The sequence below is a fragment of the Actinokineospora bangkokensis genome (genome assembly GCF_001940455.1).
Classification (GTDB): domain Bacteria; phylum Actinomycetota; class Actinomycetes; order Mycobacteriales; family Pseudonocardiaceae; genus Actinokineospora; species Actinokineospora bangkokensis.
Map to the genome: position 1 here is coordinate 57672 of NZ_MKQR01000013.1, position 55095 is coordinate 112766.

The 55095-nt window shown below is 75.5% G+C and carries 57 protein-coding genes (2 of these 57 running past the window's edge); 27 read left to right on the top strand and 30 right to left on the bottom strand.

The features are described 5' to 3' along the window. On the top strand, positions 1–258 hold the 3' portion of the coding sequence (locus BJP25_RS13105; RefSeq protein WP_143219052.1) for a hypothetical protein. It extends 162 nt beyond the left edge of the window; only the last 258 of its 420 coding nucleotides appear in the window; its start codon lies beyond the left edge, outside the window; it ends in the stop codon at positions 256–258. 1490 nt (positions 259–1748) lie between these two features. Here BJP25_RS13105 and BJP25_RS13110 read toward each other — a convergent pair. The 3 genes from BJP25_RS13110 to BJP25_RS13120 form a co-directional block, all read right to left on the bottom strand. Continuing rightward, on the bottom strand, positions 1749–2588 hold the full coding sequence (locus BJP25_RS13110; RefSeq protein WP_075975181.1) for a WXG100 family type VII secretion target: 840 nt from the start codon (positions 2586–2588) through the stop codon (positions 1749–1751). A gap of 25 nt (positions 2589–2613) precedes the next feature. After that, entirely contained in the window at positions 2614–3042 is a 429-nt protein-coding gene (locus tag BJP25_RS13115; RefSeq protein WP_075975182.1) for a YbaB/EbfC family nucleoid-associated protein, read from the bottom strand. Positions 3043–3197: 155 nt separating this feature from the next. Beyond that, the gene (locus BJP25_RS13120) at positions 3198–3494 is read right to left on the bottom strand and encodes a YkvA family protein (protein ID WP_075975183.1); all 297 of its coding nucleotides are present in this window, start codon (positions 3492–3494) and stop codon (positions 3198–3200) included. A gap of 138 nt (positions 3495–3632) precedes the next feature. Between BJP25_RS13120 and BJP25_RS13125 the strand changes: the two genes are divergently transcribed. After that, positions 3633–4841, top strand: coding sequence for a hypothetical protein (locus tag BJP25_RS13125; protein ID WP_143219053.1), 1209 nt, complete (start codon positions 3633–3635; stop codon positions 4839–4841). 118 nt (positions 4842–4959) lie between these two features. On the opposite strand, the gene BJP25_RS13130 is transcribed toward BJP25_RS13125, so the two are convergent. Beyond that, on the bottom strand, positions 4960–6231 hold the full coding sequence (locus BJP25_RS13130) for a hemolysin family protein (protein WP_075975185.1): 1272 nt from the start codon (positions 6229–6231) through the stop codon (positions 4960–4962). A 181-nt stretch (positions 6232–6412) separates the two neighbouring features. Here BJP25_RS13130 and BJP25_RS13135 point away from each other — a divergent pair, with 181 nt between their 5' ends. From BJP25_RS13135 to BJP25_RS13145, 3 genes are read left to right on the top strand one after another with little or no spacing between them, the layout of a single operon-like run. Further along, a complete protein-coding gene (locus BJP25_RS13135) occupies positions 6413–7351 on the top strand; it encodes a MetQ/NlpA family ABC transporter substrate-binding protein (protein WP_075975186.1) in 939 nt (312 codons plus the stop codon). Beyond that, positions 7348–8358, top strand: coding sequence for a methionine ABC transporter ATP-binding protein (locus BJP25_RS13140; protein ID WP_075975187.1), 1011 nt, complete (start codon positions 7348–7350; stop codon positions 8356–8358). Before BJP25_RS13135 ends, BJP25_RS13140 begins: the two co-directional genes overlap by 4 nt. Next, positions 8355–9020: a methionine ABC transporter permease gene (locus BJP25_RS13145; RefSeq protein ID WP_075975188.1), complete on the top strand. Its 666-nt coding sequence runs from the start codon at positions 8355–8357 to the stop codon at positions 9018–9020. The genes BJP25_RS13140 and BJP25_RS13145 overlap by 4 nt, the downstream gene beginning before the upstream one ends. Before the next feature lie 11 nt (positions 9021–9031). On the opposite strand, the gene BJP25_RS13150 is transcribed toward BJP25_RS13145, so the two are convergent. Both BJP25_RS13150 and BJP25_RS13155 read right to left on the bottom strand, forming a co-directional pair. Continuing rightward, positions 9032–10171 carry a M20/M25/M40 family metallo-hydrolase gene (locus tag BJP25_RS13150; RefSeq protein ID WP_198943475.1) on the bottom strand — a complete coding sequence of 380 codons (1140 nt, stop codon included), beginning with the start codon at positions 10169–10171 and terminating at the stop codon, positions 9032–9034. Positions 10172–10176: 5 nt separating this feature from the next. Then, positions 10177–11238, bottom strand: coding sequence for a pyridoxal-phosphate dependent enzyme (locus BJP25_RS13155; RefSeq protein WP_233158059.1), 1062 nt, complete (start codon positions 11236–11238; stop codon positions 10177–10179). A 115-nt stretch (positions 11239–11353) separates the two neighbouring features. On the opposite strand from BJP25_RS13155, the gene BJP25_RS13160 reads away from it, so the two are divergent. Beyond that, positions 11354–12256: a LysR substrate-binding domain-containing protein gene (locus BJP25_RS13160; RefSeq protein ID WP_075975190.1), complete on the top strand. Its 903-nt coding sequence runs from the start codon at positions 11354–11356 to the stop codon at positions 12254–12256. A 102-nt stretch (positions 12257–12358) separates the two neighbouring features. On the opposite strand, the gene BJP25_RS13165 is transcribed toward BJP25_RS13160, so the two are convergent. The 4 genes from BJP25_RS13165 to BJP25_RS13180 form a co-directional block, all read right to left on the bottom strand. Next, complete coding sequence (locus tag BJP25_RS13165) at positions 12359–13156, bottom strand: SGNH/GDSL hydrolase family protein (protein WP_269844543.1); 798 nt, start codon at positions 13154–13156, stop codon at positions 12359–12361. 184 nt (positions 13157–13340) lie between these two features. After that, the gene (gene ligA, locus BJP25_RS13170; protein WP_075975192.1) at positions 13341–15332 is read right to left on the bottom strand and encodes an NAD-dependent DNA ligase LigA; all 1992 of its coding nucleotides are present in this window, start codon (positions 15330–15332) and stop codon (positions 13341–13343) included. A 106-nt stretch (positions 15333–15438) separates the two neighbouring features. Continuing rightward, on the bottom strand, positions 15439–17244 hold the full coding sequence (locus tag BJP25_RS13175) for a thiamine pyrophosphate-requiring protein (protein WP_408607148.1): 1806 nt from the start codon (positions 17242–17244) through the stop codon (positions 15439–15441). Between the two features lie 65 nt (positions 17245–17309). Then, positions 17310–17798: a Dps family protein gene (locus BJP25_RS13180; protein WP_075975194.1), complete on the bottom strand. Its 489-nt coding sequence runs from the start codon at positions 17796–17798 to the stop codon at positions 17310–17312. A 236-nt stretch (positions 17799–18034) separates the two neighbouring features. Here BJP25_RS13180 and BJP25_RS13185 point away from each other — a divergent pair, with 236 nt between their 5' ends. Then, positions 18035–18844: an MBL fold metallo-hydrolase gene (locus BJP25_RS13185; protein WP_075975195.1), complete on the top strand. Its 810-nt coding sequence runs from the start codon at positions 18035–18037 to the stop codon at positions 18842–18844. A 145-nt stretch (positions 18845–18989) separates the two neighbouring features. Here BJP25_RS13185 and BJP25_RS13190 read toward each other — a convergent pair whose 3' ends face one another. From BJP25_RS13190 to BJP25_RS13195, 3 genes are all read right to left on the bottom strand, one after another. Further along, a complete protein-coding gene (locus BJP25_RS13190; RefSeq protein WP_075975196.1) occupies positions 18990–19463 on the bottom strand; it encodes a DUF4383 domain-containing protein in 474 nt (157 codons plus the stop codon). A gap of 87 nt (positions 19464–19550) precedes the next feature. Further along, positions 19551–19712, bottom strand: coding sequence for a hypothetical protein (locus tag BJP25_RS34135; protein ID WP_158075645.1), 162 nt, complete (start codon positions 19710–19712; stop codon positions 19551–19553). A 31-nt stretch (positions 19713–19743) separates the two neighbouring features. Continuing rightward, positions 19744–20160, bottom strand: coding sequence for a CBS domain-containing protein (locus BJP25_RS13195; protein ID WP_075975197.1), 417 nt, complete (start codon positions 20158–20160; stop codon positions 19744–19746). 208 nt (positions 20161–20368) lie between these two features. On the opposite strand from BJP25_RS13195, the gene BJP25_RS13200 reads away from it, so the two are divergent. Beyond that, a complete protein-coding gene (locus BJP25_RS13200) occupies positions 20369–20563 on the top strand; it encodes a DUF2795 domain-containing protein (RefSeq protein ID WP_075975198.1) in 195 nt (64 codons plus the stop codon). Between the two features lie 39 nt (positions 20564–20602). On the opposite strand, the gene BJP25_RS13205 is transcribed toward BJP25_RS13200, so the two are convergent. Beyond that, positions 20603–21109 carry an ATP-binding protein gene (locus BJP25_RS13205; protein WP_084793966.1) on the bottom strand — a complete coding sequence of 169 codons (507 nt, stop codon included), beginning with the start codon at positions 21107–21109 and terminating at the stop codon, positions 20603–20605. A 151-nt stretch (positions 21110–21260) separates the two neighbouring features. Between BJP25_RS13205 and BJP25_RS13210 the strand changes: the two genes are divergently transcribed. Together BJP25_RS13210 and BJP25_RS13215 are read left to right on the top strand one after the other, a co-directional pair. Beyond that, complete coding sequence (locus tag BJP25_RS13210; protein ID WP_233158060.1) at positions 21261–22274, top strand: chemotaxis protein CheB; 1014 nt, start codon at positions 21261–21263, stop codon at positions 22272–22274. A gap of 21 nt (positions 22275–22295) precedes the next feature. Then, positions 22296–24143, top strand: coding sequence for a CheR family methyltransferase (locus BJP25_RS13215; RefSeq protein ID WP_075975200.1), 1848 nt, complete (start codon positions 22296–22298; stop codon positions 24141–24143). A 34-nt stretch (positions 24144–24177) separates the two neighbouring features. On the opposite strand, the gene BJP25_RS13220 is transcribed toward BJP25_RS13215, so the two are convergent. Then, entirely contained in the window at positions 24178–24915 is a 738-nt protein-coding gene (locus BJP25_RS13220) for an ATP-binding protein (RefSeq protein WP_075975201.1), read from the bottom strand. A gap of 171 nt (positions 24916–25086) precedes the next feature. Between BJP25_RS13220 and BJP25_RS13225 the strand changes: the two genes are divergently transcribed. Continuing rightward, on the top strand, positions 25087–26301 hold the full coding sequence (locus tag BJP25_RS13225; protein WP_075975202.1) for a glycosyltransferase: 1215 nt from the start codon (positions 25087–25089) through the stop codon (positions 26299–26301). Between the two features lie 10 nt (positions 26302–26311). Here BJP25_RS13225 and BJP25_RS13230 read toward each other — a convergent pair whose 3' ends face one another. The 3 genes from BJP25_RS13230 to BJP25_RS13240 all read right to left on the bottom strand — a co-directional run bounded on the left by BJP25_RS13230 (position 26312) and on the right by BJP25_RS13240 (position 28975). After that, a complete protein-coding gene (locus tag BJP25_RS13230; RefSeq protein WP_075975203.1) occupies positions 26312–26746 on the bottom strand; it encodes a hypothetical protein in 435 nt (144 codons plus the stop codon). Between the two features lie 100 nt (positions 26747–26846). Then, positions 26847–28340 (bottom strand): SpoIIE family protein phosphatase, encoded by a 1494-nt coding sequence (locus BJP25_RS13235; RefSeq protein WP_075975204.1) that lies wholly within the window; start codon positions 28338–28340, stop codon positions 26847–26849. Positions 28341–28411: 71 nt separating this feature from the next. Next, positions 28412–28975, bottom strand: coding sequence for a hemerythrin domain-containing protein (locus tag BJP25_RS13240; RefSeq protein WP_075975205.1), 564 nt, complete (start codon positions 28973–28975; stop codon positions 28412–28414). 170 nt (positions 28976–29145) lie between these two features. On the opposite strand from BJP25_RS13240, the gene BJP25_RS13245 reads away from it, so the two are divergent. After that, positions 29146–29379: an acyl carrier protein gene (locus BJP25_RS13245; protein ID WP_075975206.1), complete on the top strand. Its 234-nt coding sequence runs from the start codon at positions 29146–29148 to the stop codon at positions 29377–29379. A gap of 37 nt (positions 29380–29416) precedes the next feature. Here BJP25_RS13245 and BJP25_RS13250 read toward each other — a convergent pair whose 3' ends face one another. Continuing rightward, positions 29417–30511 (bottom strand): glycosyltransferase family 9 protein, encoded by a 1095-nt coding sequence (locus tag BJP25_RS13250; protein ID WP_075975207.1) that lies wholly within the window; start codon positions 30509–30511, stop codon positions 29417–29419. A gap of 117 nt (positions 30512–30628) precedes the next feature. Between BJP25_RS13250 and BJP25_RS13255 the strand changes: the two genes are divergently transcribed. Genes BJP25_RS13255 through BJP25_RS13290 form a run of 8 tightly spaced genes read left to right on the top strand, consistent with a single transcriptional unit; the run spans position 30629 to position 39374 of the window. Continuing rightward, entirely contained in the window at positions 30629–31651 is a 1023-nt protein-coding gene (locus tag BJP25_RS13255; protein WP_075975208.1) for a glycosyltransferase family 9 protein, read from the top strand. Beyond that, a complete protein-coding gene (locus BJP25_RS13260; protein WP_075975209.1) occupies positions 31648–32628 on the top strand; it encodes a glycosyltransferase in 981 nt (326 codons plus the stop codon). Before BJP25_RS13255 ends, BJP25_RS13260 begins: the two co-directional genes overlap by 4 nt. Beyond that, positions 32628–33875: a glycosyltransferase gene (locus tag BJP25_RS13265; protein ID WP_233158075.1), complete on the top strand. Its 1248-nt coding sequence runs from the start codon at positions 32628–32630 to the stop codon at positions 33873–33875. The genes BJP25_RS13260 and BJP25_RS13265 overlap by 1 nt, the downstream gene beginning before the upstream one ends. An 11-nt stretch (positions 33876–33886) precedes the next feature. Continuing rightward, entirely contained in the window at positions 33887–34507 is a 621-nt protein-coding gene (locus BJP25_RS13270; protein ID WP_198943476.1) for a D-sedoheptulose-7-phosphate isomerase, read from the top strand. Continuing rightward, positions 34504–35823 carry a PfkB family carbohydrate kinase gene (locus BJP25_RS13275; protein ID WP_075975210.1) on the top strand — a complete coding sequence of 440 codons (1320 nt, stop codon included), beginning with the start codon at positions 34504–34506 and terminating at the stop codon, positions 35821–35823. Before BJP25_RS13270 ends, BJP25_RS13275 begins: the two co-directional genes overlap by 4 nt. Position 35824: 1 nt before the next feature. Next, positions 35825–36529, top strand: a complete 705-nt coding sequence (locus BJP25_RS13280; RefSeq protein WP_075975211.1) for an SDR family oxidoreductase — start codon at positions 35825–35827, stop codon at positions 36527–36529. Then, on the top strand, positions 36520–37932 hold the full coding sequence (locus BJP25_RS13285) for an aldehyde dehydrogenase family protein (protein WP_075975212.1): 1413 nt from the start codon (positions 36520–36522) through the stop codon (positions 37930–37932). Before BJP25_RS13280 ends, BJP25_RS13285 begins: the two co-directional genes overlap by 10 nt. Continuing rightward, the gene (locus tag BJP25_RS13290; protein ID WP_075975213.1) at positions 37929–39374 is read left to right on the top strand and encodes a PfkB family carbohydrate kinase; all 1446 of its coding nucleotides are present in this window, start codon (positions 37929–37931) and stop codon (positions 39372–39374) included. Before BJP25_RS13285 ends, BJP25_RS13290 begins: the two co-directional genes overlap by 4 nt. Positions 39375–39438: 64 nt before the next feature. On the opposite strand, the gene BJP25_RS34995 is transcribed toward BJP25_RS13290, so the two are convergent. Beyond that, positions 39439–39915 (bottom strand): cytochrome P450, encoded by a 477-nt coding sequence (locus tag BJP25_RS34995; protein ID WP_198943477.1) that lies wholly within the window; start codon positions 39913–39915, stop codon positions 39439–39441. An 18-nt stretch (positions 39916–39933) separates the two neighbouring features. After that, positions 39934–40689, bottom strand: a complete 756-nt coding sequence (locus tag BJP25_RS35000; protein WP_198943478.1) for a cytochrome P450 family protein — start codon at positions 40687–40689, stop codon at positions 39934–39936. A 104-nt stretch (positions 40690–40793) separates the two neighbouring features. Between BJP25_RS35000 and BJP25_RS13300 the strand changes: the two genes are divergently transcribed. Beyond that, positions 40794–41684 carry an SDR family oxidoreductase gene (locus tag BJP25_RS13300; protein ID WP_075975214.1) on the top strand — a complete coding sequence of 297 codons (891 nt, stop codon included), beginning with the start codon at positions 40794–40796 and terminating at the stop codon, positions 41682–41684. A 52-nt stretch (positions 41685–41736) separates the two neighbouring features. Here BJP25_RS13300 and BJP25_RS13305 read toward each other — a convergent pair whose 3' ends face one another. Next, a complete protein-coding gene (locus BJP25_RS13305; RefSeq protein ID WP_075975215.1) occupies positions 41737–42168 on the bottom strand; it encodes a Fur family transcriptional regulator in 432 nt (143 codons plus the stop codon). After that, entirely contained in the window at positions 42165–42953 is a 789-nt protein-coding gene (locus tag BJP25_RS13310) for an SDR family NAD(P)-dependent oxidoreductase (protein ID WP_233158061.1), read from the bottom strand. The genes BJP25_RS13305 and BJP25_RS13310 overlap by 4 nt, the downstream gene beginning before the upstream one ends. Between BJP25_RS13310 and BJP25_RS36430 the strand changes: the two genes are divergently transcribed. Next, complete coding sequence (locus tag BJP25_RS36430; protein ID WP_332888633.1) at positions 42901–43404, top strand: STAS domain-containing protein; 504 nt, start codon at positions 42901–42903, stop codon at positions 43402–43404. The two genes, BJP25_RS13310 and BJP25_RS36430, sit on opposite strands and share 53 nt — an antisense overlap. 19 nt (positions 43405–43423) lie before the next feature. Here BJP25_RS36430 and BJP25_RS13320 read toward each other — a convergent pair whose 3' ends face one another. Beyond that, positions 43424–43936, bottom strand: coding sequence for a D-glycero-alpha-D-manno-heptose-1,7-bisphosphate 7-phosphatase (locus BJP25_RS13320; protein WP_075975217.1), 513 nt, complete (start codon positions 43934–43936; stop codon positions 43424–43426). Between the two features lie 85 nt (positions 43937–44021). Continuing rightward, on the bottom strand, positions 44022–44921 hold the full coding sequence (locus tag BJP25_RS13325; protein ID WP_233158062.1) for a glycosyltransferase family 9 protein: 900 nt from the start codon (positions 44919–44921) through the stop codon (positions 44022–44024). Positions 44922–45027: 106 nt separating this feature from the next. On the opposite strand from BJP25_RS13325, the gene BJP25_RS13330 reads away from it, so the two are divergent. After that, a complete protein-coding gene (locus BJP25_RS13330; RefSeq protein ID WP_075975219.1) occupies positions 45028–46233 on the top strand; it encodes a glycosyltransferase in 1206 nt (401 codons plus the stop codon). A gap of 78 nt (positions 46234–46311) precedes the next feature. Here BJP25_RS13330 and BJP25_RS13335 read toward each other — a convergent pair whose 3' ends face one another. Then, a complete protein-coding gene (locus BJP25_RS13335) occupies positions 46312–48084 on the bottom strand; it encodes a SpoIIE family protein phosphatase (protein WP_075975220.1) in 1773 nt (590 codons plus the stop codon). A 137-nt stretch (positions 48085–48221) separates the two neighbouring features. Between BJP25_RS13335 and BJP25_RS13340 the strand changes: the two genes are divergently transcribed. After that, positions 48222–48560 (top strand): STAS domain-containing protein, encoded by a 339-nt coding sequence (locus BJP25_RS13340; protein ID WP_075975221.1) that lies wholly within the window; start codon positions 48222–48224, stop codon positions 48558–48560. Positions 48561–48568: 8 nt separating this feature from the next. Here the strand turns inward: BJP25_RS13340 and BJP25_RS13345 are convergent, their stop codons facing one another. From BJP25_RS13345 to BJP25_RS13355, 3 genes are all read right to left on the bottom strand, one after another. Beyond that, a complete protein-coding gene (locus BJP25_RS13345; RefSeq protein ID WP_075975222.1) occupies positions 48569–48865 on the bottom strand; it encodes an STAS domain-containing protein in 297 nt (98 codons plus the stop codon). Positions 48866–48952: 87 nt separating this feature from the next. Beyond that, positions 48953–49969 (bottom strand): NAD-dependent epimerase/dehydratase family protein, encoded by a 1017-nt coding sequence (locus tag BJP25_RS13350; protein WP_075975223.1) that lies wholly within the window; start codon positions 49967–49969, stop codon positions 48953–48955. Between the two features lie 48 nt (positions 49970–50017). Next, positions 50018–51064 (bottom strand): hypothetical protein, encoded by a 1047-nt coding sequence (locus tag BJP25_RS13355; protein ID WP_075975224.1) that lies wholly within the window; start codon positions 51062–51064, stop codon positions 50018–50020. A 76-nt stretch (positions 51065–51140) separates the two neighbouring features. Here BJP25_RS13355 and BJP25_RS13360 point away from each other — a divergent pair, with 76 nt between their 5' ends. From BJP25_RS13360 to BJP25_RS13370, 3 genes are read left to right on the top strand one after another with little or no spacing between them, the layout of a single operon-like run. Beyond that, a complete protein-coding gene (locus BJP25_RS13360; protein WP_075975225.1) occupies positions 51141–53378 on the top strand; it encodes a phosphoketolase family protein in 2238 nt (745 codons plus the stop codon). Further along, positions 53360–54448, top strand: coding sequence for an acetate/propionate family kinase (locus BJP25_RS13365; RefSeq protein WP_084793971.1), 1089 nt, complete (start codon positions 53360–53362; stop codon positions 54446–54448). The genes BJP25_RS13360 and BJP25_RS13365 overlap by 19 nt, the downstream gene beginning before the upstream one ends. 54 nt (positions 54449–54502) lie before the next feature. Then, positions 54503–54952: a DUF4383 domain-containing protein gene (locus tag BJP25_RS13370; RefSeq protein WP_075975226.1), complete on the top strand. Its 450-nt coding sequence runs from the start codon at positions 54503–54505 to the stop codon at positions 54950–54952. 61 nt (positions 54953–55013) lie between these two features. On the opposite strand, the gene BJP25_RS13375 is transcribed toward BJP25_RS13370, so the two are convergent. Next, positions 55014–55095, bottom strand: partial view of a carbohydrate ABC transporter permease gene (locus tag BJP25_RS13375; protein WP_075975227.1) — the 3' end only. The gene runs 746 nt beyond the window's last position; only the last 82 of its 828 coding nucleotides appear in the window; the start codon falls outside the window, past its right edge — the gene reads right to left on this strand; it ends in the stop codon at positions 55014–55016.

A 55095-nucleotide genomic window follows, 5' to 3' on the forward strand; every position in this document is an offset into this window, starting at 1 on the left:
CTGCCCGGGAACCGGGAAGTGCCCGGAACCGGAGGGCCGCCCGAGACCAGGGTGCTGCCCGGGTCCTGGATGCTGTCCCGGGCCGAACTGCTGCTCACGGCCGGACCGGTGCCCCGCACCCGGGTGTGGGGCAGGCCCGGAACGCCGGTCAGGATCGAAGTGCTGCCCAGGAACCGGTGGGCGCACCGCACCCGAGTCCTGCCGACCACCGTGCTGCCCGGCGCCCGGCTGCTGCCTGGAACCCGTGTGCTGCGCTGAACCCGCGGGCTGCGCCGCACCAGATCGCTGTCCAGGTCCGAACTGCTGCCCAGCAGCAGGATGCTGGCCTGCACCGAACTGTGGTGCCACACCTGACTGTCGCCCAGGGCCGAGGTGCGGACCAGAACCCGGTTGCCGTCCAGGGTCGACCTGCGCCCCACGGCCAGGCTGCTGCCCAGGACCGGGCTGTGGGCCGCCCATCCGCTGCCCGAGGCCGTGGCCCGCCCCGGCCTGCCCAGGCGCGCCACCCGCTCCCTGCGCACCGGGGCCGAACCCGGTGGGTCGAGCCGCCTGCGGCCCTGGGGAATGGCCCATGCCGGGTCCACCAGGAACAGGTGCACCGCCCTGAGCCCCGGGACTGCCGAACGGTGTCCCGCCACCCCGCGGGCCCGATCCACCGGGCACCGGCCCACTGAGGCCAGCCCCTCCAGCAGCGGGGCGCGCGACGCCACCCGCCGAGTGCGAACCACCCGCAGCGCCACCTCCCGCACCGGGGGCACCACTCGCGGAGGCTCCACGCGAACCCGAGCCGCCGGCACCGCCGGGGCTTCCAGCGGAACGCGCGGCAGACGCACCCGAACCGGGCGCACCCGCGGTCCCGCCTCCCGGGCGAGGGGCACCAGCGCCAGCACCAACCCCTCCCGCAGGAGGACGTGAACTCGACCCACCAGTACCGCTGCCGGGGCCTCCGGCGGCGGGTCGCGCAGCGCCACCGGGATTACTCGCTGCGATGGGTGCGCCGGTTCCCGGACGACCCGCTGCGGTGGCGCCGCCCGGTGTCCCGGGGGTGGCGCCCTGGGCGTGTGCGGGCTGGGCGGCCGGGGTCGCACCCGGGCGGGTGGAGCTGGTGGTTCCGGTGGGTGGGCTGGTGGATCGAGCCGAGGCGTGGGGGGTGGTTGTTCGTGGGGGTTGGGCGCCGCCCGGAGGCGTTGTGATGGTGCTAGGGGTTCCGGGGCGGGCGCCCGCGTTCGTGGTTGCTGGGGCTTGGGATCCAGCGGGGGCGGGAGCGCGGGAGGGAGCGGCCGCTGTCGGTGCGGGGGACGCAGTGGGCCGGGTGGTGGCCGCGGTGGCCTGGGTGGGTTGCCTGGCGTCCCGGCCCAGCTTGTCCATAGTGGACGCGGAAGTGCTGTCGGTCGCTCGGGCGGCTTGTGCGCTGGACTTGGTCTTGTCGCCCGCGCCCTCGGCAGCGGAGGCGGCGCCTTCGACCGAGGTGCGGGCTCGGGCGATGGCGGCGTCGGCGGGGCCCATGGCGGCTTGGCCGAAGACGCCCGCGCTGTCGGCGCTGGCGCCGATGTTGAGCTTGCCGAGGACGCCACCGCGGAGGCGGGCGGCGCGGTCGGTGATGCGGCCGCCCAGGGACTCGACGCTGTCCGGGTCCATCCCGGTGGTGCCGGGACCCGCGGACCGGCCCGCGCCGCCGGGGGTGGCGGTGCCGCCGGTGTGGTGGGTGCCCGGCCCGGCGGAGCCAGGGTGCCGGGAGCGGCCGGGCATCAGCGCTGGGGCGGCGGGTCGGAGGGCTGCACGGCGTCGTAGGCGCCCTTGGCCATGCCCGCGGCGTCGACGGCGGTGGAGAACTTCTCCATCCCCTTCGACAGCTCGTCCATCTTGGTGGCGAGCTTGGTGATGCGCCCGCCCATCCGGCTCATGGCCTGGGCCAGCTTGCCGAGCCTGCCCGCGATCTTGGTGGCTAGGGAGGCGGCGCGGACGCCCGCGTACCCGGCGTAGGCGGCGATGGAGCCACCCGCGGTCGGGACGGCGGAGGCCGCGGCGATCAGGGCCCCCGCGACCAGCTCACCGACGAGGTCGGAGATCCAGCCGAACACCATCGAGCGCAGCTCGCACACCAGCATCCCGGACAGCGCGTAGACCGACGCCGTGCCGTCCATCGTCTTGCCCAGCGCCTCGAACTGGCCCGCGAGCTCGTCCATCCCGCCGTGGAAGGCCGCGCCGGACTCACCACCCCAGTCCGCGGCCGCCCCGACGTCCTGGCGGTGCTCCTCGGCGACCTGACGCATCTCCAGCGCGGCCTGCTTGAGCTGGTCGACATTCGCGTTGATCTCGTCGGGGTTGCCCAGCAGCGCGTCCAGCGGCTCGCGCAGGAAGTCCACGTGCTCCAGCAGCCAGCCGACCCCGGCCGAGGCCACGGCCGCGAGCGGGTTGGCCAGCGTGGCCACCGAGTCGATGACCACCCCGGCGCCGCCGAGCGCCACGTCGACGACGTCGGGCCCCTCCCCCTCGGCGTCGCTGGTCAGCGAGTCGACGAACCCCGCGACGCTGTCCACCACCCCGGCCCCCGTGGACCACGTGGTGGTGCCCTGCTCCTCGCTCATCGGTCAGCCCCCCAGGCCGTTCTCCTCAGCGGCCCCGCCGCAGGATCGGGTCGTCGCTGAAATCCCCGTCGTCACCGGCCGGGCGCGGCGGCGGCGGCACGTCGTCCTCCCCCGGCGCGGGCAGGTAGTCGGTGATCACCCGCAGCGTCTCGGAACCCCCCTCGCCCACGCCCTCGAAGGCCTCGACGACCTTCGCGGCCGCGGCCCGCTGCGCCGCCCGCGCGGTCGCCATGATCTCGGCGGCCAACCGCTCCGGCGACCGCCGCGCCGCCTCCGGCCCGAGCCGCAGCCCCTCCAGGGCACCGTTCGGCGACACGCGCACCGACACCGCGCCGTCCGCGGAGGACGCGGCCCCGCCTGCCCGCGACAGCTCGTCCCGCAACCGCTCCGAGCGTTCCTTGGCATCGGCCACACGCACCTCGAAGTCGCGCAGCCACTCATCCGGGCTCTTCACCGTGGTCCATCCCCCCGTGCACGGCCCCTCCCCAAGGACCTCGCCGGGAGCCTACAACCCCCCACCGACAGGAAACCCCGACACCCCGAAAACCCCTCGCGACGAGGGCCCGACAGCGCGGGAACTCAGCCTTGGGGGCTGTGTGAGCGGGAGGCTCAGCTCGTGGCCGGGGGGCGGTCGCCGGACTTGCGCTGCTTGCGCAGGGTGGCCGTGACGACGCCCAAGCCCGCGAGCAGGACGCCGATGTCGTCGATGAGGATGGGGTCGGGGAGGGCGTCGACGGGGAACACGGCGTAGGCGGTGGAGGCCCAGAAGGCGAACTTGGCGGGGAAGGGGGTGTCCGGGCTGCGGATCACCTTGTACTTGCGCCACAGGAGGAACAGCAGGACCAGGACCACGACGGCGGCCAGGACGAGCAGGGCGATGAGGACGCCCTCCCAGGTGATCGACACGGTGGGGCTCCGGTGGGGTCGGGAGATCACCACGGTACCGGAGCGGGCGGCCGAGATGGGCAGAATGGCGGAATGCGGATAGCACCGTTATCCCGATAGTGTGACGATCCGATTCGGCGAGGAGCGGAGGACGGTCACATGCGCAGGACACTCGTGGTCGCCGTGGTGGCGGGGGTGGCCCTGGTCGGGGCAGCGGCCCCGGTGGCGGCGGCGCCGGGCGGCGGGCACGGCGGGGTGCGGGAGTTGCCGCTGCCCAACGGGAAGACCTGGGTGAGCGGGTTGCACTCCACCGGTTCCGGGATCGTGTACGGGGATGTCTCGGGGGCGGGCGGGACGTACGGGGTCGTGTGGGAGCGGGGGCGGGCGCGGGTCATCGAGGCGTCGGCGGCGGACAGCCGGATCGAGTCGGTGAGCGAGGACGGGGTGGTGGCCGGGTCCTACTCGACGCACGGGGATGGCGTCCCGCGAGCCGCGGTGTGGGTCGGGGAGCGCCGCGTCGACCTGGGGCTGCGGGGATCGCGGCCGAGCGTGGCGCGGGTAGACCGGGACGGAGACGTGCTGGTGACCTCCTACACCGAGGAGGCGTACGGGGTGGTGTCGGTGTGGCACAAGGGTCGGGAGCACGTCCTTGCCAACGGCACCGCCTACCTCGCGGGCGACCCGGTGTTCGGCCCGGCGGGGCACACCTTGATCGGCACCATGGCGGCCGACGGCGGGGTGACCTACCGGATCTGGGACGCGCGCGGGCGCCTGGTGGCGGAACTGCCGCAGGACGAGCGGTTCGGGTACCTGCGGCCGCACAGCATCAACAGCCGGGGGCAGGCCGTGTTCGACACGTTCTCGCCGGGTTCCGCTCGCGCGGTGGTCGCGCTGTGGGACGGCCGCGCGTGGGTCGAGGTCGTCGGCTTCCCCGGCTCGGGCGGCGACACCCACCTAGGCGGCTACGAGGGCACCCGGGCGATCAACGACGACGGCGAGGTCGGCGCGGTGGCGGGACTCGGGCCCAGCGGGCCGAACCACGTCATCCGGTGGCGCGCGGGCGTGGTGACCGACCTCAGCCCGGACGTGGCCGCGGGCGGGTACGCGGTCATCGCGGGCATCAACGACCGCGGCGACGTCGGCTTCCGGGCGTGCACCGACACCACCTGGCTGAGCTGCCGGTCGCGGGTCGTCGACCGCAAGGGGCGCACGACGGTGCTGCGCGGCCTGACCGAGCCGCACCTGGCGGGCATCGACGACCTCGTGCCGAACCGGTCCGCCGCCGTGGGCCGCACGTTCGCCGACGACGCCCCCGACCGCGTCTTCACCGAGCAGGGCCTGGGGCCGATCGGTTCAGGCCGTTCGTGAGCCTCGACCGGGAAGCCGGAGACCGCGTTCGGAGCGGGGGACCTCGGGGCGGTGCTTGGGGTTTTGGCTTGCGCAAAGCTGAAGAGCGAGGGATTTTGCGTGCCCCAGCGGGGTGGGGTCAGGCCTTGGTTCTGGTGAGGCGGACCGAGGTGATGGCGTGGTGGGCCACCTCGACGACCTCGAAGGTCCAGCCGGAGACGTCGACCTTGTCGCCGGGGGCGGTGGGGATGCGGCCGAGGAGGATGAGGATGAGGCCCGCGATGGTGGTGTAGTCGCCCTGGGGGGCGGTGGCGAGGTCGACGCCGAGGTCGGGGAGGTCGTGGGCGGGGAAGGTGCCGGGGAGGACGTAGGTGCCCGGGGCGGGGCGCTGGACGGTGGTGAGGTCGTCGTCGGCTTCGTCGTAGATCTCGCCGACGATCTCCTCCAGGAGGTCTTCGAGGGTCACGATGCCCGCGACGGCGCCGTGCTCGTCGACGACGACGGCGAGCTGCTCGCGCTCGGCCTTGAAGCGGCGCAGGGCGTCGGAGACGCGGACGGAGTCGGGGAAGACGAGGGCCTCGCGGGCGACCTGGGCGAGGTCGGCGGTGTCGTCGAGCAGGTCGCGCAGGTGGACGACACCGACGAGGTCGTCGAGGTGGCCGCCGCGGGCGATGGGGGCGCGGGAGTGGCCGGAGGAGGCCAGGCGGGCGCGGGCGGTGGGCACCGGCTCGGTGGTGTCGAGGGTCAGCACCGCGCGGCGGGGCACCAGGACCTCGCGCAGCAGCCGCTCGTGGATCTCCAGGGCGCCGGTGATGATCATGCGCTGCTCGGCGTTGAGGCCGCGCTGGGCGGTGACCAGCTCGCGCAGCTCGTCCGGCGACATCTGGTCGCCGTCGACCTCGGGCTTGCCGCCCAGGAGCCGGACCACGGCGTCGGTGGACCTGCTCAGCAACCACACCACCGGCCGGGAGATGGTGGAGAGCACGTCGAGCGGCTTGGCGACCAGCAGGGCCCAGCGCAGCGAGTACTGCATCGCCAGCCGCTTCGGGGCGAGCTCGCCGAACACCAGGGTGAGGAAGGTCAGCACGATCGTGACCAGCGCCACCGCGACCGCGTTCGCCGCGCCGCCCAGGAAGCCCAGCAGCGGGGTCACCGGCTCGGCCAGCGACACCGCTGCGGTGGCCGAGGCGAGGAAGCCCGCGAGGGTGATGCCGATCTGGATGGTGGCCAGGAACCGGTTCGGGTCGCGGGCCAGCCGCACCAGGGTGCGCACCCCGGAGCGGCCCTCCCGCTCGAGCGCGCGCAGCTGGCCCTCCCGCAGCGAGATCAGCGCCATCTCGCTGCCCGCGAACAGGGCGTTGAACAGGACCAGCACCGCCACCAGGATCACATCGGACCAGTACCCGCCCATTACCACCCCTCGCTCGGCCGCTGACCCCAGCCTACGGGACCGGGACCGCGGAGGGGCGCTAGCACAGCCGGGCCCCGAATCCCAACCCGCTCACGGTGCGGGACGATTTGGAGGGCGCGGCCCCCTCGGTCGACTGTGGACGGCAGCGGTAGATCACCGCTGGTCGAGGTGAGAGGGAGTCATGGCCGAGGAGAGCGGGACGGTGCAGGCGCTGCCGGAGAAGCCCAAGCGCGGGCGGGGTCCGGTGATCGGTGCCGTCGTGGTGGTGGTGCTCGTCGTCGTGGGGTTGGTGGTGTGGCTCACCCGCGGCGGCGACGACGCCGGTGCGGGCAGGACCACGGTGAAGATCGGGACGACCGAGGCGGCGGCGCCGTACTGGACGGTGTTCAAGCAGTTGGCGGGCGAGCAGGGCATCGACCTGCAGGTGGTGAACTTCAGCGACTACACGCAGGCGAACCCTGCGCTGGCGCAGGGGCAGATCGACCTCAACCTGTTCCAGCACCTGCTGTTCCTGGCGAACTACGACGTCTCCGCGGGCCAGGACCTGACGCCGATCGCGTCGACCTACGTGGTGCCGCTGTCGCTGTACTCGCAGAAGCACGGCACCGTCGCGGAGATCCCGCGGGGCGGTACCGTGGCGATCCCCAACGACCCGACCAACCAGGCGCGCGCGCTGCTCGTGCTGCAGAAGGCCGGGCTGGTCGCGCTCAAGGGCGGCGGCACCGTGCTGTCCACCCCCGCCGAGATCGACGCCGCCGCCTCCAAGGTCACCGTCACCCCGGTCGACGCCGCGCAGACCGTCAATGCGCTGTCCAGTGTGGATGGTGCGATCGTCAACAACAACTTCGCGCTCAACGGCGGGCTCGACCCGTCCAAGGCGCTGTTCGGCGACGACCCGAAGGACCCCACCGCGGAGCCGTACATCAACGCGATCGTGGCCCGGTCGGCCGACAAGGACAACCCCACCTACGCCAAGGTCGTGCAGATCTACAAGGACCAGCGGGTCGCGGAGAAGGTGCAGGCCGAGTCCAAGGGCACCTCGGTGCTCGTCGACCGCCCCGCCGGTGAGCTGCGCGACATCCTGGCGCGGCTGACCGAGACCATCCGCGCGGCCAGGTGAGCCCGCTGATCGAGTTCCGCGGTGTCACCAAGTCCTTCGGTGGCACCGCGGCGCTCTCGGACGTGGACCTGGCGGTGGAGGCGGGCGAGGTGTTCGCCGTCATCGGGCACTCGGGCGCGGGCAAGAGCACCCTGGTGCGCCTGGTGAACGCCCTGGAGAAGGTGACCTCGGGGTCGCTGCTCGTTGACGGGGTGGACATCACCACCCTGCCCGAGCGGCGGCTGCGGGAGGTGCGGCTGGGCATCGGCATGGTGTTCCAGCAGTTCAACCTGTTCCGCTCCCGCACGGTGTTCGCCAACGTCGCCTACCCGCTCAAGGTCGCGGGCTGGGCGAAGGCGGACCGGGCGGAGCGGGTCACCGAGCTGCTGAACTTCGTCGGCCTGGTCGACAAGGCCTGGCAGTACCCCGACCAGCTCTCCGGCGGGCAGAAGCAGCGGGTCGGCATCGCCAGGGCGCTGGCGACCAACCCGCGCATCCTGCTGGCCGACGAGGCCACCTCCGCGCTGGACCCGGAGACCACCGGGGAGGTGCTGCGGCTGCTCAAGCGGGTCAACACCGAGTTCGGGGTGACGATCGTGGTGATCACCCACGAGATGGAGGTCGTCCGCGAGATCGCCGACCGGGTCGCGGTGCTGGAGGGCGGCCGGGTGGTCGAGGTGGGCCCGCTGCACGAGGTGTTCGCCGACCCCCGGCAGCGCATCACCCAGCGGTTCGTGCAGACCGTGCTGCGCGACCGGCCCGACGCCGAGGCGCTGGCCCGGTTGCGCGAGCGCCACCCCGGTCGGCTGGTGACCGCGCGGCTGCGCGACGACCAGCGGATCGGCGCGGTGCTGTCCGCGGCGGGCAGCCGCGGCGTGCGGTTCGAGGTCGTGCACGGGGCGGTGCGGGAGCTGGGCGCGGCGTCGTTCGGCAGCCTCACCCTGGAGCTGGTCGGGCCGGACGACGGCGTGGCCGAGGTGGTGGCCGGGCTGCGCGCGGTCACCGAGGTCGAGGAGGTGGGCCGGTGAGCACCGACTGGGGCACATTGGGGCCGGTGCTGCTGGACTCGGTCGGGCAGACGCTGTGGATGGTGGCCGCCACGCTCGTCGCGGGCGGGTTCCTCGGCCTGCTGCTGGGCACCGCGCTGTACGTGACCCGGCCGGGCGGCATCCTGCCCAACCGGGTGGTGCACGTGGTGCTGAACGTGGTCGTCAACGTGGTGCGGCCGATCCCGTTCATCATCTTCATCACCGCCATCGGGCCGGTGACGATCGCCGTGGTGGGCACCCAGCTGGGCACCGGGGCCGCGACGTTCGCGCTCATCGCCGCGGCCACGTTCGGCATCTCGCGGATCGTGGAGCAGAACCTGGTCACCATCGACGAGGGCGTCATCGAGGCGGCGCGGGCGATGGGCGCCTCGCCGTGGCGGATCATCAGCACGCTGCTGGTGCCCGAGGCGCTGGGGCCGCTGATCCTGGGCTACACCTTCGTGTTCGTGGCGGTGGTGGACATGTCCGCGGTCGCGGGCGCGGTCGGCGGCGGCGGGCTGGGCGACTTCGCCATCGTCTACGGCTACCAGCGCTTCGACTGGGCGGTGACCGGGGTGGCGGTGGCGATCATCGTGGTGCTGGTGCAGCTGGCGCAGTTCACCGGCAACCGCTTGGCCCGCCGGGTCCTGCGGCGGGGTTAGGACGACACCGGTCAGGCGCAGAAGTCCGCCGCGGTGCGGGCGAGCACGTCGGTGAGCCGGTCCAGCGAGGCCAGGTCGACGTGCTCGTCCGCGGCGTGCGCGCCACCGCCGTCGACGCCGAACAGCGCGCACGGGATGCCCGCGCCGTCGAGCAGGGCGCAGTCGGTCCAGAACGGCTCGCCGCGCACGGCGGGCGGGTGCCCGAGCACCTGCTCGGCGTGGTGGAGCAGGGCGCGCACCACCGGGGAGCCCTCGTCGGCCTGGAAGGGCGCCCGGTGCAGGCCGGGGCGCAGCTCGGCGCGGAAGTCGGGGACGGTGGCGGCCAGCGCGTCCAGCAGGGCGGTCAGCTCGGCGGTGACGACCTCCCGGGTCTCGCCGGGGACCGTGCGCCGCTCCACCACGACCCGGCACCGCGCCGGGTAGCTCGACGCCTCCTCTCCCCCGCTGATCAGCGAGGCGTGGACGGTGCCGGTGCCCAGCAGCGGGTGGGCGGGTCCGGCGGCGAGCGCGCGGCCCAGCCCCTCCAGCGCCACGAGGAAGTGCCCGGCCTTGGCGATGGCGTCGACGCCCAGGTCGGGTCGGGATCCGTGCGCGGCGCGGCCGAGCACGTCGACCTCGAACCAGGCGAACCCCTTGTGCGCGACGGTCACCTCCAGGTGGCTGGGCTCGGTGACGACCGCGGCGTCGGCGGTGAACGAGGCCAGCACCTCCTCGGTGCCCGCGCTGGCGTGCTCCTCGTCGGCCACGCAGGCGACCAGCACGTCCCCGCGCAGGGGCGCGGCGCTCGCGCGGGCGGCGGCGACCATCATGGCGGCGACGCCGCCCTTCATGTCGAAGGTGCCGCGGCCGTGCATGCGCCCGTCCCGGACCACCGGGTCCAGGGCGTCGCCGTCGAAGGAGGCGGTGGCGACGGTGTCGAGGTGGCCGTTGAACATCAGCGAGCGACCGCCGCCGGTGCCGCGGGCGACGGCGACCACGGAGGGGCGGCCGGGGCGCCGTTCGAGGCGGTGCACCTCGAAGCCGCGGGCGGCGAACCACGCGGCGCAGAAGTCGGCGGTGGCCGACTCCCCCGCCCCGCCGGGCACCAGGTCGGGGTTCACCGAGTCGAGGGCGACGAGCTGGGCCAGCAGGGCGGCCGGTTCGGACAGCACGGCGGTCAGCGGGTGGGGTGCGGGTTGGCGTCGCGGCCCTCGGTGCTCAGCAGCACCACGACCGAGCCGGGGCCCAGGCCCAGGCCCCCCGTGGGCAGCACCGCGCGCAGGCCCGCGAGGGTGGCGGCGCCGCACGGCCCGGAGGACAGCCCGGCGGCGGCGAGGTCTTCGGCGGCGCGGGCGCTGTCGGCGTCGGTGACGGCGACCGCGGCGTCGAGGCCGTCGCGCAGGTAGGGCCACGCGGTGCTCGACGGGGTGCCCGCGTTGAGCCCGGCCATGATCGTCGGCGTGGTGGGGACGCTGGTGGGCGCCCCCGCCCGCAGGCTCTCCAGCACGCACGCCGCGGCGGCTGTCTCCACCCCCAGCAGCGCCGGGGCGTGCCCGTCCGGGCGGCTGCGGTAGTGGGTGATCACCGCTTGGGCCAGCGACCCCACGCCCACGGGGACGCCCACGAGGTCGGGCCCGACCACGCCGAGGGCGGCCAACTGCTCGTCGACCTCGTGGCACAGCGTGGAGTAGCCCTCGACGATCCACCCGGGGATCTCCTCGTACCCCGGCCAGGCGGTGTCCTGCACCAGCACGCGACCAGGCGCCTCGGCGGCAGCGGCCGCGGCGCGCACCGCGTCGTCGTAGGAGCCGTCGACGGCGGTCACCTCCGCCTGCTCGTCCGCGATGGCCGCGACCGCTCGGGCGTGCACGCCGCGCGGGACGAACACGTGCGCCCGCTGCCCGCGCAGCCGCGCCATGCGCGCCACGGCCCGGCCGTGGTTGCCGTCGGTGGCGGTGACGAGCGTGAGCGAGGCGCCGCCGGCCGCGGCGATGACGCGGTGCACGGCCCAGGACGCGCCGAGGGCCTTGAAGGCGGGCAGGCCCAGGCGGCTCGACTCGTCCTTGACCAGGACCCGGCCCACCCCCAGCTCGCTGGCGAGGCCGGGCACCTCCACCAGCGGGGTCGGGGCGTAGCCGGGCAGCCCGGCGTGGAAGGCGCGGACGGCGCCGGGCGCGGGGGCGCACCGCCACGAGCGGGCGGCGGCGCGGACGAGCGGGGCGGCGGCGGTCGTGGTCACCCGACCAGCGTGGACGGCGTCGTCGCATCGGTCCAGCGGAACTCTTCGACCTATAGTCATCGGGAAACCCGAACAATGGGCCAGCCACCGGAACCCCGGACATTGGACGCCACCCGTGTACGACCTGCACCGCCTGCGCCTGCTGCGCGAGCTCAAGCACCGGGGCACGCTGTCGGCGGTGGCCGCCGCCCTGTCCTACGCCCCGTCGTCGGTGTCGCAGCAGTTGTCGCAACTGGAGGCGGAGGTGGGCGTGCCGCTGCTGGAGAGGGTGGGGCGGCGGGTGCGGCTGACCCCGCAGGCGGAGATCCTGGTGGCGCACACCGAGGCCGTGCTGGAACGGCTGGAGCGCGCCGGGGCGGAGATCGCCGCCTCGCAGCACGAGGTGGCCGGGACGCTGCGGATCGCCTCGTTCCAGACCGCCGCGCTGGCACTGGTGCCCACCGCGCTCGACCGGCTGCGCACGGCGCACCCGGGGCTGCGGGTGCACGTGCGGCACATGGAGCCGGAGGAGGCGCTGCCCGCCCTGCTCGCCAGGGACTTCGACCTCGCGCTGGCCGAGGAGTACCCGGGCAACCCCGGCCCGCGCCCGGCGGAGCTGGAGCAGGAGGACCTGCTGGAGGACCCGATGCACCTGGCCGTGCCCACCGGGCTGCGCACCCCGGCCGACCCGGGGGCGGCGCTGCGGTCGCTGTCCGGGCGGGCGTGGGTGATGGAGCCCGCGGGCACCCCGGCGCGGCACTGGGCCACGGCGCTGTGCCGCACCGCCGGGTTCGAGCCCGACGTGCGGTTCGAGACCACGGACCTGCTGCTGCACCTTCGGCTGGTCGAGCAGGGGCACGCGGTGGGGTTCCTGCCGGAGCTGACCTGGGGCGGGGTGCGCCCGGCGGCGCGCCTGCACCCGCTGCCGCGCGGGCAGGACCGGCGGCGGCTGTTCACGGTGGTGCGGCGGGGGCGGGGCGCGCACCCGGCGGTCCAGGCCTTCCGGGAGGCGCTGCGGCAGGTCGTGGCGGACGGGTGACCCCGGCAGGCAGGACTGCGAGCGGGCCGGGCCACCCGATGAGTCCGGGCGGGTGAGGCGGGTGGGCCGCGCCGGGGTGCCCCGACGCGGCCCGCCCGGACCTCAGGCCACGCGCTCCAGGGCGGCGTAGTAGCCGCCGGACTGGCCCGCGGCGTTGGGGTGGTAGGACTCGTCAACCGGGAAGGTGACGCTGTTGAGCCAGCGGGCGCCGGAGGCGCAGATCTCGTGGCCCGCGAACGCGGTGCGGCCGTCGACGAAGGTGAAGCCGTGCGCGGCGGCGCGGGCGGCGATGACGTTGGCGAGCACGTCGGAGGAGGTGTTCACCGCGGCCCGCTTGGTCTCGCTCAGGCCGATCGAGCAGGACCCGCCGAGCTGGTAGATGTGCGGGTAGCCGACCACCACCACGCGGGCGCCGGGGGCGCGGGTGCGGATGGCGTTGTAGACGTTGTCCAGCCGCCCGGGCAGGGTGGTGCGGGCGAAGTTCTGCGCCTCGGTGTTGCGGCTGACGCAGGTGGCGTCCGAGCTGGTGTTGCAGGTGATCATGACGTTGGCGAAGCCCGCGTCGTTGCCGCCGATGGACAGGGTGACCAGCGCGGTGTCCGAGGTGACGGCGGAGACCTGGGAGTTGAGCACGTCCGAGGTGACCGCGCCGGAGCAGGCGGCGAAGGAGAACGACGAGGGCTTGTTGGCGTTGGCCCACAGCTGGGCGTAGGCGTTGGCGCTGCGCTTGCAGCCACCGCTGCTGCCGTAGCTGCCCGCGCCGGTGCCCGAGGAGTAGGAGTCACCGAGGGCGACGTACTTGCCGACGGCGGCGGACGCGGGCAGGACGGCACCGGCGAGCGCGGCCGCGGCGGCGGCGGCCACCACGGCGAAGCGCTGGGCTGGGCGGAAGAACCTCACTGTTGCCTCCGGGGGTGCAGGGTTTCCCGACCTGACCATCGTCGAGTGGGAAACACCCCGACGAGAAGAGGGCACCACCCCTGTCCCGTTGCCAGATTTCACCAGTTCACCGCCGGGGCACCGGCGCGCGGCCCCGGCGCCACCGCCGGTTCGCGCCCGGGTCGGGCGGCGGCCCGCGGCCGCCTCAGGCGATGCCCGCGGCGATGAGCATCGCCCACACCTGCGCCTGGTCGACCACCTCCACCTCGTGCTTCTCGGCCTTGGTGAGCTTCGCGGCGCCCACGTCCGCGCCGGTGATGAGCAGGTCCGTGCTGGCCGACACCGACGAGGCGGTGGTCGCGCCCGCCTTCTCGCACATCCGCTGGAAGGCCGGGCGGGGCACCTTCTCCCCGGAGCGCGGGTCGCTCAGCGCGCCGGTGATGACGACGGTCTTGCCCGCCAGCGGGGCGTCCGAGGCGACGACCGGGGGCAGGTCCTCCGCGCGCACGTCCAGCGAGACGCCCAGCTCGCGCAGCCGCCGCAGTTCCGGGCGCAGCCTGCCCAGGTGCTCGGTGAGCGAGGCGGCGACCTTCGGGCCGATGTCCTCGACCTCGACCAGCCGCTGCTCCCCCGCGTCCGCGACCTCCTCCAGCGAGCCGAAGCCCGCCCGGCACAGCCGGGTGGCGGTGCCCTCCGAGGCCATCGGGATGGCCAGCCCGATCAGCGCCCGGCGCAGGCCCACCGCGCGGCTGGCGTCGATGGAGTCGACCATCCGCTTGGCCGAGACCTCCCCGATCCGGTCGAACTCCAGCAGCTGCTCGGCGGTGATCCGGTAGAAGTCCGACGGGTGCTCGAGGATGCCCGCCTCGGCCAGCCGCTCGATCCACACCCCGCCCACGGCCTCGATGTCGGCGGCGGCGCGCGAGGCCCAGTGGATGAGCCTGCGCACGGTCTGGGCCGGGCAGGCGACGTTGACGCAGAACAGCTCCCGGCTGTTGCCCTGCTCGACCACGGCCTGACCGCAGGAGGGGCAGGTCGCGGGCGGGACGATCTCCCGCTCGGCGCCGGTGCGCTTGGACTCGTCCAGCACGCCGGCGACGAACGGGATCACGTCGCCCGCCCGGCGCACCAGGACGGTGTCCCCGATGCGGATGCCGCGGGCGCGGATGACCTCCTGGTTGGCCAGGGTGGCCCTGGTGACGGTGGTGCCGCCGACGAACACCGGCTCCAGGTGCGCGACCGGGGCGATCTTGCCGGTCTTGCCCACGTCCCAGACCACGTCGGAGAGCACGGTCGTCTTCTCCTCGGCGGCGAACTTGAACGCGATCGCCCCGCGCGGGGAGTTCGAGCGGGTGCCCGCCGCGGCGTAGGCGGCCCGGTCGGCCAGCCGCAGCACGGCGCCGTCGAGGTCGTAGTCGAGGTCGTTGCGCCGGGCCTCGATCCCGGCGATGACCTCCTGCGCGGCGGCCGCGTCGGTGCAGTGGCGCATGTCGGCCACGGTGAACCCGAGCGCGCGCAGGCCCGCCTCCAGGTCCGACTCCGCGGTGTCGGCGGAGGTGAACAGGTCGAAGGCGAGGAACTGCAACCGCCGCTCGGCGACGGTGGCCGGGTCCTTGGCGCGCAGCGTGCCCGCGGCGGCGTTGCGCGGGTTGATCAGCGGCTTGTCCGGGTGGGCGGCGTTGTAGGCGGCGAAGGTGGAGCGCAGCATCACCGCCTCGCCGCGCACCTCCACCACCCCGGGCGCGGGCACCCGCGCGGGCACGCCGTCGACCAGGGCCTTGACCAGCACCGTCACGTCGTCGCCGGTGGTGCCGTCGCCGCGGGTGACCGCCCTGGCGAGGCGGCCCTCCTCGTACACCAGGGCCAGCGAGAGCCCGTCGAGCTTGGGCATGACGACCACCGGCTGCCCGGGGAAGCGGTCGAGGAAGGCGGCCACCTGCTCGGCCTTGGTCGCCTTCTCCAGCGACAGCATGGGCCGGGAGTGGCGGATCGGGGCGTGCAGCACCGCCGGGGCGCCGACCTGCTCCAGCGGGTTCGGGTCGGGCGCGAGGTCGGGGTGGGCGGCGATGAGCCCGCGCAGCTCGTCCTCGACCTGGTCGTACTCCGCGTCGGCCACCAGCGGCGAGCCGCGGTAGTAGGCGTCGCGCAGCACGACGACCTGATCGGCGAGTTCCTGGATCCGTTCCCGAGCGTCCACGCGGCAGAACCTACCGCCACCCACCGACAGGACGTCGCCGCTGCTCCACGGGGGTGCGGCCGGGCACCACCCGGTCGGGTGGGGCCACCACCCGACCGGGGTGCGCTCAGCGCTTGCCCGGCAGGAACTCCTGCACCTTCGTCTTGGCGCCCTGGGCGATGAGGTGCACCGCGGCCGGGTCGCCCTTGAGCACCGCCTGGGTGACCGACCACATCTGGTCGGCGGTGGCGTGCGGCGGGATCGGCGGCACCTCCGGGTCGCAGTGCACGTCGAGCACCACCGGGCCGTCGGCGGCCAGCGCGCGCTCCCACGCCGGGCCCAGCTGGTCCGGGTCGTCCACCACCTCGCCACCGAGGCCCAGGGAGCGGGCGAACGCGGCGTAGTCCACATCGGGCAGCGACTGCGACTGCTCGAACTTCGGGGAGCCGCCCATCGCCCGCAGCTCCCAGGTGACCTGGTTCAGGTCGTTGTTGTGGAAGACGCAGACGACCAGGCGCGGGTCGGACCACAGCTCGCGGTAGCGGGCGATGGTGATGAGCTCGGCCATGCCGTTCATCTGCATCGCGCCGTCCCCGACGAGGGCGATGGCGGGCCGGTCGGGGTGGGCGAACTTGGCTCCGATGGCGTACGGGACGGCCGGGCCCATGGTCGCCAGCGTGCCCGACAGGGTGCAGCGCGCGGCGCCGCGGATGCGCAGGTTGCGGGCGTACCAGTTGGTCGAGGAGCCCGAGTCGCCGGTGACGATGGCGTCGTGGGGCAACCGCTCGGACAGCTCGGAGACGATCCGCATGGGGTTGACCGGCTTGGCGTCCACCCCGGCCTGCCGCTCGACGGTGCGCCACCACCGGGCCACGTTGTCGACGACCTTCTCCTGCCACGACCTGTCCTGCTTGCGGGTGAGGCGGGTGAGCAGGGCGTCGAGGGTGCGGGCGGCGTCGCCGACGAGGTTGACCTCGGTCGGGTAGCGCAGGCCGATGTTGCGGCCGTCGAGATCGATCTGCACCGCGCGCGCCGTGCCGAACTCGGGCAGGAACTGCGAGTAGGGGAAGTTCGACCCGATGATCACCAGGGTGTCGCAGTCGCGCATCAGCTCGTAGCTGGGCCGGGTGCCCAGCAGGCCGATGGACCCGGTGACGTAGGGCAGGTCGTCGGGCAGGACGTCCTTGCCCAGCAGCGCCTTCGCCACGCCCGCGCCGGTGATGTCGGCCAGCGCGCGCACCCGGTCCGCGGCGCCGCGCGCGCCCTGTCCGATGAGGACGGCCACGCGCTCGCCCTCGTTGATCAGCTCGGCGGCGCGGGTGATCTCCGCCTCCGGCGCGACCGAGGAGGTCCACGCCGGGCTGGGCGGGCTGGAGGGCACCTGCTTGAACGCGTGCGCGGGCGGGGTGTAGTCCTCCTCCTGCACGTCGGAGGGGATGATCACCGCCGTGGGCGACCTGGTGGCCTGGGCGATGCGGATGGCCCGGTCGATCGCGTTGGGCAGCTGCTGCGGCACGTTGACCTCGACGAGGTACTCCGAGGCCACGTCCTTGAACAGCGCCTGCAGGTCGACCTCCTGCTGGTAGGACCCACCCATGGCGCTGCGCTCGGTCTGCCCCACGACCGCGACCACCGGGACGTGGTCGAGCTTGGCGTCGTAGAGGCCGTTGAGCAGGTGGATGGCGCCGGGGCCCGAGGTCGCCATGCACACCCCGACCTGCCCGCTCAGCTTGGCGTAGCCCACCGCGGCGAAGGCGGCCATCTCCTCGTGGCGGGTCTGGACGAACCGCGGCGAGTCACCCGCCCGCCCGAACGCCGCGACTATCCCGTTGATCCCGTCGCCCGGGTAGGCGAAGACCTGCTCGACGCCCCACTCCCGGAGCCTGCTCAACAGGTGGTCGGCAACCTTGTCTGCCACGGTCCCTCCTCGCATCGGCTCCGCTGCGGGTACCCACCGCTGGGCGGGCAACCCCAGCGGAGCCGGGTGAGGTGGGGCGCTTACCGGTCCTCGTTCTCCGAGCGCAGCATCCAGGCCTTCTCCTCGAGGTCGTGGATGACCTCGTGCAGCAGGTCCGCGGTGGTCGGGTCCTCCTCGTCGACCGCGTCGTGCACCGAGCGGATGTGCTCGACGGTCTCGGTGAGCAGGGTGGCGACCCCGGTCAGCACCGCGGGGACGCGCTGCTCGCCGGGGGCCTGCTCGGTGAGGGTGTTGCCCGCGGCGACGGTGCGCGGCCTGCCGTCCGGGGTGGCGTGCAGGGCGCGCAGCCGCTCGGCGACGGTGTCGGCGTGCTCGCGGGCCACGTCGACGACCTCGTCGAGCAGCAGGTGCACGCTGCGGAAGCCCGAGCCGGTGACGTTCCAGTGCGCGTTCTTGCCCTCCAGCTGGACCGCCAGCAGGTTGACCAGCACCTGCTGCAGGGACTCGACCAGCGTGGTCGAGGCGACGAAGCCGTCCTGGGTCGTGGTCGTGGTGGTGTCGGCGGTCATGTCTGACGTCCTCCTTCGTGCCGTGGCCCCTACCGTTCTACGCCTTTTCTTGAATCAGTCAAGTTGAGCGGTGGGGTTCTGTGAGCCACCCCGCACTGGGCGGGGGCGGGCACGGTGCGCGCGGGCCCGTGGGCCGATGGCGGGCGCGCGGCGCCCGGCACCGGGGGACGTACCCGCCGCGGGCCCGGTTGACACAGCCGGAGGTTTGGCGGGCAGGCCACCGGCTACCAAGGGGCATGGATGACCCAGCGGGCACGCTCACCTTCATCGGCAACGCGACGGTCCTGCTCCGGCTGGGCCCCTTCACCGTGCTCACCGACCCCAACTTCCTGCGGCGCGGCCAGTGGAGCTACTTCGGGCAGGGTCTGGTGTCCCGGCGGCGGCACGACCCCGCCCTGCGGGTCGACGAGCTGCCCGAGCTCGACGCCGTGGTGCTCTCGCACCTGCACGGCGACCACTTCGACCGGGTGGCCGCGCGCGGGCTGGACAAGGACGTCCCGCTGCTCACCACCCCGCACGCGGCCCGCAGGCTCGGCAGGCGCGGCTTCCGCGCCACCGAGGGGATGGCGACGTGGGCGAGCACGACGCTGACCCGCGGCCCGGCGCGGCTGTCGGTGACCTCGCTGCCGGGGCGGCACGCCCTCGGCGCGGTCGCCCGCCTGCTGCCGCCGGTCATGGGCAGCATGGTCGAGTTCTGGCCAGGCGGCACCGCCGAGCCGGTGCGGGTCTACCTCAGCGGCGACACCCTCGTGCACCGCGACCTCGACGAGATCCGCGAGCGCTACGACCGGGTCGACCTCGGCGTGGTGCACCTGGGCGGGACGAAGGTGCTGGGCGTGCTGCTGACCATGGACGGCGAGCAGGGCGTCGACCTGCTGGAGGTGGTGCGGCCCCGGCTCACCGTCCCGGTGCACTTCGACGACTACGGGCTGATGAAGTCGCCCCTGTCGGACTTCACCGGCGCCGCGCGGCGCAGGCGCCCGCCCAGCGAGATCACGTGCGTGGGCCGGGGGCAGACCATCCCCATCCCCGCACCCGGGCACTGATCGCGACGACCGGGAGGTAGCGTGGGTGCGGCGGCCGCCGTGCACGGCGTCGTGGCGCTGCTGACCTGACCCGGGCCGGGGGCACGGTGAAGCGGCAGGCCGGTCCGATGTGGACCGGCCTGCCGCCGGGGGTGCGCGCCGCCGCTCAGCGGTCCTGGGGGTTGATCACGTCGCGCTCCTTGGGCAGCAGCACCAGGCCCAGGCCGATCATGCCGACGCCCAGGACGAGGTGCAGCCAGTTGTCGGCGTTGTTCACCGGCACGAAGTTGGCGCCGCTTCCCTGGTCGATGACCAGGCCGTAGATCCACAGGACCAGGTAGACGACACCGCCGCCGATGAGGAAGGCGCGGGCGCCCACGGCGGTGCGGGCCATGAGGAACCCGACGACGCCGAAGGCCAGGTGGACCAGGTTGTGCAGGACCGAGACCATGAACAGGCCCAGCAGCAGCGCGCCGGAGTGGTGCCCGGCGAAGCTGAGCTGGTCGTAGTCGGTGGTGATGCCCGGGACGAAGCCCAGGACGCCGACCAGCGCGAAGACGGCCGAGACGACGAGCGCGGCCAACTGCACCGGTCGGCGGGCGGTGGGGGTGACGGGGCCGTGCGTGCTGTGAGTGGTCATGTCTTCCTCCTCGGCGGTGTGTTGGGGCCGGGATTTCCCCTTTTCCTCCGGATAACCCTCTCTCTCCCCCGGACACCCCCCGGTGCGCTAGCCGGTGCGCCAGAGCCAGCCGAGGAAGCACATCGCGAGGGTGAGCGCGACGGCGTTGGTGGCGACGTCGTGCTGGAGCGCGGGCAGCAGCGGCACCGTGGCGCGGCCGAGCAGGCCGGTGGCGATGCGCAGGCCCGCCGGTGGGCGGGTGGTGGGCACGGGGGGCTCCCGGGGTCCGGTGGGGAAGGGGTCAGGAGTCCGCGGGCGCGGCGCTGATGTCGGCGAGCGCGGACCCCGGGTCCTGCTCCAGCGCCGCGTCGCCGAGGGAGAACACCCCCACGGGCCTGCCGTCCTCCAGCACGGCGATCCGGCGCACCGCCGCCTCGCGCATCCGGGTGACCGCGGTGTCGACGTCGTCGTCCGGGCCCGCGGTGATGAGCAGGCGGGTGCAGACCTCGTCGACGCGCACCGCGGCGACGTCGTCGTGGTCGGCCACCCCGCGCACCACGATGTCGCGGTCGGTGGCGATGCCGACGACCTCGTCGCCGTCGAGCACCAGCACCGCGCCGATGTCGCGGTCGCGCATCCGCTGGGCGGCCTGCCGCAGCGTCGTACTGCCCGGCAGCGCCACCGGGTCGTGCGCCATGAGTTCGCGCAACGCGGTCATGGGTCTCCTCCTGGTCCGTGGTCTCGGGTGGACGCGGGCCCCGGGTGCCGCGGGGCCCGCACCCCGGCCGACTACCCGCGCGGAACCCGCTGAACCACCCGGGTTCCGCGGGTCGGGCGCGTGTGGACGGCGGCGGCGGGGGTAGCCAGCGCACCGTCCACCGACAGCGGGCCGACGGCCCGCGGGGACCGACGAGCGAGGAGGACCGATGAGCGACAAGCCCAACCCGATCCAGCTGCAGAAGCACCTCGGCGGCATCGACTACCCGGCGGGCCGGGCCGACCTGGTCGAGCACGCCCGCTCGCACGGCGCCGACGACGACGTGCTGTCCACCCTGGAGTCCATCCCGGACCGCACCTACGACGGCCCGAACGCGGTCAGCCAGGCCGTGTCGCAGGTCTGAGCGCCGGTGGGGCGGGGACGCGTCCCCGCCCCACCGGTCTCACCCCCGCAGGGTGAACGCCAAGGAGACGGTGGTGCCCGCACCGGTGCCCACGCTCATCGCGGAGCTGAGCGCGCGCATCATCCCCAGCCCGCGGCCGCGGTGCGCACCGGCGACCGCCCCCGGTTCGTGCCACCGGCCGTCGTCGCGGACCTCGACCCGCACGCTCCCGGGCAGCAGCTCCGCCGACACCCGGACCGCGCCCGGCGGCAGGTCCCGGTAGCCGTGCTCGATCGAGTTCGCCATCCCCTCGTCGACGGCCAGGACGATGTCCTCACCGAGGGCGGGTGCCACGCCCTGCGCCGCGAGCCAGGCCAGCAGCGTCCGGCGCACCACCCCCGGCTGCTCGTCGCGGGCGGGGACCACGAGCAGGAGCGAGCCGCTGCCCGGCACGACCGGACCCCGGCCCCCGTCTCCGTCCCCGTGCCCGTCACCGGGGGGCGCGCTCCCGGGCAGGAGCGCGTCGCGCACGTCACCGCCACGCACATCACCGTCGTGGACCGGCATGCCACCTCCACCGAGGGTGGTCGCAGTTCATGCCTGCGCGACTACCCCGTTCGCGGCGGGTCAACCACCCGCTCCCCAGGTGGTGATCCCGGGGTTTCGCCCGATCGGGTCGAGGTATCCACCGCCCCCGATGGGAAGCGGAGGTGTTCTGGTGCAGGCAACCCACCGGGACTTGGTGGTCGTCGGGGCGTCCGCGGGGGGTGTCGAGGCCTTGCGGGCGCTGGTCGCAGGTCTTCCCGAGGACCTGCCCGCGGCCGTGGCGGTGGTGCTGCACGTGCCCAGGACCGGCACCAGCGCGCTGGCGCGGATCCTCGACCGCGCGGGCCCGCTGCCCGCCACGACCGCCCGCCAGGGCGAGCCGGTGACCCCGGGCCGCATCGTCGTGGCCCCGCCGGACCACCACCTCGTCGTGGTCGACGGGCGGTTCGCGCTCACCCGCGGCCCCACCGAGAACGGGCACCGGCCCGCGGTGGACGCGCTGTTCCGCTCCGCCGCCGTGGTCCGCGGGGCGCGAACGATCGGGGTGGTGCTCTCGGGCACCCTCGACGACGGCGCCGCGGGGTGCGCGGCGATCCGCAGGCGCGGCGGCGCGGTCATCGTGCAGGACCCCGTGGACGCGCTCTACCCCGGGATGCCGGAGGCCGTCCGCGCGGTGGTGCCCGCCGCGGTGCTGCCCGCCGCCGCCATGGGACCCGCGATCGCCGCTCTGACCAGGCGCTCCGCGGAGGGGCGGGGGCGAGCGCTGCCCGACCACGTGCTGCTGGAGGACGCCATCGTGCGCGAAGGTGAGGAGGTCGGCGTGGTCGGCACCCCGAGCGAGTTCTCCTGCCCGGACTGCCGCGGCGTGCTCAACCAGGTGGAGCCCACCCGGTTCCGCTGCCAGGTCGGGCACGCCTGGACGGCCGCGGCGCTGGGCGACGCGCAGGACGAGGCCGTGCAGCGGGCGCTGTGGACGGCCGTGCGCAGCCTGGAGGAGCGCACCGCCCTGGCCGTGCGGATGGCCGACGCGGCCACCGAGCGCGGCGACGAGCGGCGGGTGTCGCACTACCGCGAGCGGCGCGCGGAGGCCAGCGACGCCGCCCGCGTGCTGCGCACCCTGCTCAACCCCGACCCGCCCGGGGATCCGCGGGCACCGGAGCACCCCGGCGCACCCCCGCAGCGGTAGCGTTCGGCCGTGGACGGTGGGATGGGCGAGCGGGAGAGCGAGCAGTTCGAGGCCGTGCTGCAGTACCTGAAGGAAGCCAGGGGGTTCGACTTCACCGGGTACAAGCGCACGAGCCTGGCCCGGCGGGTGCGCAGGCGGATGGGCCAGGTCGGGGTGGCGGACTTCCCCGACTACGTCGACCTGCTCCAGGTCAGCTCCGACGAGTTCGACGCGCTGTTCAACACCATCCTGATCAACGTCACCGGGTTCTTCCGCGATCCCGACGCCTGGGCGTACCTGGCCGAGGAGGTGGTGCCCGCGCTGCTGGCCGAGCGCGGGCCCGAGGACCCGGTGCGGGTGTGGAGCGCGGGGTGCGCCTCCGGGCAGGAGGCCTACAGCCTGGCCATGCTGCTGGCCGACGCGCTGGGCCCGGACCGGTTCCGGCAGCGGGTGAAGATCTACGCCACCGACGTCGACGAGGAGGCGCTGGCCCAGGCCCGGCAGGCCTCCTACGCCGCGGCCGAGGTCGAGGGGGTGGACGAGGACCGGCTGCACCGCTACTTCGAGCAGCAGGGCCAGCGGCACGTCTTCCGCAAGGACCTGCGCCGGTCGGTGATCTTCGGCCGCAACGACCTGGTGCAGGACGCGCCGATCTCGCGGATCGACCTGTTGGTGTGCCGCAACACGCTGATGTACTTCAACGCCGAGACCCAGTCGATGGTGCTCAACCGGTTCCACTTCGCGCTGGCCCCGCGCGGCCTGCTGTTCCTGGGCAAGGCGGAGATGCTGCTCTCGCACAGCCGGATCTTCGACCCGGTGGACCTCAAGCGCCGGGTGTTCCGCCGGACCCCGGGCAACGCCGCGGGCCTGGGCGGCATCGGCGCCCAGCCGGTGCCGGTGGAGCGGGTCGGGGAGGTCGGCGGGCTGGGCGAGTTGCGCGAGCACGCCTTCTCCGCCTCGCCGGTCGCCCAGGTGGTCGTCACCGGTGAGGACATCGTCGCCCTGGTCAACCAGCAGGCCGAGGCGCTGTTCGGGCTGTCCCCGCGCGACATCGGCAAGCCGCTGCGCGACCTGGAGGTCTCCTACCGGCCGGTGGAGCTGCGCGGCTACGTCGAGCAGGCGAAGGTCGACCGGCGCGCCATCCGCATCAAGGACGTGCAGTGGACCCGCGCGCCCGGCGACCCGGTGTGGTTCGAGATCCACGTCAACCCGCTGGTGCACACCGACAACGGCCTGCTGGGCGTGACGATCGTCTTCCACGACGTCACCGCCGCGCGCAAGCTGCTCGACGACCTCGAGCACGCCAACCGCCAGCTGGAATCGGCCTACGAGGAGCTCCAGTCCACCAACGAGGAGCTGGAGACCACGAACGAGGAGCTCCAGTCGACGGTCGAGGAGCTGGAGACCACCAACGAGGAGCTCCAGTCGACCAACGAGGAGCTGGAGACCATGAACGAGGAGCTCCAGTCCACCAACGACGAGCTCCAGGCGATCAACGACACCCTGCGCGAGCGCAGCGCCGAGCTCGACGAGGTCAACGACTTCATGGCGGCGATCCTGTCCTCGGTGCAGGCCGGGATCGTGGTGGTCGACGCCGACCTGCGGGTGCTGGTGTGGAACCGGGGCATCGAGGACCTGTGGGGGCTGCGCCAGGACGAGGCCGTCGGCGCCCACCTGCTCAACCTCGACATCGGCCTGCCGGTGGGTGAGCTGCGCTCGGCCGTGCGCACCGCGCTGTCCGGCGAGGTCGAGGGCGGGACGCTGCGCATCGAGGCCATCAACCGCCGCGGCCGGGGGACCACCGTGCGGGTCGTGGTGAGCCCGCTGCGCGCCCCGGCGGGCGGCACCAACGGCGCCATCATCGTGATGGAGGCGGTCGGCGAGGGGTGACCCCCGCCCGCGGGACACGGCCGGGCAGGCGCGGTCAGGCCACGGCCAGCGTCGCCCACACCACCTTGCCCGGCGCGGTGGGGCCCGACGAGCAGCCCCAGGCCTTCGCCAGCTGGGCGACGACCAGCAGGCCGAGCCCCGGGTCGCCGCCCGCCGCGGCGGCGGGGTCGCGCAGCACGGCCCGGCGCGGGTCGTCGTCGCCCACCGCGACGGTGAACAGGCCCCGGTGCAGCTCCAGGCGCAGCCGGGCCTCGGAGGTGGTGTGCACGAGGGTGTTGGTGACCAGCTCGCAGGCGATCTGCGCGGCCGGTTCGGCCCGCTCCGGGGGCACACCCCACTCCCGGCACACCGCGCGCACCTGGGCCACGGCGGCGGCCACGCTGCCCCCGGCGTTGGGCAGCACCCGCTCCGCGCGCCTGCGCTGCGGGGCCCGCTCGACCGCGGCGAGCGCGCTGCCCGGGTCGGGGTGCACCGGCAGGTAGCGGCGCAGCGCCGTCCCCCTGGGCACCACCCCGGCCGGGTCGACCAGCAGGATGGGCACACCGGGCCAATGGCAGGTGCGCATCCACACCGCGACGAACACGCTCAGCTGCGACTCGGCGGCCACCCGCAGCCCGGCCAGGTCGACCACCAGCGCCGCGGGGTCCTCGGCGACCAGCTTCAGCAGCCGGTCGCGCAGCGGGGCGTAACCGGGCACGTCCAGCGTGCCCGACACGGTGACCACCACGCACCCCCGCTGGTGCGACACCCGGCACTGGATGTCCACGTCCACGGCACCTCCCAGGGTCCGAGGGGAGCAGATACCCCAGCGAGACCCACGCCAATCGCCCGAGGTCGCGATTCCTCCACCCCTCCGGCCAAGTCCGCCCATCCGGACGTGTAGGTCGACCGGGAGCGGGTACTGGCGGGGAACGCGAGGCCGAATCACCTCCAGGAGGACCCAGTGCCGACTGCGCCAGGCGCGCCCGCCATCGCGATGGTCAGCTACAACGCCACGCCCGACCGCGGCAGCGACACCGCCGTGGGGGACGAGCAGGCCCGGCACGTCGCGGAGCTGGCGGCGGGCCTGTCCGCCCTCGGGTTCGCGGTGACCACCTTCACCCGCCGGGCGTCTCGGCGCGAGCCGGAGCGCTCGACGAGCCCGGGGGGCGGCACGGTGGTCCGCCTCACCGCGGGCCCCGTCCGGCCGCTGAACACGGCCGAGCTGCTCACCCACCTGGGGGAGTTCACCGACCGGCTCACGACCCACCTGCGCTCCGGGGGGTTCGCGGCCGCGCACGCCCACCACTGGACCTCCGGGGTGGCCGCTGCCCTGGCCGCGCGGTCGCTGCCCACCCGCGTGCTGGTCACCCACCACGCCTTCGCCGGGGCCGGGCGGGGCGAGCACGCGCCGCTGGAGCGGCGGGTGGCGCTCACCGCCGACCGGGTCCTGGCCACCAGCGCCGCGGAGGTCGACCACCTGGTCGGCCTCGGCGTGCCGCGCACGTCGGTCTCGGTGGTGCCCGGCGGGGTGGACATCGGCGTGTTCACCATCCCGGACGGGCAGCCGCACGCCAAGACCGGGCAGCTGCTGGTGGCGCCCGCGCCGCTGGTGCGCGGGCAGGGCGTGGACACCGCCATCGCCGTGCTGCCCCGGTTGCCCGACGTCCGGCTCGTCGTGGCGGGCCACGGCCCGGACGAGACGCGGCTGCGGGCGGCGGCCGCGCGGCTGGGCGTGCTCGACCGGGTGCGGTTCACCGGGGCGGTCACCCGCGCGGAGCTGGCCGAGCTGTTCCGGGCCGCCGACCTCGTGCTGCGCGGCCCGGCGCAGGACCCGCACGGCGCGCTGGCCCTGCAGGCCTCCGCGTGCGGCGCCCCGGTGCTGGCGAGCCCGGTGGGCGCCCTGGCCGACGTCGTCGTCGACGGCATCACCGGCAGGCACGTGCGCCCCGGCTCGGCCGCCGCCCTGCACGCGGCGCTGCGCGACCTGCTGGCCGACCCGCACCGGCTGGCGGGCATGGGCCTGGCCGGGGCCGACCGGGCCGCGAGCCGCTACAGCTGGGCCAGGGTCGCCGCCGAGGTCAGCCGCGCCTACCGCGGCCCCGCCGAGCACCCCACCGAGGCCGCGCTCGGCACCGGCACCACCGCCGAGCCCGCGGCGGAGGAGAGCTGCCCCTGACCGGCCGGGGTCACCCGGTCAGCGCGGCGATCCGGCGCAGCAGGTGCTCCGGGTCCGCGACGGTGGCGGTCAGCGCCGGGTGCGCGATGAGCCCCAGCGGCTCGATGCCGGTGACCGGCACGTGGAAGCGGACGCACACCGCCTGGTCGGTGGACGAGCCGAAGGTCAGCCCCCGGTCGGCGAGCGAGAGCCGGGCACCCACGGCCTTCCACGCGGCGAACGGGCCGCTGAGCCGGGCTCCCGCGAGGTTCGTGGTGGGCGTGCGCACCACCCAGGGGCCGAACCGCGCGGTGAACCAGTCGTCCCCCAGCTCCACCCACGCCGTCGACGGGGTGACCCCGGCCAGGGCCAGCGGGACGCGGAACCGGGCGTCGAAGGCGAAGGGGACCCGGTCGGCGCTCGCGCCGCCCCGGGGGTCGCGGTCGTGCAGGTCGTCGGTGCGCATGTGCTCTCCTCCCGCCCACGGGCTACCCCGTCGGCGGTCCTCACCCACAGCGGTCCTCACCCACAGCGGTCCTTACTCACGACGGTCGCCGGGAAAGGGGTCAACAGCGGTCGTGCGGGAGCGAGGCGAGGGTGAGCGCGTGGTCCGCGGCGCTGCCCGCGGCGGCCCGCAGCCGCAGTGGCGAGCCGTTGCGGGCGCACCGCCGGGTGAGCCGGTGCAGCGCGGCGACGGCGGGTCCCGCGAGCGCGGTGGCGCCGGTGAGGTCGAGGGTCAGCGGGCGGGTCCCGCCCAGGGTGCGGCGGTGCAGCTCCAGCTCGAACTCGCGGACCGTGTCGATGTCGAGCGGCCCGTCCACGGCGACCAGGTCGTCGCCCTCGTCGAGCACGAGCAGCCAGTCCCGGGCGTCGGGGGGATCGGGCGCGGGGGCGGCACCGAGCACGTGGGTGGGCCGGGTGACCCGGTGGCGGATGACCGCGGTGGTGCCCTCAGGTGTGCGCCGCACCGCCACGTCGTCGACGAACTCTGCGGTGGTGGCCAGGCCGAGACCGGTGCCGGGCTCGGCGGGCGGGCCCGCCCGGTACCGCCAGCGGCCCTCGTCGCGCACCCGCGCCTCCACCACCCCGTCGGGTCCCAGCTCGGCGTGCAGGGTGACGCGGCCCGGTGGGCCGTCGGGGTGGCTGTGCTCCACCGCGTTGGTGACCAGCTCGGTGACCGCGTGCAGCACCGCCAGGGTGTCCGCGGCGCCCACGCCCACGGCGTCGAGCCAGGGCACCAGCCCGGCCCTGGCGGCCTTGGCCGCGGTCGGCCCGGCGGCCACAACCGCGTCCCACGGGTCCACGGGGTCCACCAGCTGCGCGGCGAGCACCGTCAGGTCCTTGGTGCGCCCCGCGTGCCCGGCCAGCAGCTCCAGGGCGGTGGCGGTGGCGCGCTCGACGGCGCACAGGCCGGGGGTGCGCAGCAGCGGGTCCACGACGACGACCTCCGCGGTGGCGGCGAGGTCCGCGGTGGCCTCCACCGGGGTGAGGCCGGTCCGCTCGACCAGGCCGTCGCTGTAGAGCAGCAGCACGTCGGCCGGGCCCAGCTCCTGCGAGCGGGTCGCGCGCCGCCCCGTGCCGGTGCCCAGCGGGCCGTCCCCGGTCAGCGGGAGCTCGCGGGTCGCGCCGTCGCGCACCAGCAGCGGCGGGGAGTGCCCGGCGGTGCAGTAGCGCACGGACCCGGCGGGGTCGACCACGGCCACGCACACCGCGGCACCGGCCGCCTCGGGCACCCGGTGGGCCACCCGGTCGGCGGCGGTGAGGGCGCCGAGCACGTCGCCGGTCTCGTCCAAGCGGTCCTGGAGCACCGCGCGCAGCTGGCCGGTCGCCGCCGACACCGCCACACCCCGGCCCGCGACGTCGCCCACCACCAGCGCGACCGAGCCGTCGGGCAGCGGCACCGCGTCGAACCAGTCCCCGCCCGCGCCCGCGGCGGGCCGGTGGCCCGCCGCGACCCGCACGGCGGGCAGCACCGGCAGCCCGGTCGGCAGCAGCCGCAGGCGCAGCGCCGCGCCCGCGGTGCGGTCGGCACCGGTGGTGAGGTCGTCTCGGCCGTGCACGGACCCTCCCCGGGGGTTCGTCCTCCCGCCGCGTGGCGGCGCACCTCGCCGTTCCCCGGCGGGGGACGGCGTCAGTGCTTGCGGCCGCTGAGCGCGTCGCGCAGCCGGTCGATCATGCCGGTGCCCGCGTCCAGCAGCAGGTTCGCGGGCGGGGTGTCCGGCGCGGCCGGGTGCGGGCGAGTCGGCGCGATCCGCTTGGCCTTGACCACCTTGTCCCCGAGGTCGCGCAGCTCCTCGGGCGAGCACGCCGCGGCCAGGCGGGGCAGCAGGTCGCGCTCCTCGTCCTCGACGTGGTGTCGGATGTCGCGGATCAGCTCGGTCAGCAGCCGCTCGAACTCCGCCTCCCCCGGGGACAGCCGCTCCAGCTCCTTCATCACGCGCTCGGCCTCGGCGTGCTCGGCGATCTCGTGGTCGGCCAGCTCGTCGCCGCCGGGCAGCACCCGGCGCGCGGCCGGGTACATGTGCTGCTCCTCGGCCACGGAGTGGCGCACCAGCTCGGTGATGACGTGGTCCACCAGGTCCCGGCGGTGCGCCTCGCCGCCGATGCCCGCCTCCAGCTCCTGGAACGCCGCCTCCACCGCGCGGTGGTCGGCCACGATGACGTCGACGAGGTTGGTCTCGTGCGTGGTGGTCACTGCTCCTCCAGTCGTCGGGTGCCGGTGGCATACCCCGGCCGGGCCCCGGCATTCGCCGCAGCCGCGGCGGCTTCCCGGCGCATGGCTCGCGGCGATCCGGGTAGACGGGGCGTGATCGACGAACAGGGGCGCCCGCCGCGGTGGGCGCGCCGAACCGAGAGGAGAACCCGATGGCCACCGGGGAAACCGGTTTCGACGACGTCACCTTCGACCTGGTGTCGGTGCAGTACCACTCGCTGAAGGCGGGCCACGACTACGGCCAGTACGTCCGCGACGCCCGCAACGCGGGCCGCGACGACATCGCGTCGTTCTTCGAGCAGGTCATGGCGGAGGACTCCGCGCGCGCCAAGCAGTGCCACGAGTTCATCAAGGACCTCGCGGGCAGCACCCCCGCCACGGCGTGACCCGGGGGCCGGGGGCGGTCGCGCGCCGCCCCCGGCCTCACCCGGTCGCGAACTCCAGGACGTCGGGCAGCACGTCCCGCACCTCGACGTCGGCCACGAACGACACGTCGTGCGGGCAGCGGTCGACGTCCGGTCGCGTGCAGTCCACACCGCACACCGGGCAGCGGGAGGTCCAGGAGATGTGGACGCGGTTGCGCAGCCGACCGGGCGACCCGGCGTTGATGACGTTGCCCATCCAGTAGACGGAGACGGTGGGCGTCCCCACGGCCTCGGCCAGGTGCCGGGGCCCGCTGTCGTTGGCCAGCACCACGTCCGCGCGCGCGAGCACGCCCACGAGCGCGGACATGCTCAACCGGCCCGCCAGCGAGCGGATCCGGTCCGCCTGCCCGCCTGCGGTGGCCAACCGCACCACGTCGTCGGCCAGCGCCGCCTCCGACGCGTCACCGACGACCAGGACGCACGCCCGCGCCGCGCACTCCGCGGCGACGCGGGCGAACCTCCCGGCGGGCCAACGCCTGCGCGGGTCGCTGGCCCCGGGGTGGATGACCACCACGGGCAGCTCCGGTTCACCGATCACGCGCCGCGCCGCCGCCAGGTCGCCGGGGGTGATCGCCAGCTGCGGAACCAGTTGCACGGGCGGAGCGCCCGCGAGGCCCGCCACCTCCAGCCAGCGCATCACCTCGTGCTGGAAGTAGCGGAACGGGAGGTTGCGCTCCAGCGGTTCGGCGTCCGGGGTCCGGCCGCCCGCGGAGTGCCGCGGCCGCAAGGCGTTGATGAACGGGTTGGACCAGCGCCCGCCGCCGTGCAGCTGCACGGCCAGGTCGACCTGCCCCACGCGGCGCAGGTACTGGCGCGCGGCCTCGTGGTCGGTGCCCTCGCCCCGCGGGTCGTGGACGCCGTGCACCCGGGGCAGGGGCAGGACTTCGCGGACCGGTGACGGTCTGTCGAGGAGTTCGCGGTGCATTTCTGTACCCATCAGGGTGATTCGCGCGCCCGGGTAGGCACGCGCCAGGGCGTGCACGGCGGGCATGGCGAACAGCAGGTCGCCGAGTCCGCCGCCGCGCAGCACGGCGATGTGGGCGATGTCGGGGAAGGGCTCGGCCACCGGGCCGAGCGCGCACTCTGCCAGCACCCGCTCCTGCTACCCGGCCACGCGGTGCCCAAACAGGACCGTCGGTCAACGCTGGTGACGGTGAGTAGTAGTTGCTACTCCATGTTTGGTCTCCTCCCCAGCGGCAAGAACTGCGCCATGCGAACCCCGACCGGCCGCGTGCTCGTGGTCCGACTCGACAGCGACGGTGACGTGCTCACCGCCGGGCCTGCCGTGCGCGCCATCGCCGCGCACGCGGAGGTCGTCCTGCTGTGCGGCCCGGGCGGGGCGCAGGCGGCGCGGATGCTGCCCGGCGTGGACGACGTGGTGGTGTGGGAGTGCCCGTGGGTGGTGGCCACCCCTCCCCCGGTCGCCCAGGACGACCTCGACGACCTGGTGGCGCGGATCCGGCGCGCGGGGTGCGGGGAGGCCGTCGTGCTGACGTCGTTCCACCAGTCCCCGCTGCCGACCGCGCTGCTGCTCAGGATGGCGGGCGTCCAGCGGATCACCGGCGCCTCGGTGGACTACCCCGGGTCCTTGTTGGACGTTCGGGTACGGCCGGGCGTCGACTTCGACGAGGGGTGCGCCGAGCCGCTGCGCTCGCTGGCCATCGCCTCCGCGGCCGGGTACGCACCGTCCACAGCGGACGACACCGCGCTGCGCGTGCGGGGGGTCGTCCCCGCGGACATCGCGGGGCCCTACGTCGTGGTGCACCCCGGGTCGCTCGCGCCGTCGCGCACCTGCTCCCCGGGTCACTGGGCGTCGTTCGTGGCGCACCTGGCCCGTGCGGGGCACCGCGTCGTCGTGACCGGGTCCCCGGCCGAACGCGCGCTGACCCGGGAGGTGTCGGCGGGGCACGCGCTCGACCTGGGCGGCCGCACCACCTACGCCGAACTCGCCGGGGTGCTGGCGGGCGCGGAGGTCGTGGTGGTCGGCAACACCGGTCCGGCGCACCTGTCGGCCGCCGTGGGGACGCCGGTGGTGTCGCTGTTCTCCCCCGTCGTCCCGGCGAGCCGGTGGGCGCCGCACGGGGTGGCAACCGTCGTGCTCGGCGACCAGGAGGAGCGGTGCCGGGACACGCGCTCGCGGGAGTGCCCGATCCCCGGCCACCCCTGCCTCGACGGGGTGACCCCGGAGGTCGTGGCCGACGCCGTGCGGCTGCTGGCGGGGGTGGCGGTGTGAGGGTCCTGCTCTGGCACGTCCACGGCGGCTGGACGGACGCCTTCGTCCGCGGCGAGCACGAGTACCTGCTGCCCACCGCCCCCGGCGGCGGCGCCTACGGGCTCGGGCGCGCCGGTCGCGACTGGCCCGGTAGCACCCGGGAGGTCCCGATCACCGGGCTGGCCGACCACCCGTTCGACGTGGTGGTGTGCCAGCGGCCCGAGGAACTGCCGCTGGTGCAGGCGCTCACCGGCCGCACCCCGGGCGTCGACGTGCCCGCCGTGTTCGTCGAGCACAACACCCCCAAGCAGGACGTCCCCTGGTCGCGGCACCCGCTGGCCGACCGGCCGGACCTGCTGGTGGTGCACGTGACGCACTACAACGACGTGCTGTGGGACTGCGGCTCGACGCCGACCACCGTCGTCGAGCACGGCGTGGTCGACCCCGGCCACCTCTACACCGGTGAGCTCGACGCCGCCGCGGTGGTCGTCAACGAGCCGGTGCGCAGGCACCGCGTGGTGGGCACCGACCTGTTCCCCCGCTTCGCGCGGGCGGCGCCCCTCGACGTGTTCGGCATGGGCCAGGAGGGGCTGGCCGAGGCCACCGGGCTCGGCCAGGACCGGCTGCGCCTGTGCGGCGACCTGCCCACAGCCAAGCTGCACGCCGAACTGGCCCGGCGCCGGGTGTACGTGCACACCGCGCGCTGGACCTCGCTCGGGCTCTCGCTGCTGGAAGCCATGCACCTGGGGCTGCCGCCGGTCGTGCTGGGCAGCACCGAGGCGTGGCGGGCGGTGCCGCCCGGCGCGGGCATCACCTCCACCCGGGTGGCGGAGCTGGTGGCGGCCACCGCGGACCTGGTGGCCGACCCGGCCAGGGCGGCCGACCTCGGCGCCGCCGCCCGCGCCCACGCGCTCGCCCGGCACGGGCTGGCGTCCTTCCTCACGACGTGGGACGGGGTGCTGCGGCACGCCACCACGGGAACCGGAGGTGCACCGTGATCACCGACCAGGTCGTGCCCGCCAGCAGGCGCGGGGGCTCCAACCCGCTCACCGTCGCGCTCGTCAGCGAGCACGCGAGCCCCTTGGCCGCGCTCGGCGGTGTCGACGCCGGTGGGCAGAACGTCCACGTGGCCGAGTTGGCGGCGGCGCTGGCCCGCCGCGGGCACGAGGTCACCGTGCACACCCGGCGGGATTCCCCGGACCTGCCCGCGGTCGTCGACACCGGCGCCGGGTACCGGGTGGTGCACGTGCCCGCCGGGCCCGCGGCGCCGCTGCCCAAGGACGACCTGCTGCCGCACATGGGCGAGTTCGCCGCCCGGTTGGCCGAGCACTGGCGCGGTGAACCCCCCGACGTGGCCCACGGGCACTTCTGGATGTCCGGGCTGGCGGTGGTGGTGGCCGCGCGCGGCCTGCCCGTCGCGACGGTGCAGACCTTCCACGCGCTCGGGTCGGTCAAGCGCCGCCACCAGGGCCGCGCCGACACCAGCCCACCGCAGCGCGTCGAGGTGGAGCGGGTCGTGGCCACCGGGGTCGACCGCGTGCTGGCCACCTGCTCCGACGAGGTCGACGAGCTGGCCGCGATGGGCGTGCCGCGCGCCGCGACGGCCGTGGTGCCGTGCGGCATCGACCTGCGCCGGTTCACCCCGGACGGGCCGCGGGCGCCCAAGCCGCTGCGGCACCGGGTGGTGTGCGCGGGCAGGCTGGTGCCGCGCAAGGGGTTCGACACCGCGGTGGAGGCGATGGCCCTGCTCCCAGACGACACCGAGCTGGTGATCGCGGGGGGTGCCGGCGGCGAGCCCGAGGGCGAGCGGCTGCGCGCGGTCGCGGCGGCGCTGGGCGTGGCCGACCGGGTCCGGCTGCTGGGGGCGGTCGACCGCCACGAGGTGCCCGCGCTGCTGCGCTCGGCCGACGTCGTGGTGCACGCGCCCTGGTACGAGCCGTTCGGGCTGGTGCCGCTGGAGGCGATGGCCTGCGGCGTGCCCGTGGTGGGCGCGGCGGTCGGCGGCCTCAACGACACCGTGGTCGACGGCGTGACCGGGGTGCTGGTGGCGCCCAGGGCACCCGCGGCGCTGGCGGCGGCGGTGGGCGGGCTGCTCGCCGACCCGCGGCGGCGCGCCGCGATGGGCCGCGCGGGCGCGGCCAGGGCCGCCCAGTACGGCTGGGACCGGGTGGCGGCCGGGACCGAGGAGCAGTACCGGGCGTGCGCGCGCACGTCCGCGGCGAGCGTGGTGGGAGGTGTCCGGTGACCGGTGCCCCGGTGAACAGGTTGTCCGAAGTGGTGACGGCGCTCAACGGCCTGCGCGGCAGCGCGGGCACGCTGACCCGGTGGGGCGCCCACCTGGCCGCCCGGCTGGACTCCGGCGGGCGGTTGCTGGCGGCAGGCAACGGCGGCTCGGCCGCCGAGGCCCAGCACCTGACCGCCGAGCTGGTGGGGCGCTTCGACCACGACCGCAGGCCGTTCTCGGCCATCGCGCTGCACGGCGACACCTCCAGCCTCACCGCGATCGGCAACGACTACGGCTACGCCGAGGTGTTCGCCAGGCAGGTGCGCGCCCACGCCCGCCCCGGCGACGTGCTGGTGCTGCTGTCGACCAGCGGCCGCAGCGAGAACCTGTTGCGCGCGGCCGACACAGCCCGCCAGGTCGGCGCGGTGACCTGGGCGCTGACCGGCCCCGGCCCGAACCCGCTGGCCGCGGCGGCCGACGAGGCGGTGTGCGTCTCCGGCGGCACCACCACCGTCCAGGAGGCCCACCTGGTGCTCGTGCACCTGCTGTGCGCGTCGTTCGAGCACGCGCTGGCCGAGCGGGACGCGGAGGCCCAGGCCGAGCGGGACGCGCGGCTGCCCGCGCAGCGGGTGCCCGGGGCGGTGGCGCGGTGAGCCTGGTCGTGGTGGGTGACGGTCTGCTCGACGTCGACGTCGACGGGGAGAGCTCGCGGCTGTGCCCGGAGGCCCCGGCGCCGGTGGTGGACGTGCGCGGCGAGACCACCAGGGCGGGCGGGGCCGGGCTGGCCGCCGTGCTGGCCCGGCGCGCGGGCATCCCGGTGCGGCTGGTGTCGGCGGTGTCCGCCGACGCCGACGGCGACCGCCTGCGCGCCGCGTTGTCCGATGTGGACACCGTGCTGGGGCGGGCCGAGCGCACCCCGGTGAAGTCCCGGGTGTTGGTGCAGGGGCAGGTCGTCCTGCGCCTGGACCGGGGCTGCGACGGCGCCGCCCCGCTGGTCGCGGACGACATGCTCGACGCCGTGGCGGGCGCGGGCGCGGTGCTGGTGTCCGACTACGGGCGCGGGCTGGCCGCCGACCCCCGGCTGCGGGCGCTGCTGGCCGACCTGGCCCGGCGCGTGCCCGTGGTATGGGACCCGCACCCGCGCGGCCCCGAGCCGGTGCCCGGGTGCGCCCTGGTGACCCCCAACGCCGACGAGGCGCGGGCGGCCACCGGCGAGCCCGCGCCCCGGGCCGCGGGCCTGCTGCGCGAGCGCTGGGCGGCGGGTGCGGTCGCGGTGACCACCGGGTCGCGCGGTGCCGTGCTCGACTCCGGCGAGGGCCCGGTGCCCGTCACCGCCCCCGCCATCACCGCGGGCGACACCTGCGGCGCGGGCGACCGGTTCGCCGTCGCGGCGGCCGCGGCGCTGCTGCGCGGCGACGGCGTGGACGAGGCGGTGCGCGCGGCCGTCGACGCCGCCACCCGGTTCGTCGCCGCGGGCGCGGCGTCCGGCGACCGGGCCGAGGCCGCGGGCACCGCCGAGGCGGTCGTGGCCGCCGTGCGGGCGCGCGGCGGCACCGTCGTGGCCACCGGCGGCTGCTTCGACCTCGTGCACGCCGGGCACGTGCGCACCCTGGCCACCGCCAGGGCCATGGGCGACTGCCTGGTGGTGTGCCTGAACTCCGACGCGTCGGTGCGCAGGCTCAAGGGCCCCAGCAGGCCGCTGGTGCCCGAGCGCGACCGGGCGGAACTGCTGCGCGCGCTCGACGCGGTCGACGCGGTCGTGGTCTTCGACGAGGACGACCCGCGCGCCGCGCTCGCCGCGCTGCGCCCCGACATCTGGGTCAAGGGGGGCGACTACTCCCCCGCCGACCTGGCCGAGACCGAGCTCATCACCGGTTGGGGCGGGCGGGTCGTGACGACCCCGCTGCTGCCCGACCGCTCCACCACGCGGCTGGCCGAGGCGCTGGCCGCCACCGGACACGGGAGTTGAGATGGCAGGACAGGACAGCACGCGCACCGGGCCGGGACGGGTCCTCATCAGCGGCGGGGCCTCCGGCCTCGGCGCGGCGGTGGCCACCAGGGTCACCGAGGCGGGCGGGCAGGCGCTCGTGCTCGACAAGCAGGCGCCCGCCGCGCCGGTCGCGGGGTTCCGCACCGTCGACGTCACCGACACCGACGAGGTCACCGCCGCGGTGCGGGAACTGGCCGCCGACGGGCTCGACGCGGTGGTCACCGCCGCGGGCACCGACGCCTGCGGCCCGCTCGGCGGGATCTCCGCGGCGGACTGGGAACGGGTCGTGCGGGTGAACCTGTTCGGCACCGCCGCCGTCGTGCGGGCCGCGCTGCCCGCCTTGGAGCGCTCGCACGGCCGGGTCGTCACCGTCGCCTCCACGCTCGGGCTGCGCCCGGCGGGCGACGCGACCGCCTACTGCGCCTCGAAGTTCGGCGTCGTCGGGTTCACCCGGGCGCTGGCGATGGAGACCGCGGGCCGGGTCGGGGTCACGCTGCTGGTGCCCGGCGGCATGCGCACACACTTCTTCGACGACCGGCCCGACCAGTACAAACCGCGCGACGACAGCGCGCTCAACGACCCGCTGCTGGTGGCCGACAGCGTCCTGCACGCGCTGGCCTCGCCCCCCGGCTGCGAGGTCAGGGAACTGCTCGTCTGCACCGACCTGGAGCCCTCATGGCCGTGACCGACACCCGCGACGACCTGAACGACGAACTGAGCGAGGACCTGAGCGACGGCCTGCGCGTCGACCCGCCCTTCGCCACCGCGGACGCGGCGCAGACCGGTGCCGCGGTGCGCCGGGCCCGCCGCGCGCAGGCGGGCTGGGCGGCGACCGACCCGGCCGAGCGCGGGCAGCTGCTGCACCGCCTCGCCGACGCCCTGGAGCGGCGCGCGCCGGAGCTGGCGCGGTGCAACCACGCCGACACACACCGCCCGCTGGGCGAGGCCGAGGCGTCGGTGCGGGCCGGGATCGGCACACTGCGCCAGTACGCCGAGCTGGGGCCGGTGCACCGCGGCCGCGCCCTGCAGGGCACCCGCGAGGCCGCCGACCTGATGGTGCACGAGCCGCGCGGCGTGGTGGTGGCCCTGACGCCGTGGAACGACCCGGTGCCCACCGCGTGCGGGTTGATCGGCGCCGCGCTCGTCACCGGGAACGCGGTGGTGCACAAGCCGAGCGAGCGCGCCGAGCGCACGGGCGCGCTGCTGGGCGCCCTGGCCGAGCAGGTGCTGCCGGAGGACGTGCTGCAAACCCTGTTCGGCGCGCAGGAGACCGGTGCGGCGCTGGCCGCCGACCCCGGGGTGGACGTGGTCGCGCACGTGGGCTCCACCGCCGCAGGTCGCTCGATCGCCGCCGCCACCGCGGCCACCGGCGCGAAGGCCCTGCTGGAGAACGGCGGCAACGACGCCATCATCATCGACGCCGACGTCGACCCGGTGTGGGCGGCCGAGCAGACCGCGCTGGGCGCGTTCGCCAACGCGGGCCAGATCTGCACCTCCGTCGAGCGCGTCATCGTGCACGCCGACCTGGCGCCGGAGTTCCTGCCCGCCCTCGTGGCCGAGGCCGAGCGCTGGGCGGTCGAGCCCCGCGACGGGCAGCGCGCGCTGTGCCCGCTGGTCGACGAGCGGGCGCGCGCCGCCGTGCACCAGCGGGTGCGCGAGGCGGTGTCGGCGGGCGCGACGGCGGCCGCGGGCGGCTGGGTGCCCGACAGCGACCTGCCCTGGTACCCGGCGACCGTCCTGACCGGGTGCACCCCGACGATGCCCGTGGTGGCCGAGGAGGTGTTCGGGCCGGTGGCGCCCGTGCTGGTCGCGCCCGACTTCGGCAGCGCGCTCGGGCTGGCCCGCGCCGACCGCCACGGCCTGGCCGCCACCGTGCTCACCGGGTCGATGGCGCACGCGCAGCTGGCGTGGCGGTCCCTGCCGGTGGGCACGGTGAAGGTCAACGCGGTCTTCGGCGGCGCCCCGGGCGGGGCCGCGCAACCCCGCGGGGCCAGCGGCACCGGCTTCGGCTACGGCCCGGAACTGCTCGACGAGCTGACCACGACCAAGGTCGTGCACCTGCGCGCGCCGGGCCGGAGCGGGACGTGACCGGCAGGCGCGGCGGCCGGCTGCCCGAGCTGCCCTCGGTGCTGGCGGCCCGCGCGCCCCGGGTCGTGGTGGTCGGCGACGCCATCCTGGACGTGTGGCTGCACGGCGACGCCGACCGGCTGTGCCGGGAGGCGCCCGCCCCCGTCGTCTCGGTGCGGCACCGGACCGCCAGCCCCGGCGGCGCGGCCAACACGGCCGTGAACCTGGCCGCGCTCGGCGCCGACACGACCCTGGTGACCCCCATCGGGGACGACGCGGCGGGCGCGGAGCTGCGCGGGCTGCTGACCGCCGCCGGGGTCCGGGTGCGCGGGTGCGCGCGGGGGGCGCGCACGGTCGTCAAGCACCGGGTGCTGGCCGACGACCACCTGATGGTCCGCTACGACGAGGGCGAGGCGGAGCGCTGGGCGTGCCCGCCCGTCGCCGTCACCGACGCCCTCGTCGGCGCGGACGCGCTGGTCGTCTGCGACTACGGCCTGGGCGCCTGCGACGACCTGGTCGACCGGCTGCCCACGTGGCGCACGAGCCTGCCGCTGCTGGTGGTCGACGCCCACGACCCGGCCCGCTGGCGCGGCGCCCGGGCGGACGTGGTCACGCCCAACGCGGGCGAGGTCGCCCGGCTGCTGGGCACCGACCTGCCCGCCGACCGGGTGGCGCACCTGACCGCCCGCGGCGGCGACGTGCTGGCCGCCGCGGGCGCGGGCGCCGTGGTGGCGACGCTGGACCGGGAGGGCGCGCTGGTGCTCACCCCCGGCGCCCGCCCGCACCGCACGTGGGCCGACCCGGCGCCGGAGACGCAGGCGTCCGGGGCGGGCGACACGTTCTGCGCCGCCCTCACCGCCGCGCTCGCCTGCGACGTCCCGCTGCCGCTGGCCGCGGAGCTGGCCCAGGCGGCCGCGGACGTGGTGGTGCACCGGCCGGGCACCTCGGTGTGCGGCACCGCCGAACTGGTCGCCGCGCTCGGCGGGAACCGGGCCGTGCCGCTGGAGGCACTGGTGCCGGTGGTGGCGCGGGCGCGGGCGGGCGGGGCGCGGGTGGTGCTGACCAACGGCTGCTTCGACGTGCTGCACCGCGGCCACATCGCCTGCCTCACCGAGGCCAGGGCCATGGGCGACCTGCTGGTGGTGGGGGTCAACGACGACGCGTCGGTGCGGGCGCTCAAGGGCGGCGGCCGACCGGTGAACCCGCTGGCCGACCGGGTGGCGGTGCTGTCCGCGCTGAGCTGCGTCGACCACCTCGTCGCCTTCTCCGGCACCGACGCCCGCGCCCTGGTGTCGGCGCTGCGCCCGGACGTCTACGCCAAGGGCGGCGACCACAGCGCCGCGGACCTGCCCGAGGCCGCGGCGGTGCGGGCCGCGGGAGGGCAGGTGCGCATCGTCAACCGGTTGGCGGACGTGTCCACCTCCGTCGTCCTCGACCGCATCACCGCCGCGCACCCCGCCTGACCACCCCCGGACGACGATCGGCCCCCGCCCCGGGGAAACGGGGTGGGGGCCGATGGCGCCGGGGTCAGCGCGTCGCGACCCGCTGATCGGGCACCGAGGACGCGGCCTCCCCCGCGACGAGGGTGAAGCGGCTGCGCGGGGTGGTCGGGATGCGGTCGAGCGGGATCTCCAGGTCTTGCTCCGGCACCTCGTAGCGGGCCGCGGCCAGCTTCTGCGCGATCGCGGACAGCACCGCGACCACCACGTCCTCCCCGGGGCAGCGGTGCCCGGTGCGCGGGTCGCCCGCCCCCTGCGGGATCAGCTCGTAGGCGCCGATGTGCCGGTCGAGGAAGCGGGTCGGGTCGAACGAGTACGGCTCGGGGAAGATCTCCGGGTCGTGGTTGTGCCCGTAGAGGTCGAGGATGACCATCGTCCCCTCGGGGATGCGCACCCCGTGGAACTCCGCGTCGCGGCTGGCCAACCCGCCCAGGAACGGGGCGAACGGGTAGAACCGGCGCACCTCGTGGGCGAAGGCCACCGCGTACGCCCGGTCGCGCTCCACCCGCCCGCGGTGCTGCGGTCACTGGTGCAGGGCGTGCGCGGCGAAGGTGGCGAAGTAGGCGATGGCCACGGTCGGCCGCACGACGTTCAGGATCTCCACCGCCGCCACGCGCGGGCTCAGCAGCGCGCCGTCGGCGTCGCGGTGGTGGGCGATGGCGTGCACCGCGGAGTCGGCGGGCACCTGCGTGCTGCCGTCGCGGATGGCCTTGACGACCCCGCCGAGCCGCTTCTCCTGCCGGGCGCGCGCCGCGCGGGCCTGGAAGTGGCGCGGCGACGGGGTGGCGAACCCGTCCACCATCGCGGCGAGGTCGTGGGCGGTGGGGGCGATGTCCTCCGGGCGCAGCGGCAGGCCGATCCAGCCGAAGACCGCGGCGGTGAGGATGCGGGCGGCCTCGTCGAACAGGGTCACCGGCTGCCCCGGCGTCCACACCCCGGCGACCCCGTCCCAGGTCCGCTCCACCCGCGCCACCAGGTCCGCGATGCCGTGGTGGTTCATCAGCAGGGACGTGAACAGGTGCTTGCGCCCGCGGTGGGCGGCCCCGTCGAGGGTGTGCACGGCGCCGTGGCCGAACAGCGTGCTCTTGACCGGCCCGGGCAGGGCGCCGTGCCGGTGGACGTTGGCCTCGTCGTAGAAGAACCGGGCCGCCTCGACGCCGTGGATGCAGGTGGCCCGCTTGCCCATCAGCCGCGTGCGCAGCACCGGGGCGCCTTCGGCCCGCAGCCGGTCGGGCAGCCAGGCGTAACCCCGGGTCAGTACCGAAAGGGACTCGTCCATGGCGCGCGGCTACCCGGTCGGGGGACGGGAAAACGCGGCGTTCGCCGCGGCCGGTGGTTGACCGGCGTCGATTCGGGCATTCGGGGGTCGAGGAAGGGAGACGCATGACCGACCAGCACACCCGGCAGGACCCGACCACCCAGCACCCCGCCGACCTGCCCGGGCAGGAGCAGGAGCACCCCGGCGGCACCGGCGAGGTCAGCCCCGAGCCCGACCACGGCGAGCACACCTACCGGGGCTCCGGGCGCCTGCGCGACACCCGCGCGGTCATCACCGGCGGTGACTCCGGCATCGGCCGGGCCGTCGCCATCGCCTTCGCCAGGGAGGGCGCGGACGTGGTGCTGGCCTACCTGCCCGAGGAGCAGCAGGACGCCGAGGACACCGCCCGCTGGGTCCGGGAGGCGGGTCGCACCGCGGTCCTGGTCCCCGGCGACCTGCGCGACGAGGACCACTGCAAGCTCGTGGTGGACAAGGCCGTGCAGGAACTCGGCGGCGTCGACGTCCTGGTCAACAACGCCGCCTACCAGATGTCGCAGCCCGAGGGCCTGCTCGGCATCAGCACCGAGCAGTTCGACCGGGTGCTCAAGACCAACCTGTACGCGATGTTCTGGCTGTGCAAGGCCGCCGTGCCGCTGATGCGGCCCGGGTCCGCGATCATCAACACCTCGTCCATCCAGGCGCAGGACCCCTCGCCGCACCTGCTCGACTACGCCACCACCAAGGCGGGCATCGTCAACTTCACCAAGGGCCTGTCGCAGGACTTGGCGGAGAAGGGCATCCGGGTCAACTCCGTGGCCCCCGGTCCGATCTGGACACCGCTGATCCCGGCGACGATGAACGAGGACAGCGTCGCCGACTTCGGCAAGCAGACCCCGCTGGGGCGCGCGGGCCAGCCCGCGGAACTCGCCCCCGCCTACGTCTTCTTCGCCTCCCAGGAGTCGAGCTACGTGACCGGCGAGGTGCTGGCGGTCACCGGAGGCAAGCTGTTCAGCTGACGTGACCGCGGGGTGGTGGCACCCACCGCCACCACCCCGTCGGCCGGGGTGCTCACGCCGCGGTCAGGCAGCGCGCGCACAGGCCCCAGAAGGTGATCTCGGCCTCGTCGGGGATGAACTGGGGCAGCTCGGGCGGGGCCAGGCAGGGCGCGGTCGCGGGCAGGCAGTCGATGTCGGAGATCGAGCCGCACCGGCGGCAGATCGCGTGGTGGTGGTTGTCGCCCACCCGCGACTCGTAGGACATCGCGTGCCCGGCGGGCTGGATGCGGCGCAGCAACCCCGCCGCCACCAGGGCCTCCAGCACGTCGTAGACGGTCTGGGTGGCGACCTTGCCCATCTGCGAGCGCACGCCCAGGGCGATGTCGGCGGCGGTCTGGTGCGGCCTGCCGTCCAGGCTGCGCAGGACCGCGACGCGCTGCTTGGTCACGCGCAGCCCCGCCGCGCGCAGGCTGTTCTCCGGCGTAGGGGGTGTGGAGAGGGTCATCGCAGGGCCCCGCGGGGCTTGGTGACCCAGCCGAGGGCGGTGGCGGCGAGGCGTTCGGGGGTCAGCCGGGTGAGGACGTGCGCGACGCGGGTGAGGGGTGAACCGCCGTAGACGGTGGGGCGGCCCGCCATCATCGCCTCGTACGCCTGGGCGGCGACCTCCTCCGGGTCGTCCTTGGGCACGCGCGCGGCCAGCGGGGTGTCGAGCTGGCCGGAGCGGGCGAAGAACGCGGTGGCGGTGGGGCCGGGCCGCAGGGTCGTCACGGTGACGCCGGTGCCGCGCAGCTCCGCGCGCAGGCCCGCGGTGAAGTTGCTCAGGAACGCCTTGGACGCGTTGTAGACGACCTGGTACGGGCCGGGCGCGGCGTCCACGATGGACGAGGTGACCAGGACCCGGCCGTGGCCGCGGCGGACCATGGCGGGCAGGAACACCTTCGCCAGGTGCACCACGGCCCGCACGTCGAGGTCCACCGCGCGCAGCTGGTCGGACAGCGCCGTGCCGCCCGCGAACTCCCCGCCCACGGCGGTGCCCGCGTTGAGCACCAGCGAGGTCGGCTCCCCGATCTCGCGGACCGCGGCGACCAGGTGGTCGACGCCCTCCTCGGTGGCCAGGTCCGCGCGGACGGCGCGACCGCAGGTCAGCGCCGCCGCCTCCGCCTCCACCGCTTCCTCGTCGGCCGCCATGACCACCTCGACGCCCTCGGCGTCGAAGCGTCGGGCCAGCGCCAGGCCGATGCCGCTGGACGCACCGGTCACGACGGCGAACGGCGTCGGTATCGCGTGCACGGGATCCCCTCCTCCGGGTTGCGCGGACCGGGGTTGTACCCCCTGCGCAGGCGTCCACACCTGCGCGCGCGGTTCCCCCGCGCCCGGTGGTGGCGTACCCTCGGGGGCAGCGGACGGTGGGGGGTGCGCCATCCTGACGATCACCACGACCGCGCGCGGCGACGCACTCGTCGTCCGCGTGCGCGGCGACCTGGAGGCCACCGCCGCGGCCCGGTTGGACGAGGAGTTCTACGTCCACTTGGAACGGCGGGCGCCGGTGCCCCGGCTGGTGGTGGACCTGTGCGACACCGGGTTGGTGTCCGCGCGCGGGGTGCACACGCTGATCGGCGCCGCGGAGCGCTGCGCGGACCAGGGCACCCGGATGGAGGTCCTGGTCAGCACCGGCACGGTGGCCGCGCGGGTGCTGCGGGCGGCGGGCACGGGCACCCGCCTGCGCGTCACCGAGTCCTGAGGCGGGTTCCGGGCGCGAGTCAGGAGAGGGCCAACCGCACCGCGTCGAGCAGCGAGCCCGCGACCCGCGGCGCCCGCTCCACCTCCTCGGGCAGGGTCACGGGGGTCGGCACCAGGATCGCCTGCGCGCCTGCGGCCTCGGCGGCGCCGACGTCCGCGGCGATGTCCCCGATGACGACGGCGTCGCGGGCGGGCACCCCGAGGTCCGCGCACGCGGACAGGACCAGGCCCGGTTCCGGCTTGCGGCAGGCGCACCCGGCCTCGGCCACGTGCGGGCAGTAGCGCCACGTGCCGAACCGGCCCAGCAGCTGGTCGACCCTGGCGTTGACCGCGCGCACGGCGTCGTGGGTGAGCAGCCCGCGGCCGATGCCCGACTGGTTGGACACCACGCCCGTCCGCACGCCGTGCAGGCGCACCTCGTCGAGGGCTTGACGGGCGCCCGGGACGAGGCGCACCCGCCGGGGATCGCCGTTGTAGGGCACGTCGTGGACCAGGGTCCCGTCGCGGTCGAACAGGATCGCGCGGACTGCCACAGCGGCCTCCTCGGGGTGTCGGCGGAAATCTCTCGGCGGAAATCTCTCGGGGAGGTGGGGGGAGAAGTCGGCGGGTTCGAGCGGCTCAGGGCAACAGGTCGCGTGCCGCGGCCAGCACGTCCGCGGCGCCGACCCCGAGCAGCGCGGGGTCCGGGTCGTCGGCGAACGGGTCGCCGCGGCGGGCGTGGTCGGCGCTCAGGGCGATGTGCGGGCCGGGCGGCGGGCCCCACTCCCTGGTGCTGACCGGCCCGAACAGCACCACCGAGGGCGTGCGGTAGGCCGAGGCGAGGTGGGCCACGCCGGTGTCCCCGCAGATCACCAGCTCGGCGGCGGCGACGGTGGCGGCCAGCGCGGGCAGTTCCAGCGCCCCGCCGAGGTCGTCGGCACCGGACGCGGCGGCGACCCGCGCGGTCAGCGCGCGCTCCCCGGGCGAGCCGGTGATGGCGACCCGGTGGCCGCGGTCGCGCAGGACGCGGGCCACGGCGGCGAACCGGTCGGCGGGCCAGCGCTTGCTGCCGTACCCGGCACCCGGGTGCACCAGCACGGCGCCGGGGGCGGCGGGTGGCCAGTCGGGCACCGGCAGGTCCAGCTCGGCGGGGTCGGCGGGGATGCCGTGGGCGTCGAGCAGCCTGCACCACCGCTCCCGCTCGTGGATGCCGTCGAGCCAGCTCGGCCCCGACCACCCGTGGCCCGCGTGCCCGATCCGGCGCACCGGGTCCAGGGCGTCGAGGACCTGGTTGCTGCGCGGACCGGTGCCGTGCAGGTTGACCACGGCGCCGGCCCCGCGCAGCCGCTCGGGCAGGTCCACGAGCCCGTCGAGCGCCAGCACCTCGTCGACGCAGCCGGTGGCCGCCATCAGCGGCGCGGGCCGCAGCCCGCAGGCGAGCACCACCCGCTCGTCCGGGAACTGCCGCCGGAGCGCGCGCAGCGCGGGCACGGCGACCAGCAGGTCACCGAGGTTGAGGGAGCGCAGGACCACGATCACGGGGGCTGCGCTACCCGGTGCTCCCCCCGGCAAACGCCGCAGCACCGATCGGGGAGACCCACCGCAGGAGGTTTGATTCGACCCGAGGTGGGCAAAACCGTGCTGGATGCGACACGACCCGGTCACCGAGCCACCCGAAGGCCCGCTCGCCATCGCGATGGTCAGCCTCCACGCGAACCCGCTGGCAGCGGGCTCCGCGACGGCCCAGGAGGTGAGCCAGCACGTCGCCCACCTGGCGGCGGGGCTGGTGGGGCTGGGCCACGACGTCGTCGTGTACACCCGCCGCAGCGACCCCGACTCCCCGGCCGAACAGCTCTCCGGGACCGGTTTCCGCGTCGTCAACCTCGACGCCGGGCCCGCCCGCCCGCTGTCGCCGGAGGACAGCCACCCCTACGTCGGCGAGTTCACCGACCGGATGCGCGCGCACTGGACGCACTCGCCGCCGGACGTGGTGCACGCGCACTTCTGGCTCTCCGGGCTGGCCGCGGTGCTCGCCGCCCGGGAGACCGGCGTGCGCGTCGTGCAGACCTTCCACGAGTTCGCCAGGGGCAGCGCGCCCGGGGCGGCGCAGCGGGCGAAGGTGGAGCGGATGGTCGCCCTCGCGGTCGACCACGTCATCACGCCCACGTCGTCGCGGCTGGCGCACGTCGTGCGGATGGGGGTGCCGCGCCCCTCGATCACCGTCGTGCCGAGCGGGGTGGACACCACCACGTTCCGCCCCGACGGCCCGCGCGCCGAGCGGGGCCTGCCGCACCGGCTGGTGGTGCCGGGCGAGCCGGTCGCCCGCTCCGGGTTCGCCACGGCCCTGCGCGCGGCGTCGACCCTGCCGGAGACCGAGGTGGTCATGATCGGCGCGGGCCTGCACAGCCAGGACGGCACCGCGCTGCGCGCCCTCGTCCACGACCTCGGGCTCACCGGCCGCGTCCACCTGACCGGTCCCGGCACGCCCGAGGAGCGCGCGGCGCTGCTGCGCTCGGCCGACGTGGTGGTGTGCCCGCAGCAGCACGACGGCTTCTGCATCCCGGCCATCGAGGCCATGTCCTGCGGCGTCCCGGTGGTGGCCGCGCCGGTGGGCGGGTTGGCGGACACCGTCGTCGACCAGGTCACCGGCGTCCACCTGAGCCAGCACACCCCGCGCGAGCTGGCGATGGTGCTGCGCCCGCTGCTGGGCAACCCCGGGATGCGCGAGCAGCTGGGCGTCGCGGGCCGCGACCGCGCCGTGCACCGCTACGACTCCGCGCGGGTGGCCGCGGAGGCGGAGCTGGTCTACCGGGGCGACCACGCCACCGCGGACATCGCGCTCCCCAAGTAGGCCGCGCGCCCGCCACTTCGTCTTGGTTCACGGGTCGGCCTGGTCCACGGGTGGTCCCGGGGACGGGTGGGACCCGCGTCAGGCGTCGGGGTCCTGGTCCAGCCCGACCAGCGCCAGCACCTGGTGCGCGGCGGTGCCGGGCGGGGCCAGCAGGCGCAGCTCCTCGTCCTGGTCGGCGCAGCGGTCGCGGGCCTCGAACAGCACCTGCACACCCACGCTGCCCAGCACCGTCACCGCGCTGAGGTCCACCGACCGGGACACCGTGCCCGCCATGGTGGCGTTGAGCAGCTCGCGGCGCAGGCCCGGCGCGGTGTCGCTGTCGACCGCCCCGCGCACCACCAGCACCCCGTCCGAGGTCGAGCTGGTCAGCGACGCGAGGAACGGCTCGGTGGGCGGCAGCGGCGAGTCCGCCGTGCGCAGCACCGGGACCGGTCGGGTGACCGGGTGGCGCAGCCGCACCGTCGTGCCGCCGTGCGAGCGGTCGATGGTCAGGCTGCGCACCAGGTCGGCGGCCATCACCAGGCCGAGGCGGCGGTGCTCGTCGTCCGGGCGCGCCGGGCGCCACTGGCCGCCGTCTGCCACCACCACCTCCACCTCGCCGCGCTCGGTGAGCCGCGCGGCGAAGCCGACCTCGCCGTCGGCCCGGTCCGGGTGGGCGTGCTCCAGGGCGTTGGTGACGACCTCGCCGCTGGCGTGCACCAGCTCCACCACCGCGTCGCCCCCGGCGCCGATCCCGGTCAGCCAGTGCGTCAGCGGGTTGCGGGCGGTGGCGGGCGAGTCGCGCGCGGTGGACAGGGTGATCCGCAGCTCCGGGACGGCGGGCCTGCGGCGCGCCAGGAGCAGGGTGAGGTCGTCGGCGTGCCCGGTGGCGGCGTCCAACGCGGACACCACCCGCTCGCAGGTGGCCTGCGCGCTGCCGCGGTCGGCGTACGCGCGCGCCAGCTGCGACACCAGCTCGTCGGCGCCGCTGACCAGCGAGCGGCCGGGGCGCTCCAGGGCGCCGTCGGTGTAGAGCAGCACGGCGTCGTCGGGTCCCAGGTGGACGCGCCGGGCGCGGTGCCGCGAGCGACCGCCCAGCGGGCCGCCGCCGGTGGGGTCGGTGCGCCGGACGCCTGCCGGGCCGACCACGACGGGCGGCGGGTGGCCCGCGGTCGCGTAGTCCAGGGCCCCGGTCGCCGGGTCGAGCACGGCGACGCAGGCGGTGGCCAGGGCGGCCCCGGGCAGGTCGGCGGCGAAGGCCTCCAGGTCCACCAGCGCGGCGTCCGGGTCCAGGCCCGCCCCGAGCCGCTGGCGCAGCACCGCGCGCAGCGCCGCCATCGCCGCCGAGGCGTGCACGCCGTGGCCCACCACGTCGCCGACGACGAGGGCGAGGGTGGTGTCCGGGCGCAGGACGGTGTCGAACCAGTCGCCGCCCGCGGCGGTGTCGACGCCCGCGAGCAGGTAGGTGGCGCCCAGGTCCACCGCGGGCAGGACGGGGACGTCGGTGGGCAGCAGCGCCCGCTGCACGGCCGCGACGGGGGTCGGCGCGGGCTCGTCGGGGTCGACGGCGTCGAGCAGCACCCCCGCGGCCCGGCCCGCCTGGTCCAGGACCGGGGTGAGGTCGACGTCGAGGGTGAACCGGACCGCCTCGCCCGCGGCGTCGCGCAGGTCCAGCACCCACCCGGTGCGCCGCTGCGGCTCACCGGAGCGCAGCACGGCCTCGGCCACGTCGAGCACGGGCCCCGCCGCGCCCGCCGCCGCCGCGGCCAGGAGGGTCCGCGCCGCGACCTCGGGGCCGCGGAACACCGCGCGGTGCCCGCCCGCCAGCTCGACGGCCACGGCTGCCCGGGGGGCCGGACCGTGCTGCGACATCAGGGACCGTCCCCTCCTGTGGACCTCGGCACCGGCCAGTATGCCCGCGCCGCGCGCGGGGCGCGCACCCCACCGGTCGGGCGCGTGGACCATACTGGACCGGCGGCGACCGGCCGCGGGCACGAGCGAGGGAGCCGATGGAGCGGGGCGCTGACCAGGCCGCGGGGGTGCTGGCACTGCGGGTCACCGGGCCGCTCGACCGCGACGGCGCGCCCGCTGCGGGGGTGGAGCTGTCCGCCTCGGCGCGCGACCTGGCGCCGGGGTCGGTCCTGGTGCTGGACCTGCGCGGGGTGTCGGTGCTGTCCTCGGCCGGGGTGCGCGTGCTGCACGAGCTGACCACGGGCCTGCGCGGCGGCGGGGTGCGCTGCGCGCTGGTGGTGGAGCCGGACCGCGTGCAGGCCAGGGTGCTCCGGCTGACCTGGCCGGACGAGCACCTGCCGGTCTTCGCGTCGGTGGCCGAAGCGGTCGGGGACTGAAGGCGGGGTCACCGCCGCACCACCGGGAGTTCGCCGCGCGGGTCGGCCACCCGCAGCACCCGGGCCGCCACCGAGCCGGGGGCGACGACGAGGGTGACGGCCAAGCCCCGCTCCCGCCCCGACACGACCGCCTGGGCCAGGGTGCGCACGCCCGCCGCCGAGAGCAGCGTCAGACCGCGCAGGTCCAGTTCGACCTCGCCCACCGGGTGCTCGGCGAGCACCCGCGCCACGCCCGGCGCCGAGCGGGCGTCGAGTGCGCCCAACAGCCGCAACGGCCCCGCGGCGCGCGGTCCCGCGCGCTCCACCCGGAAATCGATCGCGACACCCCCTGGCTCGGGCTCGTGGTCATCATGGCAGCGGCCGCACCGCACCGCCCCCCGCGCGCGGAGCGGTCACGGTCGCAGGGCCGGGCTGGACGGCACGCCCGCACCCTCGGCCAGCCCGTCGAGCAGGTCGGCCACCGCGCTCGGCGCCGCGTGGGCCGGGCGCCACCCGAGCACGTCCGCGGCCCTCTCGGTGTCCATCACCGGCACGGACAGCGCCAGGTCGATCCACCCCGGCGAGGTCGGCAGCACCTTGGCCCGCCACGCCAGGTCGACCGCGCCCCGCACCACCGCGGCGGGCACCGGCACGACCCTGCCCCCGGTGATCCGCGACAGCCCTTGGGCGTCCAGGACGGGGGCGGAAGCGAGGTTCACCGCGCCCCGCACGCCGCGCTCCGCCGCCGCCAGGACCGCGTCCGCCACGTCGGAGGCGTGCACGAACTGAAGGACGAGCCCGCGCGGGACCGGCAGCACGGGCAGCTTCCCGCCGCGCGCCAACCCCCACAACGCCCGGGGCACGAACGCCCCGATGAAGTACCGCTGGATCTCCGCGGCCGCGTCGCGCTGGAGGATCAGCGCGGGGCGCAGCCGGGTGACGCCGGTCGCCCCGTTCGCCGCCTCGAAGCGGTCCAACATCGCCTCCACCGCGGCCTTGTCCTCGCTGTAGGAACTGGTGCGCAACCCGGTCGCGGGCCACGACTCGTCGACGGGGTCCAACGACGTGCGAGGCGCGTACGCGCCCACTGAGGACAGGTAGACCAGGTGCGGCACGCCTGCGCCCTGCACGCCTTCGAGCACCGCCCGGCTCCCCAGGACGTTGACCGCCCGCAGGCGCTCCCGGTCGTGCGAGGGCTGGATCGCCCACCCCGCGTGCACCACCGCGTCGGCCCCGGCGAACACCTCGCGCAGGGAGTCCGGGGCCGCGGGGGTGGTGAGGTCGATGGAGTGCCACGTGGCGGCGTCGTACTCACCCCCCGTGGCGGGACCGCGCCGGGACACCGCGTGCACGGTGTGCCCCGCCGCGATGGCGGCCCGCAGGACCGCTGTGCCGACGTTGCCGCTCCCACCCACGATGACGATGCGCATGGCGTTAGCGCTACCCGAGCAGGCTCGCGACAAACTGGCCCGCGCGGCTCACCCGCTCTCGGTACCCGGCTCGGGGTGCCCGCGCTGCCGGTTGCCGTACGCCGCGGCGCGCACGGACTCGTCGCTCTCCAGCTTCGACCCCAACGCCCCCGCAACCGTCGCCACCGACGAGGCGAACCACGCCACCCCCACGCGGTCCCCGGTCGAGGGCGGGTGCCCCACCTGCGCCTGGAACACCGAGGGGTTCAGCACCAGCAGTTCGGCGGAGAAGACCAGCAGGAAGAGGGCTGAGTAGAGGGTCAGCACGCCGAACGCGAGCGTCAGGACCGTCACAGCGTTGTACAGCCGCGCCTGCTGGGGGTGCACCCGCTCCGACGGCCTCTCCCACAACCGGTGGCTGAGGATCAACCACCCCACCAGGCCCACCACCGACAGCGCGGTCGCCACCGCCAGCCGCAGCGGGGACAGGCGTGAGCCGAGCTGCCACACCGTCGCGATCAGCAGGCAGTACGAACCGGTGCCGACGGCCGCCACCAGCACCCCCGTCAGGTCCAGCGCCAACCGCCACGGCCGGTTCGCCCGCACCATGCCCGCGACCAGCCGCAACCGCCCGCGCGGACCCCTGGACAGGTACTTGACCCCCGCGCGTGCGGGGTCCTCCACCCGCCGGGTCGAGGGCAGCGGCGGGGCTTCGGCGCCGCGCAGTTCCGCCACCAGCGTCGTCAGCGCGGCGGACACCCGGGCCGCGAGGTCGTGCGCGCCGAGGGCGGGCAGGGAGGCCACCCCGATGCGGCTGTCCTGGTCGGTCTCACCGACCACGGCGGCACCCCGGTCCCGGCGCGGGAGGTCGGTCAGGCACACCCACAGGTCGCCCGCGTCCTCGTCGCCGAGCCTGCCGCGCACCACGGCCTCGGCGTCGCGGACGGTGCCGCGCGCGTCCGCGGCGAACCGGTCGGACACCACCTCGACCTGCCAGTCCACCTCGTCGTCGACCTCCGCCCGCAACCGGTCCACCAGACCGTCCGCGATCCCCGTCACCACGTCGGCGGCGAGACCGGGGTCGGCCACGACCGCCACCTGCACCCTCTGGGACATGCCCCACGCTGTTCCCGGGGCCGCACCGGGCAAACGCGAAATGTGTTCCCTGTCCGGTTCGGGGTAGCCCCCGCACATGGCGGCTTCCCCCCAGCGTTACCGGCGTGCCTGTGACTACCTGGCCGCGGCGATGATCTACCTGCGGGACAACGAGCTGCTGCGGGAACCGCTGGAAGTGCGGCACCTCAAGCCGCGGCTGCTGGGGCACTGGGGGACGTGCCCGGGGATCACCTACCTCTACGCGGGGCTCAACCGGCTGCGCGACCCGCGCACGCTGCTGGTCACCGGACCGGGCCACGGCGCGCCCGCCATCCACGCGAACCTGTGGCTGGAGGGCACGCACGAGCGGTTCGACCCCGCGCTGTCGCGCGACGGGGCCGGGCTGCGGGAGCTGGTGCGGCGGTTCTCCTGGCCGGGCGGGTTCCCCAGCCACCTGTCCCCGGAGGTGCCCGGGGTGGTGCACGAGGGCGGTGAGCTGGGCTACGCGCTCGCCACCGCCTTCGGCGCCGTGCTGGACAAGCCCGACCTGCGGGCGGTGTGCCTGGTGGGCGACGGGGAGGCCGAGACGGGGCCGACCGCGGGGTCCTGGCACGGGCACAAGTTCCTCGACCCGGCGCGCGACGGCACCGTGCTGCCGGTGCTGCACCTCAACGGCTACCGGATCGCCGCGCCGACGGTGTTCGGGTGCATGACCGACCACGAGCTGCTGGACTACTTCCGCGGGTGCGGGTGGTCGCCGAAGGTCGTGGACGCCACCACCGCCGCCGACCCCGACGAGCTGCTGGCGCAGACCCTGCGCCTGGCCTGGGACACGCCGCTGGCCAAGCCGATGATCGTCATGCGCACCCAGAAGGGCTGGGGCGCCCCCGCGCACGACGCGGCGGGGGCACCGCTGGCGGGCACCTTCCGCGCCCACCAGGTGCCGCTGGCCAACGTGCACGACGACCCGGCCGAGCTGCGGCTGCTGGAGCGCTGGTTGCGCTCCTACGAACCCGACGACCTGTTCGACCAGGACGGCAACCCCGCCCCGGACCTGCTGGAGGACCTGCCCGGTCTCGGCATGCTCCCGGAGGCCAACGGTGGTGCGCTGCGCCGCGACCTGCCGCTGCCCGACCTCGCGCCCTTCGCCGCCGAGGGCCCCGCGAGCCCCACCGGCACCGCGGGCGGGTGGCTAGCGCAGCTCATGCGCGACACCGAGGACGAGCGCGACTTCCGCGTGGTGTGCCCGGACGAGCTGGAGTCGAACAAGCTGGGCGCGGTCCTGGAGGCGACCGACCGGGCCTTCACCCCGCACGTCCCCGGCTACTCCGAGCACGTCTCCCCCGGCGGGCGGGTCATGGAGGTGCTGTCGGAGCACCTGTGCCAGGGGTGGTTGCAGGGCTACCTGCTGACCGGGCGGCACGGGCTGTTCCCCTGCTACGAGGCGTTCGCGTCCATCGTGGACAGCATGGTCAACCAGCACGCCAAGTTCCTCAAGGTGTCCGCGGAGGTGCCCTGGCGCGAGCCCGTCGCCTCGCTGAACTACCTGCTCTCCAGCGAGGGGTGGCGCCAGGAGCACAACGGCTACAGCCACCAGGGCCCCGGCTTCATCAACAACGTGCTGACCAAGAAGGCGTCGGTCGCGCGCGTGTACCTGCCGCCGGACGCCAACTCCCTGCTCGTGGTCCTGGAGCACTGCCTGGCCTCCACCGGGCGCATCAACGTGGTGGTCGCGGGCAAGAACGAGGCCCCGTGCTGGATGGACCTCGACACCGCGCGGGCGCACTGCGCCGCGGGCGCCGGGACCTGGGAGTGGGCGGGCACCGGTGGCCCGCCGCAGGTGGTGCTGGGCTGCGCGGGCGGCATCCCGACCGTGGAGACCCTGGCCGCCGCGCACCTGCTGCGCGAGCACGCGCCCGACCTGCGGGTGCAGGTGGTCAACGTGGTGGACCTGCTGGCGCTGGCCCCCGCCGACCGCCACCCGCACGGGATGGCCGCGGCCGACTTCGACCGGCTGTTCCCGCCGGAGGTGCCCGTGGTGATGGGGTTCCACGGCTACCCCTCGGCCGTGCACGAGGTGCTGCACGGGCGGGCCGACACCCAGCGCTTCCACGTGCACGGCTACCACGAGGAGGGCACCACGACGACCCCGTACGACCTGCTGGTCGACAACGGCATGTCCCGCCACGACCTCGCCGCCGACGCCGTGCGCCGGGCGGGCGGGCCGCCGGGGGTCGTCGACCGGCTGCTGGGCGAGCGCGACCGGATCCGGGCGCTGGCCCACCGCGACGGCGAGGACCCGGCGGAGATCACCGGGTGGACGTGGTCGGCGTGATCCTCACCGTCAACACCGGCTCGGGCAGCGTCAAGGCCGACCTGGTCGACGACGACCGGGTGGTCGACAGCGCCCACCTGGAGACCACCGACGCGGACGAGGCGTGGGCGGCGCTGCGGGGGCTGCTCGACGACCGGCGGGTCGACGCCGTGGCGCACCGGCTCGTGCACGGCGGCTCCCGCCTCACCGGGCCCGCGGTGGCCGACGACGAGGCGCTGGCGGCCGCGCGCTCGGCGGCGAGCCTGGCGCCGCTGCACGTCCCGCCCGCGCTGGAGTTCCTGGAGCAGCTTCGGGACAGGCTCCCGGGCGTCCCGCAGGTGCTCTGCCCGGACACCGCCTTCCACCGGGACCTGCCCGAGCACGCCGCCACCTACGCCCTGCCGCAGCAGTGGCGCGAGCGCTTCGGCTTGCGCCGGTACGGCTTCCACGGCCTGTCGTACTCGTGGGCGCTGCCCCGCGCGGCGGAACTGCTCGGCACACCGGAAGGGGAGTTGAGCGTGGTGATGGCGCACCTGGGCGGCGGTTCGTCGGTGTGCGCGGTGCGCGACGGGCGCAGCGTGGACACGTCGATGGGCTTCACCCCGCTCGACGGCGTGCCGATGGCCAAGCGCTCGGGCGCGGTCGACCCCGGGATGCTGCTGTGGTTGCAGCGCGAGGCGGGGCTGTCGCTGGCGGAGGTCGAGGACGGGCTCAACCACGCCTCCGGGCTGCTGGGGCTCTCCGGCGGCGAGTCGGACGACACCCGCGACCTGGTGGCCTCCGGCTCCCCCGGCGCCGCGCTGGCGCTGGGGGTGTTCGCCCACCGGGTCCGCCGCGAGGTCGCCGCGTGCGCGACGAACCTCGACCGGCTCGACGCCCTGGTCTTCACCGGCGAGATCGGCTGGGACCAGCCCGAGGTGCGCGCGGCGGTGACCGGGGGGCTGCGCCTGCTGGGCGTGGCCGCCACCGCCGCGCCCAACTCCCCCACCGACGCCGTGCTGACCCCGCCGGGCGGCGGCGTTCCGGTGCTGGTCGTCGAACCCCGGGAGGAGCTGGCGCTGGCCCGCGCGGCCAGGACGTGCCTGGGCTGACGTTTTCCCGGCCGGTCACCGGGAAACCGCGCCGCAGAGGAAAGGGGTACAACCATGATCGATCGTGCCAGGCAACGGCAGGCCACCCGGCGCACACCCGCCCAGGTCGCGGCCGCGGCGGTGGGGGTCGTCCTGCTGGTGATCGGGGTGCTGGGCCTGGTCGACACCGGTTTCTCCGACTTCGGCAGCACCCCGGCGTCCTCCGACGCCACCGTGGTGGCGGGCCTGGGCGGCTCCACCCTGCTCAACCTCGCCCACGTCGTGCTGGGCGCCTTCGCGCTGCTGTGCGCGAGCGGGGCGGGCCGCGTGCGGCTGTTCGGCCTGGTGGGCTCGCTCGCCTTCCTGGCGCTGACGGCCTACGACGTGGTCTCGCTCATCAACGGCGCCGTGGGCGACCCGCTGGGCACCCACTGGCCCGCCCTCATCCTGCACGTGGCGTGCCTGGTGGTCGCCGGGGCGGTCGTGTTCCTCAGCGACCGACCGGGCGGCCCCGACCGCGCCTGACGCACCGGCACGAGGCCCCGGCGGTCGACCGCCGGGGCCTCGTCGCGCCACGGGCGACCGATCAGCGGTCGCCGGGGGTGGAGGTGACCAGGCCGCCGACGAAGTGGCGCTGGGCGAGCAGGAACAGCACGACCATGGGCACG

Excerpts from the sequence above, each read along its gene's own strand:
- BJP25_RS13360 (WP_075975225.1), top strand. The coding sequence starts at position 51,141 with ATGGCGGCTTCCCCCCAGCGTTACCGGCGTGCCTGTGACTACCTGGCC.
- BJP25_RS13335 (WP_075975220.1), bottom strand. The coding sequence starts at position 48,084 with ATGTCGCAGCACGGTCCGGCCCCCCGGGCAGCCGTGGCCGTCGAGCTG.
- BJP25_RS13175 (WP_408607148.1), bottom strand. The coding sequence starts at position 17,244 with ATGCGAGGAGGGACCGTGGCAGACAAGGTTGCCGACCACCTGTTGAGC.
- BJP25_RS13340 (WP_075975221.1), top strand. The coding sequence starts at position 48,222 with ATGGAGCGGGGCGCTGACCAGGCCGCGGGGGTGCTGGCACTGCGGGTC.
- BJP25_RS13130 (WP_075975185.1), bottom strand. The coding sequence starts at position 6,231 with ATGGGCGGGTACTGGTCCGATGTGATCCTGGTGGCGGTGCTGGTCCTG.
- BJP25_RS13370 (WP_075975226.1), top strand. The coding sequence starts at position 54,503 with ATGATCGATCGTGCCAGGCAACGGCAGGCCACCCGGCGCACACCCGCC.
- BJP25_RS35000 (WP_198943478.1), bottom strand. The coding sequence starts at position 40,689 with ATGGACGAGTCCCTTTCGGTACTGACCCGGGGTTACGCCTGGCTGCCC.
- BJP25_RS13230 (WP_075975203.1), bottom strand. The coding sequence starts at position 26,746 with ATGCGCACCGACGACCTGCACGACCGCGACCCCCGGGGCGGCGCGAGC.
- BJP25_RS13215 (WP_075975200.1), top strand. The coding sequence starts at position 22,296 with ATGGGCGAGCGGGAGAGCGAGCAGTTCGAGGCCGTGCTGCAGTACCTG.
- BJP25_RS13125 (WP_143219053.1), top strand. The coding sequence starts at position 3,633 with ATGCGCAGGACACTCGTGGTCGCCGTGGTGGCGGGGGTGGCCCTGGTC.
- BJP25_RS13205 (WP_084793966.1), bottom strand. The coding sequence starts at position 21,109 with ATGCCGGTCCACGACGGTGATGTGCGTGGCGGTGACGTGCGCGACGCG.
- BJP25_RS13110 (WP_075975181.1), bottom strand. The coding sequence starts at position 2,588 with ATGAGCGAGGAGCAGGGCACCACCACGTGGTCCACGGGGGCCGGGGTG.
- BJP25_RS13185 (WP_075975195.1), top strand. The coding sequence starts at position 18,035 with ATGGATGACCCAGCGGGCACGCTCACCTTCATCGGCAACGCGACGGTC.
- BJP25_RS13300 (WP_075975214.1), top strand. The coding sequence starts at position 40,794 with ATGACCGACCAGCACACCCGGCAGGACCCGACCACCCAGCACCCCGCC.
- BJP25_RS13200 (WP_075975198.1), top strand. The coding sequence starts at position 20,369 with ATGAGCGACAAGCCCAACCCGATCCAGCTGCAGAAGCACCTCGGCGGC.
- BJP25_RS13350 (WP_075975223.1), bottom strand. The coding sequence starts at position 49,969 with ATGCGCATCGTCATCGTGGGTGGGAGCGGCAACGTCGGCACAGCGGTC.
- BJP25_RS13180 (WP_075975194.1), bottom strand. The coding sequence starts at position 17,798 with ATGACCGCCGACACCACCACGACCACGACCCAGGACGGCTTCGTCGCC.
- BJP25_RS13195 (WP_075975197.1), bottom strand. The coding sequence starts at position 20,160 with ATGACCGCGTTGCGCGAACTCATGGCGCACGACCCGGTGGCGCTGCCG.
- BJP25_RS36430 (WP_332888633.1), top strand. The coding sequence starts at position 42,901 with ATGCCGCTGGACGCACCGGTCACGACGGCGAACGGCGTCGGTATCGCG.
- BJP25_RS13330 (WP_075975219.1), top strand. The coding sequence starts at position 45,028 with ATGCGACACGACCCGGTCACCGAGCCACCCGAAGGCCCGCTCGCCATC.
- BJP25_RS13285 (WP_075975212.1), top strand. The coding sequence starts at position 36,520 with ATGGCCGTGACCGACACCCGCGACGACCTGAACGACGAACTGAGCGAG.
- BJP25_RS13280 (WP_075975211.1), top strand. The coding sequence starts at position 35,825 with ATGGCAGGACAGGACAGCACGCGCACCGGGCCGGGACGGGTCCTCATC.
- BJP25_RS13255 (WP_075975208.1), top strand. The coding sequence starts at position 30,629 with ATGCGAACCCCGACCGGCCGCGTGCTCGTGGTCCGACTCGACAGCGAC.
- BJP25_RS13245 (WP_075975206.1), top strand. The coding sequence starts at position 29,146 with ATGGCCACCGGGGAAACCGGTTTCGACGACGTCACCTTCGACCTGGTG.
- BJP25_RS13190 (WP_075975196.1), bottom strand. The coding sequence starts at position 19,463 with ATGACCACTCACAGCACGCACGGCCCCGTCACCCCCACCGCCCGCCGA.
- BJP25_RS13355 (WP_075975224.1), bottom strand. The coding sequence starts at position 51,064 with ATGTCCCAGAGGGTGCAGGTGGCGGTCGTGGCCGACCCCGGTCTCGCC.
- BJP25_RS13135 (WP_075975186.1), top strand. The coding sequence starts at position 6,413 with ATGGCCGAGGAGAGCGGGACGGTGCAGGCGCTGCCGGAGAAGCCCAAG.
- BJP25_RS13305 (WP_075975215.1), bottom strand. The coding sequence starts at position 42,168 with ATGACCCTCTCCACACCCCCTACGCCGGAGAACAGCCTGCGCGCGGCG.